Raw genomic sequence first — 56292 nt, 5'->3', positions numbered from 1 at the left:
GGGCGACCCCCTCGGCCTGGAGCCTCCGGGCGGCCAGCAGCAGGGCGTCCAGGGAGGCCCGGTCCAGCCACTGCACGTCGTCGATGACGCACAACAGCGGCCGGTCGGCGGCGAGTTCGGCGAGCAGGCCGAGCGTGGCGAGCCCGACCAGCAGCCGGTCGGCGCCCGCCCCACCGCCGCCCGCACCGCCGCCGTCGCCTGCCCGGTCGCCCGCCCGGTCGTCGCCCATCCGCTCGTCGTCGGAGAGCCCGAACGCCGCCTCCAGCGCCCGCCGTTGCGGGCCCGGCAGGACGTCCAGCCGGGCCAGGCCGGGCGCGAGCAGCAGGCTCAGCCCGGCGTACGGCAGCTCGGCCTCGTACTCGACGCCGGCCGCCCGGACGACCCGGAACGCCTCCCCCGCCCGCGCGACGGCGTCGTCCAGCAGCGCGGTCTTGCCGATGCCGGCCTCGCCCCGGAGCAGCAGCACTCCGCTGCGTCCGGCCCGCACCCCGTCCAACAGCCCGTCCACGGCGGCCTGTTCGCCTTCCCTCCCGTACAGCATGCCCCGACCCTACCCAGCAGGGCCGCGCACCACTGCCGACCACGGCACCGGTACGCCTCCGCGGAGGCTACGTACCCCCATACCCATACGTGACGGATTCGCCGTCGGCCGCCCGTCCCTACCGTGGTGAGCACCGGGAACAATCCGGCCAACCACCCACCGGAACACGGGAGATGACGATGACCGAGATCACCACCGCCGCCCTCCAGCAGCTCGCCGAGCGCTACCTCGCGGTGTGGAACGAGACCGACCCGGCGGCCCGCCGCAAGCTGGTCGACGAGGTGTGGGCCGAGGACGGCCGCTACACCGACCCGCTGGCCGCCGTCACCGGCCGGGACGCGATCGACGCGCTGATCGGCGCCGCCCAGGCCCAGTTCCCGGGGCTGGAGTTCACCCTCGGCCCGGTCGACGCGCACCACGACGTCGCCCGCTTCACCTGGAACCTGGGCCCGGCCGGCGCGGAGCCGGTGGTGATCGGCTTCGACGTGCTGGCGGCCACCCCGGACGGCCGGATCGGCGCGGTGTACGGCTTCCTCGACCGCGTGCCGGGCGCCTGACCCCGCGGACCGCCGCCCCGGCCGAGGGGCGGGACGCACCCCACCGCGCCCGCCCCTCGGCACCGGCCGCCGACCCGCTTGGGTCGCCAACACCCTTGAGGAGAGCCCGAGATGAGCACCTCACTGAACACCCGGCGGCCCACCGAGGCCGAGACAGAGGCAACGGCGCCGACGGCCCCCAAGGGGCTGCTGCCGGTCATCCTGACCGCCACCTTCATGACCGCCCTCGACATCTTCGTCGTCAACGTCGCCCTCCCCTCCCTCCAGGGCGACCTCGGCGCCGGCCCGGCCGCCGTCCAGTGGGTGATGGCCGGCTTCAGCCTGGCCCTCGCGGCCGGCCTGGTCACCGCCGGCCGCCTCGGCGACCGGTACGGCCGCCGCCGGGTGTTCGGGCTCGGCCTGGCCCTCTTCACCCTCGCCTCCACCGCCTGCGGCCTCGCCCCCACGGCGGCCGCGCTGGTCGGCGCCCGGGTGGCGCAGGGCCTGTCGGCGGCGCTGATGGGTCCGCAGGTGCTGGCGATCCTGCGGACCGCGTTCAGCGGAGCCGCCCAGGCTCGGGCCTTCGCCCGGTACGGGCTGACCATGGGCGTCGGCGCGGTGTTCGGCCAGCTGATCGGGGGGCTGCTGATCCGCGCTGACCTCTTCGGCCTCGGCTGGCGCAGCTGCTTCCTGATCAACCTGCCGATCGGACTGGCCGCCCTCCCGCTGGTCCGCCGGAGCCTGCCGGAGTCCCGCGCCCCGCAGCGGCCCGGCCTGGACCCGGTGGGCGTGCTGCTGGTCACCACCGCGCTGACCGGCCTGGTGCTGCCGCTGATCCAGGGCCCCCAGCTGCACTGGCCGCTGTGGACCGGGCTCTGCCTGGGCGGCTCGCTCGCCCTGCTGGCCGTCTTCGCCGTGCACCAGCACCGCGCCACCACCGCCGCCACCACCACCGCCGCCACGGCCACCACCGCGACCACCCCGCTGGTCGACACCCGGCTCTTCCGCGACCGCGCCTTCAGCGCCGGCCTGCTCGCCCAACTCGCCTTCTGGCTCGGCCAGGGCTCCTTCTTCCTGGTGCTCGCCCTGCACCTCCAGTTCGGCCGCGGCCTGGACGCGCTGGGCGCCGGACTGGTCTTCACCGCGATCGGCCTGGGCTACCTGATCACCTCCAACACCACCCACCGCGTCACCGCCCGCCTCGGCGAGCGCCGCACCATCGCCCTCGGCGGGCTGCTGATGGCCCTCGGGCTGGGCCTGCTGGCCCTCACCGCGTACGGCGCCGCGGACGGCGGCGTCCGGTGGCTGGCGCCCGGGCTGTTCGTGGACGGCCTCGGCATGGGCCTGGTGATCGCCCCGGTGACCTCGGTGGTCCTGGCCGGCGTCGAGCCCCGGCTGGCCGGCTCCGCGGCCGGGGTGGTGTCCACCGTGCAGCAGGTCGGCGGGGCGCTCGGGATCGCACTGATCGGCCTGGTCTACTACGGCGCCGGCGACCCGGCCGCCGCCTTCGGCCGCAGCGTCCTGGCCCTGGCGGTGCTGGAGCTGGTGCTCGTGGGCCTGGTCCGGTTCCTGCCGCGCGGAGCACACGGGGCCCACGGAGCGGCCGAAGCGCACCGAGCGCACCGAGCGCACGAAGCGCTGCACGAAGTGCCGCACGAGGGCTGACCCCGGCATGGTCCCGGCCACCCGCCCCGGCCCCACGGAACCCGGGCCCCGGGCCGGGCGTTCGTGGACGCCCCGGCCGCCGCGCACGGCGACACCTGCGCCGGCACCCCGCCGCCACCCCGGCGGCACGGGGCGGGTGGGCCGAAGCCCACCCGCCCGTTCCCTTCCCTCCCCCCGATCGGGTTGGATGGTCGGATGAGCGAGGAGAAGAGCGCCGTACCGGCGTGGGAGCAGCGGTTCAGGGCGGCCCGGGTGTCGCTGCCCGACTGGGCCGAGGACGCCCCCGACCGGTCGCTGTACGTGTCCAACGCGACCGGCACCTACGAGGTCTACGCCTGGGACCGCACCACCGGCGCCCACCGTCGGGTCACCGACCGTCCGAACGGCACCACCGACGCCGAGCTGTCCCCCGACGGCGACTGGGTCTGGTGGTTCGACGACCACGACGGCGACGAGTTCGGCGTCTGGCGCCGCCAGCCGTTCGCGGGCGGCCCCGACGAGGAGGCCGTGCCCGGCCTCGCCGCCTCCTACTCGGCCGGCCTGGCCCTGGGCCGCGACGGCACCGTGGTGGTCGGCCGCTCGACCGACGAGGACGGCACCACCCTGCACCTGCGCCGCCCCGGCGCCGCCGTGCCGGTCGAGGTCTACCGGCACGAGGAGTACGGCGGCATCGGCGACCTCAGCCACGACAGCACCCTGCTCGCCATCGACCACACCGAGCACGGCGACGCGATGCACTCCGCGATCCGGGTCGTGCGCATCACCGCCGACGGCGGCGTCGAGACCGTCGCCGAGCTGGACGAGGTCACCGGCCGGGACGAGCCGCGCGGCGTCGCCTGCCTGGGCTTCGCCCCGGTCGAGGGCGACACCCGCCTGCTGGTCGCCCACCAGCGCACCGGCCGCTGGGAGCCGATGATCTGGGACGTCGCCACCGGCGCCGAGACCGCCCTCCCGCTGCGCGACGAGCAGGGCCGCGAGCTGCCCGGCGACGTCTCCGCGCAGTGGCGCCCCGGCGCCGAGGCACTGCTGGTGGAGCACGAGTACGAGGCGCGCAGCGAGCTGTTCTCGTACGCGCTCGCCGACGGCCGGCTGACCCGCCTGGAGACCCCGCGCGGCACCGTCAGCGGCGCCACCGCCCGTCCGGACGGCACCGTCGAGTACCTGTGGTCCTCCGCCGCCGAGCCCTCCGCCGTCCGCTCCACCGCCGGGACGGTCGTGCTGCGGGCGCCCGGCGCGGTGCCGCCCGGTTCGGTGCCGGTCGAGGACGTCTGGGTGGACGGGCCCGGCGGGCGGGTGCACGCCCTGGTGCAGCGGCCGGCGACGCCCGCGCAGGGCCCGTACCCGACCGTGTTCGAGATCCACGGCGGCCCGACGCACCACGACAGCGACTCCTTCGCCGCCGGTCCGGCCGCCTGGCTGGACCACGGCTTCGCGGTGGTCCGGGTCAACTACCGCGGCTCGACCGGCTACGGCCAGGCCTGGACGGACGCGCTGCACGAGCGGGTCGGCCTGATCGAGCTGGAGGACATCGCGGCGGTCCGCGCCTGGGCCGTCGACAGCGGCCTCGCCGACCCGGCCCGGCTGGTCCTCACCGGCGGCAGCTGGGGCGGCTACCTGACCCTGCTCGGCCTCGGCGTCCAGCCCGACGACTGGGCCCTCGGCCTCGCCGCCGTCCCGGTCGCGGACTACCACACCGCGTACGCCGACGAGATGGAGGCGCTCAAGTCGCTGGACCGCACGCTCTTCGGCGGCACCCCGGAGGAGGTCCCGGAGCGCTTCACCGCTTCCTCGCCGCTGACCTACGTCGAGCGGGTGCGGGTGCCGGTCTACATCAGCGCCGGGGTCAACGACCCGCGCTGCCCGATCCGGCAGATCGACAACTACGTCGAGCGGCTGGAGCGGCTCGGCAAGCCGCACGAGGTGTACCGCTTCGACGCCGGGCACGGCTCGCTGGTGGTGGAGGAGCGGATCAAGCAGCTGCGACTGGAGATCGACTTCGTGCGGCGGCACCTGGGCACGGCCGGGCGTGACGGAGACGGAGGGGCTGCGTGAGACGCCTGCTGATGCTCGCGGGGGTGGCGGTCGCCGGGGCCCTGGTGCTCACCGGCTGCTCGGGCTCACAGCGGAACACCGCGTCCTGCCCGCCCCCGACCGGCCCGCCGGTACCGAGCTCCTCGGCCGTCGCGCCCGCGCCGGCCGTGCCCGCGTCACCGACCGCCGCCGCGACGCCGCCCGCCGGCGCCACACCGCCTGCCGCGCCGCCCGCCGTGCCGCACGCCGGCACCGCGACCAAGGCGGGCGCGGCGGGTCCGGGGGCGGCCGTCGTACGGGCGGTGTACACGCCGCCCGCGGACGGGGGCGACTCGGTCCAGCTCGCCAAGGGGGGCGGCAAGAGCGGCTCGTCCGGTTCGAAGGGGTCGGGGTCCAAGGGCTCCAAGACCGGTCGCAGCGTGCACCACCACATCGACCACTACGACTCCGACGACCACAACGGCAGCGGCGGCAACGGCAACGGCCACTGCCACAGCGACCCGACGCCGCTGCCCACCGGCTCGTCGACCCCGACCCAGCCGCTGCTCCCCCCACAGACGCCGACGCCGACGACACCCCCGCCGGCGGTCAAGCCGACACCGGCACCGGCCCTGCCGACCAAGCGCTGAGCCGGGGCGGCCGAGCGCCGAGCCGGGGTCGGCGTCAAGGCGCCGCCGGTCAGTCCAGGACCGGGTCCAGCCCGAGGGCCCGGTCCTGCTCCGCCTCCGCCTCCCGGCGCACCAGGCGGTACCACATGAAGACCACGAACCCGCCGAAGACGAACCACTCCAGGGTGTAGCCCAGGTTCTGGAACGCGCGCAGGGTGAGCCCGTCGCCGCCCTGCGGCTGCACGGTCGGTACGGAGGCCAGCCCGGCGGGCGCGTCGTCGGCGGCCACCCAGCCGTCGTACCAGCCGTCGTACTCCAGCACGTTCAGCAGCGAGGCCCGGTTGATCATGCCGAGCTGCCCGGCGGGCAGACCGCCCGCCACCGCGCCGTTGCTGCCCACCGACTCGTTGGCCTGGAGGCGCCCGGTCACCGTCACCTCTCCGCCCGGCGGCGGCCCGGCGACAGCCGGGTCCCCGGCCGACCAGCCGCGCACCACGGCGACGGCGTGTCCGTCGGCGGTGCGCAGCGGGGTGAGCACGTAGTAGCCCTGCTTGCCGTCCACCACGCGGTTGGGGACGAGCAGTTGGTGCTCGCCGTCGTAGCTGCCGGTCACCGTGACGGTCCTGCCGACGGTTTCCGTGCTCACCTGCGGGGTCGCCTGGTTGAGCAGCGCGTCGATCGGCCGGGCGTCACCCGAAGCGGTGACCGCCTGCTTGGCCTCCTGGTGCGTGGACACCCGGTCCTCGAAGCGGCCGAGCTGCCAGGAACCCAGCCACAGGCAGACCGCCACGGCCGCCACGGCCACGACGGTGCCGCCGAGCCAGCGCGGAGTCAGGAGGAACCGGTACACACCCCCACGGTATCCACTCCTCACACCCGCCCCGTCCCCCGGGCCCCGAACACGGCCGCCTCCGACCGGTCGCCCCGGCCCCTCCTCTACATCGGCGGCCACGCTCAGGCCGTCGTCACCGAGCCGTCGGTGAGCCCGACGGCTGCGGCGCCGGGCCGCCCAGCCCCTGGACGCCGCCGCGGTAGACGGTGCCGCTGCACGCCACCGGCAGGGTCGCCGTGGCGGCCGCCGGGCTGCCGGGGGCGGGGGTGTGGGCGATGGTCACGGCGGGCGGCGCGGTGGTCGGGTTGCCGGTCGGCGTCGCGGTCGGGCTGGGGGCCGTGGTGGGGCCCGCCGACGGGGACGAGGAGGCCGGCGGGTTGGCGCTGACCTCACTGGTGGGGACGGAGGCCGGGGCGCCGGACTCGGCGGCGGGGACGTCCGAGCGCAGGGCCACCTGGTTGACGCTGTTCGACGGGGTGCTCAGGGTGCCCGAGCCGGTACAGGTCTGGTCGGGGACCCAGGCGAACGGCACCCGGTACCCGGCCCGCGGTGCGAGCACCGGCGGCTCCCCGTCCATCGCGGGCAGGCCGGCGGCCGGGTCGCCCGGGGCGTGGTCGGCGGTGCGGATGCGGCCGCGGTCGCCGCCGCTGACGGCGGTGACCGCCACCGAGCCCGGCCCGCCGAGCCGACAGCTGCGCCCGGACACGTTGTAGACGGTGAACGAGCCGTAGATCCGCCCGTCGCCGTCGGCCGTGCCGACCTGGGCGAGGCCCTCACCGAGGTCCGTCCGGGTGCAGAGCGGGACGATGCCGCCGTCACCGGCGCCGGAGGTCCCGCTGGGCGCGACGCCGCCGTCGGTGCTCGCCTGCCCGCCGCCGGGGCTGTGCGGGGCCGAGGCCGTACCGGGCGGCGGGGTGGTGTCGCCGGGGCCGCTCGGGTTCGCGTGCGAGGCCGCCCCGGTGCCGCCGGTCGTCCCGGCGGTGCCGCTGGGCGAGGTGGCGGCCGGGCTCTTGGCGTCGGCCGAGCCGGGGCCGCCGGAGAGCCCGAGGTGCTCCCCCTCGTGCAGGACGGGCAGGCCGATCGCGACGACGAAGGCGAGCGCGGCCGCCCCGGTCCAGGCACCGCGCCGGGCGGCCCGGCGGCGGGGCACCGCCCGCCGGATCCGCGGCAGCCCGCCGGCCGCGGGCTGGATGCCGGAAACGGCGCCGTGCAGCAGCTCGCGCACCGCCCGTTCCTCGGTGGACAGGGACAGCAGCTCCTCCGGGGCCTCGGCCCCGGGCCCGCTCGCTCTGGAAGCGCCGAGCCCGGTCGCCCCGAGCCCGGTCGCCCCGGGCTCGTTCGCCCCGGGCGTCCCGGGTCCGTTCACCTCAGGCCCGCCCGCCTCCGGAGTGCCGTCCGCCGGCCGCCGTCGGTCGCCGTCCGCCTCAGCCATGTCCGGCCGCCATCTGGACGCGCAGGGCGGCGAGCCCGCGCGAGCCGTAGGCCTTCACCGAGCCGAGCGAGATGCCCAGGGTCTCGGCGACCTGCGCCTCCGTCATGTCCACGAAGTAACGCAGCACCAGAACCTCCCGCTGACGGCGTTGCAGACCACGCAGCGCGGCCTTCAACTGGTCGCGCTCCAGGGCATCGTAAGCACCTTCTTCTGCACTGGCCATGTCAGGCATGGGCTTCGGCAGCAGTCGCAGCCCGAGGATGCGGCGGCGCAGCGTGGAGCGGGACAGGTTGACGACCGTCTGCCGCAGGTACGCCAGGGTCTTCTCGGGCTCGCGCACCCGGCGCCGGGCGGCGTGCACCCGGATGAACGCCTCCTGGACGACGTCCTCGCAGGTCGAGAGGTCGTCGAGAAGCAGCGCGGCGAGCCGCAGCAGCGAGCGGTAGTGCGCCTGGTAGGTCGCGGTGAGCAGGTCCTCGCTGGTACCCGCGTCGGTACCGGCACCGGAGTCCGCCGCACCGGGTGCGGCCGCCGTCATCTGGTCTTCTTCCGGCCTACTCGCAGGCCTCGGGGCGCGCGAGGGGAAGGACACCGCGGCTCTCGCCGGGATGCCCGCCCTTGCCCCCACCATCACGTTCGCCACGCACGTTGGACACTCGATCCCCTGTCATGGTTGCCCAGCCCGGGGCCCATTCTTCCGCATCGGCTGAAGAGGCCTCCAGGGGATTCCCACGGGATTCCGGACAGATTGTGTCGAGGAGCGAACACAGGTATGGACACAGGTGTGGACACAAGCGGGCACATCGGAACCCGTGAGGGCCCGTCACTCTCTAATCCGTCGGCGTTCCCGCCGTCAGCTCCGCCGCCACCAGCTCGGCCAGCTGCACCAGGTTGAGCGCCGCGCCCTTGCGCAGGTTGTCCCCGCAGAGGAAGAGGTCCAGCGCCTCCGGCTCGTCCAGCGCCCGCCGGACCCGCCCGACCCAGACCGGGTCCGTCCCGACCACGTCGTTCGGCGTCGGGAACTCGCCCGCCGCCGGGTCGTCGTAGAGGACCACGCCGGGCGCGTCCCGCAGGATCTCCTGCGCGTGCTCCTGGGTGACCTCGCGTTCGAACCGCGCGTGCACGGCCAGCGCGTGGGTGCGGACGACGGGGATGTGGACGCAGGTCGCCGAGACCTTCAGGGCGGGCAGGCCGAGGACCTTGCGGGACTCGTCGCGGATGCCCATCTCCTCGGCGGACCAGCCGCCGTCGCGCAGCCCGCCGGTCCAGGGCACGGCGTTGAGCGCGAGCGGGGCGGCGAACGGCCCCTGATCGGCGATCAGCGCGCGCAGGTCGCCGGTCTGCCGGCCCACCGCGGTGCCCGCCACCAGCCCGGTCTGCGCGCGCAGCGCCGCCTCGCCGTCGCGGCCCTCGCCGCCGGCGGCCTGGTAGGAGGCGACCACGAGCTGCGCCAGCCCGTACTCGGCGTGCAGCGCGCCGACCGCGGCGATCATCGCGAGCGTGGTGCCGGCCGGACTGGCGACGATGCCGCGCGGGCGGATCCGCAGCGCGGCCGCGTTGACCTCCGGGACGACCAGCGGCACGTCCTCGGCGGTGCGGAAGGCGGCCGAGTCGTCGACCACCACGACGCCCTTGGCCGCCGCGATCGGCGCCCACTGGGCGGAGACCTGGTCGGGGACGGCGAAGACCGCGACGTCGATCCCCGCGAAGGCCTCCTCGGCCAGCGGGACGACCCCGACGGTCTCCCCGCGCACCACCGCCGTACGGCCGGCCGAGCGCGGGGAGGCGACGAGTCGGACCTCGCCCCAGACGTCCTGGCGGAGGGAGAGCAGCCCGAGCAGCACCTCGCCGACCGCGCCGGTGGCGCCGACGACGGCGAGGTTGGGACGCCGGGTCATCGCCCGGCGTCCCGGCCCGGTGCCCGGGTCATCGCCCGGTGCTCCCGCTCCGTTCCCGGGTCATCGCCCGGTGCCGCCGTAGACGACGGCCTCGTCGCTCTCGCTGTCCAGGCCGAAGGCGCTGTGCACGGCACGGACGGCCTCCGGCACGTCGTCGGCGCGGGTGACCACCGAGATGCGGATCTCCGAGGTGGAGATCAGCTCGATGTTGACGCCCGCGGCGGACAGCGCCTCGAAGAAGGTCGCCGTGACGCCCGGGTTGGAGCGCATGCCGGCGCCGACCAGCGAGATCTTGCCGATCGCGTCGTCGTAGCGGAGCGACTCGTAGCCGATGCCCTGCTTGACCCGGCCCAGCGCGTCGATGGCCTTCTGGCCCTCGGTCTTGGGCAGGGTGAAGGAGATGTCGGTCAGGCCGGTCGACGCGGCGGAGACGTTCTGCACCACCATGTCGATGTTGACCTCGGCGTCGGCGATGGCGCGGAAGATGCGCGCCGCCTCGCCCGGCTTGTCGGGCACGCCGACGACGGTGACCTTGGCCTCGGAGGTGTCGTGGGCGACTCCGGAGATGATGGCCTGCTCCATCTCGCCCCCTTCGGGCTTGTTCGGGTTGTCGTTGCTGACGATCGTCCCGGGAAGACCCGAGAAGGACGAGCGTACGTGAATCGGGATGTTGTAGCGACGGGCGTACTCGACACACCGATCGAGCAGCACCTTGGAACCCGACGAGGCCAGCTCCAGCATGTCCTCGTAGGCGATCCAGTCGATCTTGCGGGCCTTCTTCACCACGCGCGGGTCGGCGGTGAACACGCCGTCCACGTCGGTGTAGATCTCGCAGACCTCGGCCTTCAGCGCGGCGGCGAGCGCCACGGCGGTGGTGTCCGAGCCGCCCCGGCCCAGCGTGGTGATGTCCTTGCTGGTCTGGGAGACGCCCTGGAAGCCGGCCACGATCGCGATGTTGCCCTGGTCCAGGGCGGTGCGGATGCGACCGGGCGTCACGTCGATGATGCGCGCCTTGTTGTGCACGGAGTCGGTGATGACACCGGCCTGGCTGCCCGTGAAGGACTGCGCCTCGTGCCCCAGGGATTTGATCGCCATGGCCAGCAGCGCCATGGAGATGCGCTCTCCAGCGGTCAGCAGCATGTCGAACTCACGGCCGGCAGGCAGCGGTGACACCTGCTCCGCGAGTTCGATGAGCTCGTCCGTCGTGTCGCCCATCGCGGACACCACGACGACGACCTCATGGCCGGCCTTCTTGGCGTCAACGATTCGGCGGGCCACGCGCTTGATGCCTTCGGCATCCGCAACGGATGAGCCGCCGTACTTCTGCACGACAAGGCCCACGTGCGCTCCTCGACTCGAAGTCTTTTCCGGGGGCTACGGGCCCCCGTACCCCCCGGGGGAGAGGGGGGTGCGGTCGTCGTCAGTCTACCGAGCAGGGGTGCTCCGACCGGCGCTTTCCATATCGTGAGACGGTAGTTTCAGCACGTGAGCGGCCGTACGGGCGGCTCCGCCGTCAGGTCTGCGGGCGATTCGGTACCGCTCCGAAGAATCGCCCGACCGGGGGACGGCGATCCGGCCGGATTTCTTTTCCGGCCGGGGCGCTGAGGCATTCGTCACAATCCGAGGGCGCATTCGATCAGCCCGCGATCCGTGCCGGGATCCGTGCCACGATCTGCCCGCGATCCGCCGGATTTCCACCGGATTTCCGTCCGGAAACTACCGCCCGAGGCCGAGCTCGGCCGCCATCAGGTCGCCCGCCTGCTGCTCCAGCTGCTCGTCGGTGAGCCCGTCGTCGTCGGTGTCCGCGCCGTCCGGTGCCGCGCCGATCGGGCTGTCCAGCCGGACGTGGGCGATCAGCGACTGCAGGGCCCGCAGCACCGCCGTGCAGGTCGTGCCCCAGTTGGAGAGGTACGAGAACTGCCACCACCACAGCGCCTCGCTGACCCGGCCCTCGCGGTAGTGGGTCAGGCCGTGCTGGAGCTCGCTGACCACGCCGGCCAGGTCGTCCGAGATCCGGAAGGCGTTGGGCTTCTCCGGCGGACCGTACGGGTCGAAGACCTCGTGGTAGACGTCGATCGGCGCGAGCAGCTCGGCGAGGCGCTCGCGCAGCTGCTCACCGTCCGGCTCGGGGCCGGTGTCCGGCTCGAACCGGTCCTCCGGGACGACGTCCTCGATCGCGCCCAGCCGGCCGCCGGCCAGCAGCAGCTGCGAGACCTCCAGGAGCAGCAGCGAGACCGCACTGCCGGGCTCGTCGCCCTTGGCGACCTCGGTGACGGCGAGCACGAAGCTCTCCACCGAGTCGGCGATCTGCACGGCGAAGTCGTCCGGCTCCGAGCCGTGGCCGTGGACGTGCGGGGCGTGCGCCCCCGGTTCCCCGTGGGACTGCTGGTGGGGGGTGTGGGGCTGCTGGTTGATCGTCCGGTCAGACATCGAGCAGTCGTCTCCCTTCGAAGGCGCGGCCGAGGGTGACCTCGTCCGCGTACTCCAGATCCCCGCCGACGGGCAGGCCGCTCGCCAGACGGGTCACCTTCAGGCCCATCGGCTTGCAGAGCCGGGCCAGGTAGGTGGCGGTCGCCTCCCCCTCCAGGTTGGGGTCGGTGGCCAGGATCAGCTCGGTGACCGTGCCGTCCGCGAGGCGCGACAGCAGCTCGCGGATCCGCAGGTCGTCCGGGCCGACGCCCTCGATGGGGCTGATCGCGCCGCCCAGCACGTGGTAGCGGCCGCGGAACTCACGGGTGCGCTCGATGGCGACGACGTCCTTCGGCTCCTCGACCACGCAGATGACGGCGAGGTCGCGGCGAGGGTCCAGGCAGACCCGGCACCGCTCGGCCTCCGCGACGTTGCCGCAGACCGCGCAGAAGCGGACCTTGTCCTTGACCTCCAGCAGCGCGTGCGCCAGCCGGCGCACGTCCGTCGGGTCGGACTGCAGCACGTGGAAGGCGATCCGCTGCGCGCTCTTGGGCCCGACGCCGGGCAGCCTGCCCAGTTCGTCGATCAGGTCCTGAACCACGCCCTCGTACAACGTCGCGCCTTCCCTCGGATGGTCGGTGTGCCGGACGGCCGGTGGAGCCGGGTGGCTGGTGGGGCCGGGTGGCCCGTGGAGCCGGAGCTGGTGGAGCCGGACGGCCGGGGCCGGTGGTGCCGGACGGCCGGTGGTGCTCCGGTGCCATCATCCAACGAATCGGGCGTCGGACACAGCGCCCGACGCCCGACTCCCACATAAATCACATGGGTCTGTCGTCTGAACTTCAGACCTTCTGGCCTTGGAAGCCGCCGTTGGACGACGTCAGAACGGCAGGCCGGGGATGCCGCCGCCGCCCAGGCCCTGGGTCAGCGGGCCCATGCGCTCGGCCTGCAGCTTCTGCGCGGTCTGGTTGGCGTCCCGGACGGCCGCCAGGACCAGGTCGGCCAGGGTCTCGGTGTCGTCCGGGTCCACGGCGGCCGGGGAGATGCTCAGCGCCACCAGCTCACCGGCACCGGTCACCGTCGCCTCGACCAGGCCGCCGCCCGCCGAACCGCTCACCTTCGCCTCGGCCAGCTCCTGCTGGGCGTTCGCGAGATCCTGCTGCATCTTCTGCGCCTGCTTCAGCAGCTGCTGCATGTTGGGCTGGCCACCACCGGGGAACACGGCTGTCTCCTTGCTGTCACGGCTGTCGTACGGCGCTTCGTCCGTCACCGCCGAGCCTACGTGCTGCCCGCCGGTCCGGGCCCCGGATCGGGCCCGGATCAGGGTCCGCTCAGGGGCCCGTAGGCCCGGAGACCTGGGCCGGAGGACCCGGGGGCCGGTTCAGGAGCCCTGGTGGTGGATCTCCTCCAGCACCGTCGCCCCCAACTCGCGGATGATCAGCTCCTGGCCGGAGAACACGTCCTCCTTGAGGTCCGGGTCGTCCGCCTCCGGGACGTCGTCCTCCGGAGCCACCGACCGCACCGGACGGGCCTGCGCCGCCACCGGCGGCGGGGCCTGCACCGGCGCGGGCTGCACGGGCGGGGCCTGGACGGGCGCCGGCGCGGCCTGGACCGGCGGAGCCTGCACGGGCGCCGGGGCGGGCGCGGGCATCGACGGCGCGGCGGCCGCCGGACGCGCCGCCGGGGCTCCCCAGCCGCCACCGGCCTGGGCACCGCCACCCGGTGCGCCGCCACCCTGGCCACCGCCGGACGGGCCGCCGACGCCGCCGGACGGGTCGATGATGCACTCGATCCGCCAGTCCACGCCCAGCGCGTCGGCCAGCGCGGAGCGCAGCACGTCGTCGCTGTTGCTGCCGACGAAGCTGTCCCGGGCGCCGGCGTTGATGAAGGACACCTGGAGCACACTGCCGTCGAACCCGGCCACCTGGCCGTTCTGGCTGAGCAGGATCCAGGTGAAGCGTCGGCGGTTCTTCACCGCCTCCAGGATCTGCGGCCACAGCTGCCGCACCTGCGCGGCACCCTGCTGCGCGGACGCCGACGGCTGCCCACCGGGAGCCGCCACCGGGGCGGGGGCCGGGGCGGGCACGGGAGCGGCGGCCGGAGCCGGAGCCGGGGCCGGGGCGGCCTGCGGCGGCGCCACGGGGGGCGCCGCGGGAGCCGCGGCGGGGGCCCCGCCGGCGGGCGGGAAGCTGCGCGGGATCGGCCAGGCACCCGGCGCCGGCCCGGCGGGCGCGGCGGCGGGCGGCGCGGCCTGTACGAGCTGGGGGGCCTGCGCGGCCGGTACGGCGGCGGGCTGGACCGGCGCGGGCGCCACCGGCACCTCGGCCACCGGCGCCACCGCCATCGGAGGCGTCGCCGTCGGAGCCGCCATCGGAGCCGCCATCGGCATGCCCCCAGGCACCGCCATCGGCGCGGCGAACCCGCCCGCGGACGCCCGTCGCTCCAGCTTGTCCATCCGCGCCTGCAACGACAGCTCGTCGCTGTACGCGCCCGGCAGCATCACCCGGGCGCAGATCAGCTCCAGCTGCAACCGGGGCGCCGCGTTGCCGCGCATCTCGGTCAGCCCGGTGTTGACCAGGTCGGCGGCCCGGCTCAGCTCGGCCGCGCCGAACGCGTCCGCCTGCGCCTGCATCACCGCGACCCGGTCGGCCGGGGCGTCGATCAGCCCCTTCTCCCCCGCGTCCGGCACGGTGGCCAGGATCACCAGGTCGCGCAGCCGCTCCAGCAGGTCGGTGACGAAGCGGCGCGGGTCGTGCCCGCCCTCGACCACCCGGTCGATCACCTGGAACACCGTCGCCCCGTCGTGCGCGGCGAAGGCGTCCACCACCTCGTCCAGCAGCGCGGAGTCGGTGTACCCGAGCAGCGCCGTGGCCATCTGGTACGTCACGCCGCCCTCGCCGGCCCCGGCCAGCAGCTGGTCCATGACCGACATCGAGTCACGCACCGACCCGGCCCCCGCCCGCACCACCAGCGGGAACACGGTGTCCTCGACCTGGATCCCCTCCCGGCCGCACACCTCCGCCAGGTAGTCGCGCAGCGTGCCGGGCGGGACCAGCCGGAACGGGTAGTGGTGCGTCCGGGACCGGATCGTCCCGATCACCTTCTCCGGCTCGGTGGTCGCGAAGATGAACTTGAGGTGCTCCGGCGGCTCCTCGACCACCTTCAGCAGCGCGTTGAAGCCGGCCGAGGTCACCATGTGGGCCTCGTCCAGGATGAAGATCTTGTACCGGCTGTGCACCGGCGCGAAGAACGCCCGCTCGCGCAGCTCGCGCGCGTCGTCCACACCACCGTGCGAGGCGGCGTCGATCTCGATCACGTCGATCGACCCGGGCCCGCCGGTCGCGAGGTCCCGACAGGACTGGCACTCCCCGCAGGGCGTCGGCGTCGGCCCCTGTTCGCAGTTGAGGCAACGGGCCAGGATGCGCGCGCTCGTCGTCTTGCCACAGCCGCGCGGCCCGCTGAACAGGTACGCGTGGTTGACCCTGTTGTTGCGCAGGGCCTGCTGGAGCGGAGCGGTCACGTGCTCCTGCCCGATGACCTCCGCGAAGGTCTCGGGGCGGTAGCGGCGGTACAGGGCTAGGGACACACCCCCGACGATATCGGGACGGACCGACAAACGCGTCGCCCCTCACCCCGCCGACCGTCCCAGACCGGCCCCGACCGGGCCCCGGGAACGCAAAGACCCCTCGCGCACCCGCCAGAGCCCTCTTACCCTTGCTGCCTTCCGGCCCTGGGGGGGTTCAGAGAGATGACGCCACACGAGGGGCTGACCCCCACAGTACCGGATCCCCGCCCCAACGATCCACAGGCCACCCCCACCCTCCCGCCTGCGGGACAGGTGGTCGCGAGCACCCCGAAACATGTACTAAGCTCTCCCACGGAGGATTCGCCTAGAGGCCTAGGGCGCACGCTTGGAAAGCGTGTTGGGGGCAACCCCTCACGAGTTCGAATCTCGTATCCTCCGCCGGCAGAAGGCCCGGACCGCTCAGCGGCCCGGGCCTTCGTCGTTTCCGCGTCCATGGGCTTCCGTCCCGTCAGGGCTTTGATCCGCCCCACTTGCGCGGGGCGACCGCACGCGTGGTGTCGGGCCCGTCGCGGTTGCGGGGCCGGGTCCGGGGTGCCTCAATGGCCCCGGCGGCGACCGCCGCCTGTCGGTGAGGAGGGCGGCATGCCACGGGTCGCGGTGAACGGGGTCGAGCTCTTCTACGAGGTGGACGGGGACGGCGAGCCGCTGGTCCTGGTGCACGGCTCGTGGGGCGACCACGGCAGCTGGGGGCCGGTCCTGCCCGCCCTCGCGCAGAAGTTCCGGGTCCTCGCCTACGACCGGCGGGGGCACAGCCGCAGCGAACGCCCGCCGGGGCAGGGGTCCCGGTTCGAGGACGAGGAGGACCTGGCCGCGCTGATCGAGACCCTCGGGTTCGCGCCGGCGTACGTCGCGGGCAACTCCTTCGGCGCCTCGACCGCGCTCGGCCTGGCGGCCCGGCGGCCCGAGCTCTTCCGGGGCCTCGTCGCCCACGAGCCCCCGCTCCTGGGCACCGTCGCCGACGACCCCGGGCTGCTGCCGCTGACGGCGGCCACCGGGGAGAGGATCGAATCCGTCCTCGCCCTCCTGGCGGCCGGCCGGGCCCTCGCGGGGGCCCGCCGGTTCGTGGAGGAGGTCGCCCTGGGGCCCGGCGCCTGGGAGCGGCTGCCGGAGCAGCTCCGCGAGACCTTCGTCGCCAACGCCCCCACCTTCGCGGACGAGCAGGCGGACCCGCAGTGGGCCAACCTCGACCTCGGCCGCCTCTCCCACTACACCGGGCCCGCCCTGCTGACGAAGGGGACGCAGAGCCCGCCCTGGTTCGCCGCGATCGTCGCCCGGCTCTCCGCGGCCCTGCCGCAGGCCGAGACCCACACCTTCGAGGGAGCCGGGCACGTCCCCCACCTCAGCCATCCGGACGCCTACGCGCAGCGCGTGACCGGCTTCATCGAAGGAGCCGGCCGGACTCCCTAGCCGGCCTCCAGGACAAGGCAGTTCGGGGTCAGGCCGCTCGGCCGGGGGCCGGGTGGGACGCACCGGCCGGGCGGAGCCGGCGGCGGACGGCCCAGGCGGCTGCCGCGAGGGCGAAGCCGTAGACGGAGACGAGTCCGTGGCCGTTCTCCTGGGCGATCCACATCGCGAGGCCGAGGGCGGGGACGCCGGCCGCCAGGGCGAGCTCCTTGGGGAGGCGGGTGCGGGTGAGGAAGGCCAGAGCGAGGGTGGCGCCGAGGAAGTAGGTGGCGCCGGAGCTGCCGGCGAAGTTGCGGGGGTCGGTGCTGGGGCCGCCGCCGAGGCCGAGCAGGCTGTCGACGCGGCCGGGCAGCAGGATGCCGGCGAGGAAGAAGCCGAGGGTGAGCGGGCCGCCCCAGTACCACTGGGCGAGGACGGCGACGGCGGCGAGGGTGACGAGGTTCCACAGGCCGCCGAAGAGGCCGCCGTTCTGCATGAACACCGAGGTGAGCTCGCGCCACCAGCCGGACTTGGCGGGGTCCGCGTCGAGCGCGTCCATGGCGCCGGACCAGAGCAGCTGGAGCAGGACGCCGCCGACGGCGAGCGCGGTCAGGGCGAGCGCCGCCCACGGGAGCGGCCGTCCGCGCAGGGTGTCGCGGCCGACGACGCCGAGCCCGCAGTTGACCATCATGACCATCAGCGCGGCCGTGGTCACGTTGAAGACGATCGCTCCCATGTCTGGCCCTCCCCCCGGTTCCGACGTTTTCCAACGCCGTTCGAAAACCTGATGGCGTCAAGCTAGCACAGTTTTCGAACAGTGTTGGAAAACGTTGTACGGTGGACCGCATGAAGCTCACCAAGGAGCGCATCGTCGATGCGGGCATGGCCGTCTTCGCGGAGGTCGGCTACCAGAACCTGTCCATGCGCCAGGTCGCCGACCGCCTGGACGCCCACGCGGGCAGCCTCTACTACCACGTGCGCGGCAAGGACGAGTTGCTCGCCCTGATGGCCGACCGGGTCTGCCGCAGCGCGTACGACGCCGGCACCGAGGCCCTCGCCGCGCTCCCGCCCACCGCCGCCTGGCAGGACCGCGTCGAGGCCCAGGCCGCCGCCCTGCGCCTGAGTCTCAAACAGCACCCCGGCGGCGCCCAGCTCCTCGCCGAGAGCCCCGGCGTGCTCAGCCCCGGCGCCCTCTCCCTGATGGAACGCCTGCTGCGCACCCTCCTCGACGCCGGCCTCCCCGCCGAGCACTGCGGCATCGCCGCCGACACCCTGCTCAGCCACGTCACCGGCTTCGTGCTCCAGGAGCAGAACCAGCCGGCGGCGCCACCGCCCGTCACCGCGGAGCAGTACGCCGAGCTGTGCGAGCGGTTCCCCCTGCTCATGGGCCCGTTGATCCCGCGCGTGGGCCAGGACGAGAAGTTCACCCGGAGCATCCGCCTGCTCTGCACCGGCTTCGCGGCGCTCTCCTAGCGGCGCCCTCCCGGGCGAGGCGGGCCCGGACCCCTGGCGCCCCCGCGGGACCCCGCTGGGTGAACTCCGCGCGCCAGGCGATTCGACCGCGACATAACTTCGCGTTATGAGACTTCACTCTTCGCGCATGAGGTTCTGGGGGCAGGCCGGCGTGGTCGCCGCCGCCGTGGTGGTGCTCGGCGCCACGGCGGCGGGGGGCGCCGTCGGCCGAGCACCGTTCCTCGGGCCGCTGAACACCGTGTCCCCGGTCGCCTCGACCGTGCCCGCGAACGGGGACGTGAACCCGTACGGCACGTTCGTGATCCGGCACAGCACGGGCAGGCTGCACCGCGGCAACGTCCTGATCAGCAACTTCAACAACGCGCAGAACCAGCAGGGCACCGGGACCACCCTGGTCCAGGTGAGTCCGGACGGCGCCGTCAGCACGTTCGCCCAGATCGACCCGGCGCACCTGCCCGGGCCGTGCCCCGGCGGGGTCGGGCTCTCGACGGCGCTGACCGTCCTGCCGGGCGGCTGGGTCGTGGTCGGCAGCACGCCCACCACGGACGGCACCTCCGCCACCGTCCAGGCAGGCTGCCTGCTGGTGCTGGACAGCAACGGAACGGTCCGCGAGACCATCGTGGGCGACGGCATCAACGGCCCGTGGGACATGACGGCCGTCAGCTCCGGCGACCGCGACGAGCTGTTCGTGACCAACCTGCTGAACGGCACGGTCGCGGGCGGCGGGGCCGAGGTCGACCAGGGCACCGTCCTGCGGATCACCCTGTGCCGGCCGGGCGGCGCACCGCCGCAGCGGATCGCGACCACCCGGATCGGTTCGGGCTTCGGCCAGCGCACCGACCCGGCCGCCCTGGTGATCGGCCCGACCGGCGTCGGTCTGGGCCACGACGACACGCTCTACGTGGCGGACACCCTCGCCAACCGGATCGCCGCGATCCCCGACGCCGTCCACCGCGCCTCCGACGCCGGCACCGGCACCACCGTCAGCACCGGCGGAAACCTCAACGGGCCGCTCGGCCTGGCCGTCGCCCCCGGCGGCGACGTCCTCACGGTGAACTCCGGCGACGGCAACCTGGTCGAGACCACCCCCGCCGGCGACCAGGTCGCCGTCCGCACGCTCGACGACAGCGGCACCCCGCCCGGCGCCGGCGCCCTGTTCGGGCTCGCGGTCGACCTCGACCGCGACGCCGTGTACTTCGTCGACGACGCCACCAACTCCCTGAACGTCCTGCACTGACCGCCCTGCCGCGAGTGCCACTCCCGTACGCTCCCGCCCCCGAGGGCCCGGACCGCGACCACCGACCGCGGCCCGGGCCCTCGCTGTCTCCCGAACCGCCCGCCGGTCGCTTCGCCGTGCGGCCCGAACCGCCCGCCGGCACACCGTGTTTGCCATGCTTGAGCCCCGGCCGGTTCCGACCTGGGACGGCGTCCGTCCTCTGTGGTGAGGTGTTCCCCATCGGCAAGACAAGTGGATCGACCCTGGTCGCGTGGCTGCGCGGCGCCGACGCGGCACAGGTCGTACGGGTCCTGGCCTCGCGCCCGGACGCCGCGGTGGAGCCGGAGCCGCGATCGGTCGGCGAACTGGCGGACCGGCTCCAGCGCCCGGCCTCGGTCGCGCTGGCGATCCCCCGACTCACGCTGCCCGAGCTCCAGGTGGCGGAGGGCGCCGCCGCGCTGGCGCCTGCCACCCGGGACGTACTGGCGAACCTCCTCGACGCGACGGACGGGGAGCGCGCTCACCAACTGGAAGCGGTACTGCGGGAGTTGGCCGATCGCGCGCTGGTGTGGCCGGGCGGCGACGGGCGGCTGCACGTGGCGGCGCCGCTGCGGCAGGTGTGGGCCGCACCCCTCGGGTTGGACGCGCCACTGGCACGGCTGCTCGCGGACACGACCTCCACCGATCTGGGCCGCATGCTCGCCGCCGTCGGCATCACGTCGACGGGCACCAAGCAGAAGCGGCTGGCCGCGCTGATCGACCACCACGGCGATCCGGACCGGGTCACCGCGCTGGTCGCCAAGGCCCCCGCGGCTACTCGGAAACTCCTGGAGCAACGTGCGCGGCAGGCGCCGGAGCGGTCGGCCCGCATCCTGTACGGCCTCCCGCGGCCGGATCCCGGGCCGGGCGAACGGTGGGCGCTGGAACGGGGGTTGCTGATCCGGGACGGGCGCTGGTACGGGCCCGCCCGGATGCCCTCGGAGGTGGCCCTCGCGCTGCGCGGCACCGGCTGGCACGCCCCGTTCACGCCCGTCCCGCCCGCGGTCCGGACGCGGCCCGTCACCGGATCGGCGGTCGACCGGGAGGCCGCCGCCGCGGCGATGGCGTTCGCCGCCCACGCCTCCTCCGTCCTCGCGGCGTGCGCCGCCGCTCCCCCGGCCCGGCTGAAGTCCGGCGGGGTCGGAGCCCGCGAGCTGTCCCGGCTCGGCAAGGCCGCGAAGTGCGACGACACCGTGGTGCGCATCGCGCTGGAGTCGGCCGCCGCGGCCGGGCTGCTGGCCCGGGACGGCGACCGGGTCGCGGCGACCGAGGCCTACGACGGCTGGGCGGAGGGGGAACCCGCCGACCGGCTCGCCGTGCTCCTCCGCGCCTGGTGGACACTGCCGCTGACCCCCGGCGGGAGCCGCGACGAGGAGGGGAAGGCACTGCCCGCCCTCGCCGGAGCCCCGCCCCGCGGGGGCTGCGTCCAGGCCCGGCACGGACTGCTCGCCTCCGCGGCGCGGCTCCCGGCGGGTGAGGGGGCGACCGACCCGACGGACCTGGGGGCGCTGATCGCGTGGCAGCGTCCGCTCGTCGACCAACTCGCCCAGGACGCCAGCCCGTTCGCCACCCTGGTCGGCGAATCGGAGCTGCTCGGCGTCCTCGCCCTCGGCGCCCTGTCCCCGCTCGGGGCGGCCCTGGACGCCGACGGCCCGGACGCGGTGGCCGCCGCCTGTCGACGGCTGCTGCCCGCCTCCACCGGGTCCGCCCGCTTCGGCAGCGATCTCACGGCCGTGGTCGCCGGCACGCCCTCGACGCCCCTCGTCACGCTGCTGGACTCCGTCGCCGACCGGGAGGCCACCGGTACGGCGTCGGTATGGCGGTTCAGCCCGGACAGCGTCCGCCGCGCCCTCGACGCCGGCCACACCGCCGACACGCTGACGGCCGACCTCGCCGCCGTCGCCGTCGCCACCGCCGCCGCCGCCACCACCACCACCACCACCACCACCACCACGGAACCGCTGCCACAACCGCTCGCGTACCTGATCCGCGACACCGCGCGCGGCCACGGCCGGGTGCGCGTCGTCTCCGCGGCCTGCGTAATCCACGGCGCGGAACCCGCCCTCCTCGCCGAACTGGCCGCCCACCGCAGGCTCGCCCCGCTCGGCCTGCGGCAGTTGGCTCCGACGGTGCTGATCAGCCGGACCCCGCCGGACGAGACGCTCGCGGCCCTGCGGTCGGCGGGCTACGCCCCCGTCGCCGAGGAGCAGGACGGATCCGTCCGCATCGAGCGGACCCGGCGACACCGGGCAACGAACCCGCTCCCGACCCCGCGCCGACCCGCCGGCACGCGGCGGAAGGCCGTCCACGTCGCGGGCGCCCGGACCGCCACCGACCTGGCAGCCGTCGCCGCCCGGCTACTGGTGGCCCCGCAGGAGGCTCCGGAGCCCGACCCCGACGACGGCCGCCCCTACGCCAGCGACACCGAGGAGATCATCGCCGGGTACGCGCGCAACCTGTCCTTCACCGACGTCCGCCAACTGGCCCACGCCGTCGACGAGAAGCAGCCGATCACCGTCGAGTACACCGCCACCTCGGGCAACACGACCGTCCGCACCCTGAGCCGCCTCGAACTCGACGCGCCCTACCTCCACGCCTGGTGCCACCTGCGCGACGCCGAACGGGTCTTCACCCTCTCCCGCATCCACGGGGTGATGCCCTCGTAGCCGGGCCCCCGGCCGGCCGGTGTCCGATTCGTTCAAGACCGGGTGGGGCGGGGGTGCCTAGCGTGGGGGCATGAACAGCACAGGTGTACCGCAGTTCGCGTTCGTCGGGCTGGCCGTTGCGGATGTGGCCGCCTCGGTCGGCTTCTACCGGCGGCTGGGGGTGGGGTTTCCCGAGGGGGCGGAGGGGGAGCCGCACGTCGAGGGCGAGGTGCCGGGCGGGCCGCTTCTGGTGCTCGATTCCGAGGCCACCATCCGGTCGTTCCATCCCGCCTGGCGGCCGCCGAGCGGCGGTGGCCGGTCCGCGCTGGCGTTCCGCTGCGCGAGTCCCGCGCAGGTGGACGCGCTGTACGGGGAGTTGACCGGCGCCGGGTACCACGGGGAGTTGGAGCCGTGGGACGCCTTCTGGGGGCAGCGGTACGCCGTGGTGCACGATCCGGACGGCAACGGGGTGGACCTGCTCGCACCGCTCGAGGACAGGCCCTAGGAGGAGAGCAGCGCGGTCAGCGGCAGGCCCGCCAACTCCCGTACGTCGCGGGCCAGGTGGGCCTGGTCCGCGTAGCCGGTCCGGGCCGCTGTCTCGGCCTGCGGGACGCCGGAGCGGGCGAGGGCCAGGGCGCGCTGGAGGCGCAGGATCCGGGCGAGGGTCTTGGGCCCGTAGCCGAAGGCGGCCAGGGAGCGGCGGTGCAGTTGGCGGGCGCCGAGGCCGACCGTCTCGGCCGTCGCGGCGACGGAGCGGCCGGCGGCGAGCGAGGCGGCCACGGCGCGGATCAGGGGGTCCTCGGGCTGGGCGTCGGCGGCCAGTCGCAGGGCCAGGGCCTCCAGGGCGGCGGCCGGGTCGGGGGCCGCGTCGATGTGTCCGGTCAGCCGCCGGACCTCGGCGGCTGGCCGCAGGTCGGCCAACTCGACGCGGCGGTCCCGCAGTTCGTGTGCGGGGACGCCGAGCAGGGCGGGGGCGGTGCCGGGGCGGAAGCGTACGCCCGCCCACGGGCCGCGCAGTCCGGGGCCGGGGTGGAAGGCGCGGGTGTCCGGTCCGGCGACCAGCAGCCGGCCCTCCGTCCACAGCAGGTCCATGCAGCCGTCGGGCAGGACGAGCCCGGCACTCGCATACCCGCCCGTACGCCCGAGGGCCGGCTTCGTCCACAGGACCGCGCCGGGCAGCCGGCACGCGCGTTCCTGGTACGAGGCGGACGGTTCCATGATCCGAGGCTACGCGCCCCGCAGGGACCCGGCGGGCGGACGGCAGCAGGACAGCGGCAGGAGGGCAGCGGCAGGAGGGCGGCAGGAGGGCGGCAGGACGGCGGGCGGACGCCGACGGCCCCGGCCGCACGAGGCGGCCGGGGCGATCTGCCCGGGGAGAGGGGCCGGTCAGGCGACCGGCTCGGCCTCCGGCACCGCCGGGGGCTCGGCCCCCGCGCCAGCGGTCTTCTGGCCGTCGCGCATCAGCACCAGGGTGAGCGCCGCCGCCGCGACGACCGCGATGCCGCCAGCCGTGAAGGTGGTGGAGGTGGCGGTGTTGAACGCCTCCCGGGCGGCCGCGACCAGGCCGCCGTCCCCGGTGGGGCCTGCCACCGCGAGCGCGCCGGTGATGTCGTGGCGGGCGGCGGCGGGGGCGGCCGCGGGCATCGCGCCGGTGTAGGTGCTGGAGAGCACGGTGCCGAGGATGGCCACGCCGAGCGCCGCACCGGACTGCTGGATGGTGTCGTTGAGCGCGGAGCCGACGCCGGCGTGCTCACTGGGGATGGCGCTCATCAGCGCGTTGGAGGCGGCCGGCATGGCGAGGCCGGAGCCGATGCCGAGCACCAGCATGGCCAGGGAGACCTTGGTGAAGCCGTCGCCGACCGAGAGGGTGGCGAGCAGTCCGAAGCCGCCCGCGATGATCAGCATGCCGATCGAGGTGAACACCCGCGCCGGGACCTTCTTGCCGAGCACCGCGCCCAGCGCGTTGAACACCAGCGAGGCGATGGCCAGCGGGATGAAGGCGAGGCCGGTGTCGGTGGGCGAGAACTCCAGCACGAACTGGAGGTACTGGGTGAGGACCAGCATCAGCCCGCCGGTGGCGAAGGTCAGCAGGATGAGCGAGAAGCTGGCGCCGGTGAAGACCCGGTTGCGGAACAGCTTGATCGGGACCATCGGCGAGTCGGTGCGGACCTGCCGGACGGCGAAGCCGACCAGCGAGGCCACCGCGAGGGCGAGTGCGCCGAGGGTGCTCACGCTGGTGAAGCCGTCCTGGGGCAGCACGATGATCGACCACACCAACGCCGTCATGCCGACCATCGACAGCACCATGCCGAGCAGGTCGGGGCGGCGCCACGGTCCCTTGGACTCCGGCATCAGCAGCACCGCGGCGACGATGGCGACGGCCGCGATCGGCACGTTGAGCAGGAAGACCGCGCCCCACCAGAAGTGCGCGATCAGCGCGCCGCCCAGCACCGGACCGCCGACCAGGCCGACCATGGCCACCGCGGTCCACGCGGCGATCGCCTTCGGGCGCTCCTCGTCGTCGAAGACGGTGATCAGGATGGAGAGCGTGCTCGGCATGACCAGCGCGCCGCCGACGCCCATCAGGACGCGCCCGGCTATCAGCTCACCGGGGCTGCCGGCGTACGCCGCGACCAGTGAGGCGGCGCCGAACAGCGCCAGCCCGACGATCATCACCTTCCGCCGTCCGAAGCGGTCGGAGAGGCTGCCGGAGGTGAGCAGCAGGCCGGCGAAGACCAGGATGTACGAGTCGATGATCCACTGGATGTCCTGCGCCCCGGCCTTGAGGTCCTCCGCGATCGGCGGGATGGACACCGTGAGCACCATGTTGTCGATCACCAGCACCAGGCTGCTGAGACAGAGCACGACCAGGATGAGCCAGCGCTGCGGATGACGTTCCACGGCGTTTCCCCCTTCGAACTTCGGGCTTCGAGCGTCGGACTCCGAGCTCGGGCGTCGAGCGTCGGAACGGGCGCGCGGGCCGGGCTGTGACGCCGGAGCCGCGCGGAAGTCGTCGCGGGCACACCGTCCTCCGTCCCCAGGGGAACGGTGTGCGCCGCTCCGAACACTGTACGGACACCGCACACTGTTCGCAACGCCGCACACCGTTCGATCTCCGCACGCTGTTCGTCTCCCCGTACACTGTTCGCATCAACCCGTGGCGAGCGGCGCCGAACCGGACCGGATCCGGACGATTGGTGAGGAGGGCCCGATGGCGGCCAGGACAGAGGACGGCGCGACCCCGGGCATCCCCATGCCGTGGAACCGCCCCGAGCGACGGCGGGAACAGCCCGCCCTCAGCCGCGAGCAGATCGTCGCCGAGGCCTTCGCGCTGCTGGACTCCGGCGGCATCGAGGCGCTGAGCATGCGCAAGCTCGCCGCCCGGCTGAACGCCGGCGCCACCTCGCTCTACACCCACGTCGCCAACAAGGACGAGCTGCTCGCCCTGGTCGTCGACCAGGTCTTCGGCACCCTCCCGCACCCCTCGGCCGAGGGCTCCGAGGAGCCGAAGGTCTGGCGCGCGAAGATCGCGGAGTGCGCCGAGAGCATGCGCACGGCCATCATCCGCCACCCGTGGATGGTCGGGGTGATCGGAGACGTCGGGATGATCTACCTCGGCCCCAACTGGATGCGGCTCTCCGAAGCCCTGTTGGACGTCCTGGAGGCGGCCGGCTTCGAGATCGTCGAGGCGAACGACGCGATGAACGCGGTCATGGGCTACACCATCGGGACCGCCTGCGTGGAGGCCGCCTGGCTGGCCGCGCTGGCCCGCAGCGGCCAGGACGAGCAGGAGTGGATGAACCGGCTGCTGCCCGTCGTCACGGAGGCCACCAAGGACTTCCCGCGGCTGCACCGGCTGTACACCACCTCGGTTCCGGACGAGGTCGCCGGAGGCCGGGACAGCACCTTCGCCCGGGGCGTCAACGTCATCCTGGACGGGATCGAAGCGGCCAGGACGGCCCGCGGACAGCACTGAGCCCTCCGGGGGCCGCCCCCGCCCGACGTGCCGCCTCCCGCCCGACCGCGCGGTACAGCGCCGCCCCGACCACGCGGCCCAGCGCCGCCACGACCGCGCGGTACAGCGCCGCCACGACCGCGCGGTACAGCGCCGCCCCGACCGCGCGGCTCAGCTCCCGCTGAGCGCCTGCACCTCCGCGTACCCCGGCACCGGACCGACCGGCTCCCCCGCCGCGACGGCCGCCGCCGTGGCCACCGCCGCCGCCAGTGCCGCGCGGTACAGCAGCGACCCGAGGCTGACCCGGGCCACCCCGAGCGCGGCCAGCTCGGCGAGGCCCGGGCCGGTCGGCGTCCAGAGGATGTTGAGCGGGACGGCGAGCGCGCCGACCAGCCGGCCGATCGCCGCCGGACCGGTCAGCCCGGGGACGAACACGCCGTCCGCGCCCGCCTGTTGGTAGGCGTCCAGGCGGCGGAGCGTCTCCGCCTCGGGGGCGTCCTGCCCGCACCAGTAGGTGTCGGTACGGGCGTTGACGAACAGCTCCGGGGCGGCCGCCTTCACCGCGGCGATCTTCGCGGCGTGGCGGGCGGACGGGGCCAGCGTGCCGTCCGCCCGGCCGTCCTCCAGGTTGATGCCGACCGCGCCGGCCTCGGCCAACTCCACGGCCAGCTCGGCGACTTCGTCCGGGTCGTCGCTGAACCCGGACTCCGCGTCGACGCTGAGCAGGAAGCCGTCGCGCCCGAGCCGGCGCGCCAGCCGTACGGTCTCCGCGCGGGTGGCGGCGGCGCCGTCGGGGAGGCCGGCGACGGCCGCCACACCCAGGCTGGTGGTGCCGATCGCGGGGTGGCCCTGGGCGGCGAGGGCGACGGCCGAGGCGTGGTCCCAGGCGTTGGGGAGCAGCAGCGGGCGCCCGGGGCGGTGGTGCAGGGCGGCGAAGGGGGTCATCGGGTCGTCTCCATCGGCTCGTTCGCACGGTGTCCGGTCGGGTCCGCCGGACTGTCGATCACCCACGTCGGGCTGTCGGTCACCCACGCCGGATCCGCGGCGCCGCCCCTCGCACCCGCCAGGCTCCCGACCGAGTCCGCGTAGTAGTACCCGGCCTCGGAGACGTGGCAGACGATCTGCCGGAAGCTCCAGCCCGTCCCCGGGGAGTCGTCCAGCCGTTCGTCCGGCAGCGCGGCGACCCGCCGGGACCAGATCCCGGCCAGCCGGGTCAGCCGGCTGCGGGCCTCGTCCAGGTCGGCGGTGGTGAACGGGGCCAGGTCGGCCGGGGTGGTGGCGTTGGAGGCGTGCCAGCGGTCGGGCTCGGTCGGTTCGCCGACCAGCCGGGCCTCCACCTCGGCGAGGTGGTCGACGAGATGGTCGGTGATGCGGCGAACGGCCTTGTGCGGTGCGTAGGTTCGGCCGTCGGTGTTGACGATCGGACGGCCGTCCCAGGCCGTCCAGCCGACCGCCAGGGCGAGCACGTACGTGACCATCTCCGGTACCAGGGCGGCCAGTTCGGCCTTGTCGAGGTCCGGGGTCGACGGCGGCGTCCCGGTGTCCGCCGGGTCGGAGGCGCCGTACAGGATGCCCTCGGCGATCACCAGGGCCTGCGAGCGGCCCGGGCAACTCCGGGGCGGGGCGCCGAAGGTGAGCGCGACCCCGGCCGGCGCCCCGGCCTGGGCGGCGGCGATGTCGAGCAGGACCCGCGTCCCGACCGGCACCGCGACCCCGCCGACCTCGGTCGCCCGGACGGCGATCCGCCGCATCGTCCGGACCGGCGGGTCCGTGCGCAGCACGCCGGCCAACCCGTCCTCGTGCCGGCGGGCGCCCTCGACCAGCGCGGCGGTGGCGTCGCAGGCCTGGACCAGCAGGCCGATCCGGTTCGCGGCGGTCTCCTCGTCCCGGTCCCCCATCGCGGGCAGCAGCCGGGCCACCGCCGCATCGGCCACCGGGTCGGCCGACGCGCCGTCCACCGCCGGGTCCACGGCCGGGTCCGCCACCGGGCCGTCCAGCGCCGAACAGGCCGGCGCGTCGGTGAAGTACGCCCGGGACACCGTCGCGACGTCCCGCGCCACGGCCTCCGGGTCGGCCAGGCCGAGCTCCGCCGCGAGCACCCGGACGACCCGCAGCCGGACGTCGGACTCGAAGCCGCCGGCCGCGGCCACCCGCAGCCGGTCCGGGTCCAGCCGCTCCAGGTCGGCCAGCACCAGCGCCCGGCGCCGGGCGTGCGGTTCCCCGGAGCTGAACCGGGCGACGGCGGACCGCAGCCAGGCCACCGTGCCGGGGGCGCCGCCCGGCGCACCAGGCGCGGGGGCCGCCGCGGGCAGCGGCACCAGCGCGGGATCGGCCAGGGCCGCCGTCACATCGTCGTAGCGGGAGAAGGTCGTGGTCGCCGCCCCGGGGACCACCGTGGTTTCGCTCATGCCGTCATCGTGGCCCCGGGTCGTTTCGGCCCCGGCCGAACCGTGCCGGGGCGACCCTGGAGGCATGTCCCCGGCTCCGCTCCCCCACGCGGCCCCGCCGCCGCGACCGCCCCGTCCCCCGCACCAGGGCATCCACGCACCGCCGTGCCCCGACCATGGAGGCATGACGCTCGCCGCCCTCGCCGCCCTGCTCGCCGACCCCACCCGGGCCGCCATCTGCTCCGCCCTGCTCGACGGCCGCGCCTGGACGGCCGGTGAGCTGGCCCGGCACGCGCGCGTCGCGCCGTCCACGGCCAGCGAGCACCTGTCCCGGCTGATCGCGGGCGGGCTGCTGGCCGAGGAGCGGCAGGGTCGGCACCGGTACGTCCGGCTGGCCTCGCCCGCGGTGGCCACGCTGATCGAGGACCTCACCGTCTTCGCGGAGTCCGGTCCCGGCCCCGCGACCGCGCCCCGCAACCTGACCGAGGCCACCCGGCTGAGCGCCGAGGCCCGCGCCCGCACCTGCTACGACCACCTGGCCGGACGCCTCGGCGTGGCCGTGTCGGACGCGCTGTTCGCACGCGGCCTGGTCACCGAGGAGGACGGGCTGGCCCTCACCGGGCGCGGCCGGGACTGGCTGGCCGCGCAGGCGATCGAGCTGCCGCCGGGCGCGGGCCGCCGCGGCGGACGCCCGGTGGTGCGCAGCTGCCTGGACTGGACGGAGCGCCGCGGCCACCTGGGCGGGGCGCTGGGCGCGGCCCTCTGCCGGGCCGCCCTGGACCGCGCCTGGGTGGAGCGGATCGGCTCCGGCCGGGCCCTCCGGGTCACCCCGGACGGCGGCCGGGCGCTGCGCGAACTCCTCGGCGTGGAGCTGCCCTGACGGCCGCCCCGGCGCCGCCCCCGCTCAACGGCGCCGCTCCGGCTCAGCCCATCGACTTCGCCCCGTCCAGCGCCTCCCGGATGATGTCCGCGTGCCCGGCGTGCTGCGCGGTCTCGGCGATCAGGTGCAGCAGCACCCGCCGGGCCGACCAGGCCGTGCCCGGCGGGAACCAGGGCGCGGGCGGCAGGTCGTGGGCGGCGTCGAGGTCGGGCAGGCTCCGGACCAGCTCGTCCGTTCCGCGCGCCGTCCGCTCGTACTCGGCGAGCAGCCCGGCCAGGGTGTCGCCCTCCACCATCCGGAACTGGGCCGCCCAGGCGTCCGGGTCGGCGGCGCCCGCGTCCCCGTTCCGCATCGCCTCCGCACCGCCGGTGATGAACCGCGCCCAGCGCGCCTCGACCCCCGCCACGTGCTTGATCAGGCCGCCGAGGCTCAGCTCGCTGACGGTGGTGCGCTCGGCCGCCTGCGCGTCGGTGAGGTCCCGTACGGTGTGCCGCAGCAGTCCGCGGTGCTTGTCCAGCGTCTCGACGAGTTCCTCGCGCTCACCCATCGGCCACCCCTGTCGCTCGTCGTCCCGTCGGACGCATCAGACGTCCTCCGTCTCCGGCTGCTCCCCTACCCGCCGGTCGAGGTCGATCAACCCGAAGGCCGCGCCCTGCGGGTCGCCGACCGCCGCGAACCGGCCGAACGGGCTGTCCATCGGCCCGAAGTACACCGTGCCGCCGCGCGCCGTCAGCCGCCCGATCGCGGCGTCGGTGTCGTCCACCGCGAAGTAGACGCTGATGTACGAGGGGGCCTCGGGCGGCAGGAAGTCGCCCTCCGCTCCCATCCGGCCCAGCACCGGCCGGCCGCCGACCTGGAACATCCGGTAGTCGAAGTCCCCGCCCGCCATCTTCTGCACGCCGTACGGGAAGACCGCCGGGAAGAAGGCGTCCGCCTTCGCGGGCTCGCGGGTCACCACCTCGGCCCAGCTGTACGCGCCGGGCTCGCCCTGCTTCTCGAAGCCCTCGTGCCGCCCGGCCTGCCAGACGCCGAACACCACGCCGCCCGGGTCCCTGGCGATCACCAGCGTGCCGAAGTCGCCGACCTGCATCGGCCCCATGACCACCTCGCCGCCGTTGGCGCGGATCCGCGCCGCGGTGGCGCCGGCGTCCGGTGAGGCCAGGTACAGGCACCAGGCGGACTGGGCCTCCGCGCCGGGCATCGGCGGCACGACCGCGGCGACCGCCTTGCCGTCCGAGTACGCCTGGGTGTAGTTGCCGAACTCCGACGAGCTCTCGCCGAAGGTCCAGCCCAGCACGTCGCCGTAGAAGGCCTTGGCGCCCTCCAGGTCGGTGAACATCGCGTCGGCCCAACAGGGTGTGCCCTCAGGTAGCGCAGCCATCTCTCTGCCCTCGTGTGTGGCGAAGCGCGCGCGCCGGGAGGGCGTACGCCGGCCCCCGGTTCGTCAGCCTAGCCACGACGCGCCGCACCCGCGCGGGCTGGAACCCGCGCGGGTGCGGACCTCCGAGGTCAGCCGCCCGCCAACAGGCGCAGCGAGGCCGTGCCCAGGCCGGTCGGCCCGAGCGGCACCGGGGGTGCCGAGGGCACCGGCACGCTCGGGACCACCGAGGCGGTGCTCGCCGCCGGAGCCTCGGCGGCCGCCGCCGTGGCCGCCCGACGGGCCTGCGAGGCCTCCACCAGGTCCCGCTCGGCGCCGAAGTGCCGCTCCAGGTCGGCCGTGCCGTACCGGAGGCAGCCCCCGTGCCAGTTGAGGATGCCCGCGAGCCAGTTCTCCAGCTCCCCCACGTACCCGTCGAGCAGCTCCCTGGCCGCCTGCTCCAGCCCGAAGTCCTCGTACATGACCGGGAGTTCCTTCTGCGCGACGTGCTGGAACTGGCCCAGCCGCGAGTGCATCAGGTCGTCGACGATCCGGACCCCGGACGCGTAGTCGCAGCCGAAGAAGTTCTGCACCACCAGGACGGCGTTGTGCAGCTCGCCCTCGTACTCGACCTCCTTCTGGTACGAGAAGAGGTCGTTCATCATGCACGCGTAGTCCATCGCGGAGTTCTCCAGCGCGCGCATCGAGCCGTGGTCGTACACCTCCTGCGGCACGGTCTGCCCGTGGCCGAGGCGGGAGAGGCTCGTGGTGAGCTCGGAGCCGAAGGTGGAGCGGCGCATCTCCAGGTAGTCCACCGGGTCCGGGATCCGGTTCTGGATCTGGTTGGCCAGCTCCCAGATCCAGCTGTCCAGCATCACCTCGACGGCCACCCGGAACCGGCCCCTGGCCTCGACGGTCATCGGGCCGGCGGTGCGCTCCCAGATGTCGGCGAGGCCGCGCTCCAGCGCGTTGACGGGCTCCGGCGCGGGAGTGCCGTCCACCGGCATGAACAGGGACAGCCGCGCGTTGGCGGCCTTGGCGCCGCCCAGGTCGCGGGTGCGTCCGAAGGCCCGGGGGTAGTAGTCGTCGGCCCAGGTGCCCCAGGCCAACCAGGCGGAGGCGATGTCGAGTTGGTCGGCGGTGGCGTCCGGGTGGAGGCCGGCCGCGCAGAGCGGGAGGTCGTAGTCGCGCATCGACTCGGCGTCCCAGATGCCGGACGCGGGGACGCCCGGCTCCGCCGCCAGCAGCCCCATCCGCCCGGCCCACTCGATCACGCGCTCCCGGGCGCCGTCCAGGTGCGGGCTCAGCCGGAGCTCGTACGGCAGCTCGAACTCGGGCAGCAGGGACGGCCCGACGGCCTGGTGCGGCACGTGGCCGTGCGACCGCGCCCGCCGCACTGCCGGGCCCGCCGCACCCTCGGCCGCCCGCGCCGGGCTCGCCTCCGCCGCGGCCGCCTCCGCCGCTGCCGAAGCCCCGGCGGCCGTGCTGCGCAGGATGTCCAGCGCCGAGGTCCCGATGCCGCCGATCGCGTACTGGTCCCACCAGTTGCCGCCCCCGGGCCCTCCCGGCAGCCCCGGCAGCCCACCGCCCGAACCGGGCGCCACCTCGCCGCCCGAGGCCGCCGAACCGGACGAACTCGCCGCCGCCCCACCGCCGTTCATGTACCGGCTGGAGCGCAGGTGCCACTCGTGCCCGCCGGACTGCCAGTCCTGGAGGCCCTTGACGTACGCCATCACCCGGGCACGGCCCGCCGGGTCCAGCCCGGTCTCCGCGAACAGCACCGGCAGTTCGGTGAACACGGTGTTCTCGAACTGCTGCAGCCGCGAGGTGAGCAGGTCGTTGACCGCCTCGGCGGCCTCCTGGGTGGAGCACTCCAGGAACCGCTCCAGCACCAGGATGCCGTTGCTCAGCTCGCCCTCGTCCTCCACCTCCCGCTGGTACGAGAAGATGTCGTTGCGCAGGTGCACCCCGTCGGAGAAGGCGTCCATCAGCACCCGCAGCGCCCGCGAACCCGACACCTCCTTCGGCACCTCGGCGCCGGCCGCGTACTCGACCAGCTGCGCGGACCAGGGCGCGCCGCCGACCTTGCGGCGCATCTCGATGTACTCGACCGGGTTGGCCACCCGGCCCTCGTTGATGTTGGCGAGCTCCCACAGCGACTCGTTGAGCAGGTTCCGGGTGCTCGCGGCGAACCGGATTCGCCAGTCCTCGCCCATCACCGGCACGGTGCGCCGCCACAGGTCGGCCAGGCCCGCCTCGACCGGGTTCTCCGGTTCCGGCAGCTCGGCGGCCGGGTCGGCCGGCATGAACAGCGGCAGCCGGTCGAGGTGGGCCTTGCCCGCCCCGCGGTCGTTGGTGCGCTTGTACATGTCGAGGAAGTGGTCGTCGAAGAAGAAGACCCACACGTACCAGTCGGTGACCAGGGCCAGCGCCTCGGCGGAGGCGTCGGGGTGGGTGTACGCGCAGAGCAGTCCGTAGTCGTGGGCCTCCAGGTCGGCCTGATCCCAGATCCCCGACCCCTCCAGCATCCCCATCTCCCGGGCCCAGCCGGTGGAGTGGGCCCGTGCCTCGTCCAGATGCGGGTTGAGGCGTGCCGGGTGCGGCACGTAGAAGGACGGCAGTTCGAACGGCTGGGTCACGGCGGGCGGGCCTTTCTGGACGTGTCGAATTGGACCAAGAATGACCCGCCGTCAGCTCGCCGCACCGTCACAACAGAAACAGTCATATGAAATGACTCGTTCCCCCCGTCCAGAACCACCCACCCGGCCGAGCGCCCTCCCCAACCCCCCACGCCCCGGAATCCGATACTACGTTCGATCTTTCAGTCGTCACTCGTCCGTCGGTCCCGGCTGACCGGGCACGACGTCGTCCTCCCCCAATAGCTTCGCCCGGATCAGCCGTGCGAACTCCGGTCGGCCGGCCGCAGCGGTGAAGTCCGCCACACGGTGCGTGTAGACCTTCCGTTCGGCGGAGTCCTCGTCCAGCTCGACGTCGTCCAGCAACTGCCTCAACGGCCCGATCACGGAGGGCCCCCCGGCCGGACCGTACGGCCCGGCCGGTCCTGCGGGCCCGTCCTCGTCATCGTCCTCTGAGTCGTCCGGAGAAAGCCCGGCTCCCGGCAGCAGGTGCGTGTACAGCTCGCTCACGGCCTGGTCGTTGGCAGCGGCCGAGAGTTGTGCGAGCGGGCCGATCAGGTCGACCGCCTCCCTGATCTGCTCGTCGTGACGGGCTAGCCACCACACCATCGCACTGCCCGGTGACTTCAGGACGTCGTCGCCGAGATAGGCCCGCTTGCTCTGCTCGTGGCGGCGTTCGTGCTCCCAGACCTCCTCGGTCTTCCGCACCTCCGACAGCTTCCCGAGCCGGTGACGGTCGTCCTCGGAGAGCCGGAGCTCGACCCGCCCACCCATGGCTTCCACCAGGCCCGACCGGTCCTGGCTCTGCGTTCCGAGAACACCGTTCAACCGGTGCTGCACCAGGTCCAGCCGCCCCGGGATCTCGCACGCCGTCACCTCACGGGCCCGCTCCAGCACCGTTTCGACCGCCAGGCCCGCCGGGTCCGCGTGCACCAGCCCGGTGAGGTTCGGGATCGGACGCCACCACACCGTTGCCGAGAAGTGGAAGTCGTAGTCCGGCACCAGGCTCGGCAGTGCCACTCCGGCCACCCTGGTCTTCTCCCACGGCGGCTCCGCCGGCTTCGGAGCCCTGGCCGATGCCTGCAGGACGGCCAACAGGAGGGCCATCGTGGCCGGCACCGCCCACAGCCAGACCGGCCACCTGGCCAACAACCCGAGTACCACGGTCACCGAGCCCGCCGCCAGCGCCAGCCCGACCAGCGGCGCCTTCCCCGTACCCTTCACAGCCCTCTCCCCCCGGTCGCCCCGACAAGTGGTTCGATCCCTTGGACGTGGTCGATCTTTCGGCAGAAGCGCGTCGCGACTTCCGCCCGGCTCACCGGCCCCGGGTGATCTTCGGGTCCGGCCGCCCACTCATGGGCCAGCAGGTAGTAGCGGCTGAGTACCGGGACTCGGCCGTCGGCGGCCCGGACGAGGATGCCCAGCAGCCGCTCACCGCCGTCCCGCGCCCTTCGCGCGGCCTCGAGCCAGTTCCGGACTCCGGCCTCGCACGCCTCTCGGAACGAAGCCACCGCCAGCATCCCCCGCCAGCCCCGAACGGCGTCCCGGTCGGACACCCAGAACGGCAACGGGTCCACCAGCTCCAAGAAGATCTCGGCGTCCGACAGCACCGGCTCGCTCCTCTCCAGCCCATCCAGGACTCGGGAGAGCAGCCCCAAGTACAGGTACCTGTCCCGGCCGACCAACTCCCGCAAGGCATCCCGGGCATGCCGCGGACCGTCCGCGGTTTCCCTCCGTGCGAGGTGGTGCAGGCGGACGAGGGCCTGGCCGGGATGACGCACTGCCATCACATCGACGCAGATCCGCGCGAGGCCCCGCACCAGATTGGTCGGCAGCGGCGGGCCAACCGACCATTCATAGGTCTTCGCCCGGAACGCCGAACCGCAGGTCCCACTCGTGACGCCCTCCTCCAGCACCAGCATCGCTACCGGCAAGAGCCGGTTCTCCTTCGCCCAGGACGCCACCAGGTCGGTCAGCAGACCCACATCGCCGGCTTGCAGGGCCTGTTCGGTGAAGCGGGCGACCATCCGCCGGCGATCCGGTGCGTCCAGCCACGTCGTCGCCCTGATCGCGTCTCCGACCCACGCCCCGAACGCGTCCCGCAGATCCGGGTAGTAGGACCAGACATGGTCTCGAACCGCCGCCGCGTATGCCAGCTTCGTGAAGCCGATCCGGCCTTCCTCCACCACCATTCCCAGATCCCGCACCCGCTGTCTCAGGTCGGCCCGGTCGAGGCGGGGCCGTTCGTCCTCCGGGTGGCCGACCCTCGTCAGCAACTGGTCGGAAAGACGGAACACCGCGACCGCAGGGGCTCCGTCCAGCATGGCCGCCGTAAACAGCAAGGCCCGTTGGCGACCGTCCTCGAGTTTGGCGATCTGCCGGGCCACCTCGTCGAGGCGCTCACTGAGGGCCGCACCGGCTTTGTCCGCCCACTCCGCGAAGTCACCGCCTGCCGAACTCGCTTCGACCACGAGCTCGTGGAGTCGTTCCAACTCCCGCATGGGAGAGCTGTCCAGAAGCTCGCCGAGGCTCGACTGTCGCAGCTCCGGGACGGACACCTCGATTCCGGCCCACCCCAGGTGACTGGCCAGCACCTCGCCGCCCGCAGGTCGGCCGAGCCGTATCAGCAACTGCCGGACATCCGGCTGCAGGAGGTGCTCGTGGTCCCGCGAGAGAACCACCACCAGTCGGCCGGCAACGCCCTCGGCCTTGGCCCAGTACGACTTCATCAGGCCCTGCGCGTCGACGACCTGCTGGTCGGAGAGGTCCGTGAGGTCGATCAGGACGCGTTCACCGTGGGAGAGTTCGCCCAGTTCCGCCTGCTGATCGTCGGAGGTGACCTCGCGGAACGGATCGCCCGGCTCACCCGAGCAGTGCAACAAGACCACGGCAGCCGTACGGCGTCCGCTGCCTTCGGCTCCGGAGACCAGGACGGCCGTGCCCGGCTCCTCCAACTTCCGGAGCGCCTCCGCGTATCCGTCCGGTGGCACGAAGCGCTCACTAAGCCAAAGGCGTCGCTCGGCCGCGATCCGCAGCGGATCCCCTCCGCTGCGGATCAGCCTGTCCGTGTCGGAGACGAAGTAGTTGTACTGGTTCCCACTGCCCGTGTGCGTCTGACCCCGGGCGTTGCCGATCCACGTCGCGTCCCCGTGGTCGCTCACCGGCGCCGTCCCCTGCGGTCACCCCGGTCGCCGAAGGTGTGGTTGACGGTGCCGCGTTCGAGGTAGGTGCCGCCGTCGCCGTGGAACTCCACACCGCCGTGCCGGATCGTGTTGTGCTGGGAGCCGTTGCCGGTGTGGACCGGGCCGCTCGCGTTGTTGATGAACGTCCCCACGTCGCGGCCCACGTTGCCGATCCCTCCGCTCTGGTCGTGCCGGTAGTCCCCGGCCTGCACCACGCTGCCGTTCACCCGGCCGACCTCGTTGCGGGTCTCCGTCGCCCCCTTCGACTTGGCGATCTGCCGCTCCGCCTCCGCGAGCCGGGGGACCGCTTCGGCAAGGTCGTCACCGAGGCGCAGGAGGCAGTGCTCGGCGTCGCGATCGTCGTACCGGCGGTACTGGCAGTCGGCCAGCTCGGCGATCTCGGGCGGGAGGGTCCGTCGGTCGAGCCGTGTCAGGCGGCCGACGAGGACCGGAACGACCAGGGCTTCGTTCTCGAAGGCCTCGACGATCTCCCGCCGGGTCCAGTCCTCCGGGTCGTCCAGCGCGCGTCGACCGTCCGCCGTACGGGCATCGGTCCAGCGCGGACCGATGACCGCGATGAGCACGCTGCTACGGCGGACGGCGGTCAGCAGTTCCTGGGGGAAGGGTCGGCCGATCTTGATGGACTTGCTGGCGCGGAACACCCGATCGGTTCCGAACCGCTGGGAGAGCTCGCGCTCGATGACCGTGGCGGCCGTGCCCTCGTCGCTGGTGCGGTAGTTGACGAAGATCTCGGGCATGACGAAATCACCTCTCCAGGTGAGTGAGGGATGAGGAACGGTGTGGCGGCCGGGGACGGGCCGGGAGTTCAGGCGGTCTACGGGTGCAGCGCCTGCGCGAGCAGGGGCTGGAGGGCCTGCACGGGTCGGCCGGCCCGGAACCGGTGCAGCTCGTGGGCGAGCCTGCGGACGTCGGACCGGATGGTGGCCGACCGCAAGGCCGGGATCAAGGGCAGGAGCTCCGCGGCGAGTTCGCAGGCGCGTTGCGGTTCCCCCGTGGCCGCGTGGGCGAGGGCGCGCCGGATGCCGTACCGGGCGCGGCTGCGGACGGCGTGCGCCGGGATCCTCGGGTACTCGTGGTCCAACACTTCGGCGGCCTGGCGCGGGCGGCCGAGGTCGTACAGGCACCAGCCGGTGACCACGGCCGCCGGGTCGGCCAGGTGGGTGGTGCCGAGCAGGGGTGTACCGCCGTTCTCGGTGTCGGCCCTGGCCAGCAGTTCTCGGGCCCGGTCGAGGCTGCGCAGACAAGCGGTGTGGTCGCCGGCGAGAGCGTGCCCCTGAGCCTCCCGCTGTGCTGCGAGGCCCCGGATCCGTGGTGGCAGGGCATCGTCCTGCGCCGGTTCGACCAGTTGTACGGTCTGGGTCGCGTCACCTGCGTAAAAGGTGATCAGGGCGCGTCGGACCAGCGCGTACGACGCCAGGTCGCGGTCTCCGCCTGCCTGTGCGAGTTCGACCGCCCGGGCGGTCCACCACAGTGCCGAGGTGTTGTCGTCCGCCTCCTGCGCCATCCAGCCTGTGTACTCCGCGTACCGCGCGGCCAGCACGAGCAGTCGGCCCCGGTTCACCGGGTCGGCCCGGGCGGCGAGCTCGCGCAAGGTGTGGGTCTGGACCGTGAGCAGCGGGATCAGCGTGCCCGGGTCACCGGACTGGCCGAGTTGTCGCATCTGGTCGAACTGGGCCCGGAAGATCTCGACCGGGCCGGATTCCGCGACGGCGGTCGCCGAGGCCTCCGTCGGCAGGGTCGCGGTCAGCCCGCCACCGATCAGTGAAGTGGCCCCGACGGCAAGCAGCTGCCGCCGTCCAAAGGCCCCGGGCCAACGGACCCCTTCCTGGTCGGCCCCGATCACTGCTTCCGCTTCACCGACGACGCCGCTCTGCACCGGTCCGCCGGACGGCGCCGACTCGGCCCCACCACGTCCCGCCAGCAGCCGCTCCAGCTCGCCGCCCGCGTCGAGCTGAACGTCACAGCGACGCGCCAACTGAGGCGGGGGTGGCTTGTGCCCACGTTCGATCTTGCTCAGGTGTCCCTTGCTGTAGCTGAGCAGTTCGGCCAACCGGGTGAGGGTCAGCCCGGCGGCGATCCGACGTCTGCGCAGTTCCGGACCGAACTCTCCGGACGACAATCTGGACACGCTCATGCCAACCCCCGTCTGGATCCGACCGCCCTGGCATCTGCTGCATCACGGGCCGGAAGCGGTCACCCCTCGCTTCCGCCTGGAATCTTGGCATGCGATCAAGCCGGTCAAACGGCGATCGACGGGGTTTCCCGTTTCCTCTTTCCCCCTCGAATGACCATGCGAACAAAACGAGTTGGCGACATGTCCACGCACCAGAGCAACACATATGAACGCGCTCCCGCCCGGGCGGGCCGGTCGTGGCCTGCCCGGGCGGGAGCAGCGGTTCCGGCTCAGGCCGCGAGGGCGAGGGCGGGGGCGGGGGGAGGTGGGCGCCAGACAGAGAAGAGGGAAGGGAGCGTGGGCGCGGACGCCGAGCGGTGACGACGGTGTGGGCGGCGGGCTTTGGAGTGCCCTCCATTCGACGGCTGTTCGGTTCGACGCGCCCCCACTCCGGGACCCCCGGCGGATGCGACAGGCGCGGGCAAAAAATATCCCTCGCGCCCCCGCCGGCACCCCCGGCAACCGCTCCGCCAACGAACAATGCAGCTCTGGCAAGGCCTTGAACAGACAAGACTTCCCCGGCTACGGGCGTGTTGACCGCGTACGCCAACGCCGCTTCCACCAGACTGGGCGCCGACCCGACGTCAACTCCGAGGAGGGCAAGCCCATGAACGTCACCGTCCGGCTCGCACAGCAGCCCGAGGCCGACGAACTGCTCGGACGCAGCGCGCTCGCCGCACTCGTCGGCATGCTGCTGGACCAGCAGGTCCCGATGGAGTGGGCGTTCACCGGCCCGCTGACCATCGCCCAGCGCCTCGGCCACGACGACCTGGACGCCCACGAGATCGCCACCTACAACCCGGAGGAGTTCGTCGCGCTCCTCTCCGCCAAACCGGCGGTCCACCGCTACCCGGCCGCGATGGCCAAACGGGTGCAGCAGCTCTGCCAGTTCCTCGTCGCGCAGTACGACGGCGACGCGGCCGCGCTGTGGAAGAACGTCCGCACCGGCAAGGAGCTGCTCAGCCGGCTCAACGCCCTGCCCGGCTTCGGCAAGCAGAAGTCGCAGATCTTCCTGGCCCTGCTCGGCAAGCAGTACGGGGTACGGCCGGAGGGCTGGCGCGAGGCGGCCGGGGTGTACGGCGAGGAGGGCGCACACCGCTCGGTGGCCGACATCACCGGCCCCGAATCGCTCACCCTGGTGCGGGAGTTCAAGCAGGAGGTGAAGCGCGCCGCGAAGGAGGCCAAGGCCGCCGCCAAACCGCGCACCACCACCCGCGCGTCCGCCGCCCCCACCCCGACCGGGGTGCGCTGAGCACCGGCTGACCCACCCGGCCGGCCGTACCGGGGCCGGCCCCGCCCAGAGCGCGACGCGGGCCCCGGCCGCGCCGCGCGACCGGGGCCCGTGAACGGGAGCGCTCCGTCAGGCCACGACGGGCGCCTGCTGCTCCGCGGTGGAACCGTCCGCGGAGCCACCCGCGCCCCCGGAACCGGCCGCGCCCCCGGAACCGGCCACCGCCCCGAGCGCCTTGCGCCGCCGCGGCAGCGCGAACATCAGCAGGAAGACCGCGAGCAGCACCCCGGCGACCCACCACATCGCGTGCACGAAGGCCCCGCCGAACGCCGTCCCGACCGCCTCCGGCGCGACCACGTCGTCCATCGCCCCGAAGAAGGCCACCGACACCAGGCCGAGCCCGAGCGCGTTGCCCACCTGCTGCACGGTGTTGATCAGCCCGGACGCCGACCCGGCGTGCTCACGCGGCACCTCCGCCAGCACCGCGTCGGTGATCGGCGCGACGATCAGCCCCATCCCGAGGCCCATCACCACCAGCGGCAGCGCCATCTGCCAGGCGGTGATCGTCGTCCCGTACCGGTCCGCCTCCCAGATGTAGACGAGCACGCCCGCCGCCATCACCAGCGCGCCGGTCTGCAGCACCTTCCGCCCGAACCGCGGCACCAGCTTCTGCACCGACAGTCCGGCCGCCGTGGAGACCGCGATCGAGAACGGGATGCCGGTCGCGCCGGCCTTGAGCGGGCTCCAGCCCAGCCCGATCTGCATGTAGAGGGTCCAGACCAGGAAGTAGATGCCGAGTGCCACGCCGAAGGCCAGCTGCACGCAGATCCCGGCCGCGAAGGACTTCACCCGGAACAGCGCCAGCTCCACCAGGGGAGAGCCGTCCCGCCGCGTCTTGACCTTCTCGTACGCCACGAACAGCGCGAACACCGGCAGGCTCCCGGCCATCGACAGGTAGCCCCACAGCGGCCAGCCGGCCTCCCGGCCGTGCGTCAGCGGGTAGATCAGCATCAGCAGGCCGAGGCTGGCCAGCGCCACGCCCACCAGGTCCAGCTTCAGCGCCTGGTCGGCCTTGGACTCGTCGATGAAGCGGCGGCCCAGCAGCAGTCCGGCGATGCCGACCGGCAGGTTGATCAGGAAGATCGGCCGCCAGGCCAGGCCGAACAGGTCCCACTCGGTGAGCAGCGCACCGATCATCGGACCGGAGACCGCGCCCAGCCCGACCACCGCGCCGAACAGGCCGAACACCTTGCCGCGCTCCTCCGCCGGGAAGGTCGCGTGGATGATCGACAGCACCTGCGGCACCATCAGCGCGGCCGTGCCGCCCTGGAGCACCCGGGTCGCGATCAGCATCTCGGGGCTGGAGGCCAGCCCGCACAGCGCCGAGGCCAGCGTGAAGCCGCCGATCCCGATCAGGAACACCCGCTTGCGGCCGTGGATGTCACCCAGCCGGCCGCCGGTGATCAGCCCGATCGCGAAGGCCAGCGCGTAGCCCCCGGTGACCCACTGGACGGCGCTGAACGAGGCGCCGATGTCCTGCTGGATGCTCGGGATGGCGATGTTGACGATGGTCACGTCCACCAGGTCCATGAAGGAGGCGACCATCACGATCGTCAGCGCGATCCACCTCCGGCGCTCCGCTGCCGCGGTGCCCATTCCGTACTCCTCTACCTTTTCCACGTCCACGACAGTAGCGGGCATCTAGGTCAGAATCTGTCCCAGTTGGTCCGGCATTCTGGACGGCACGAGCGACGGCACGAGCGAGCGAAGCATCGAGAGGCGCACATGAGCGACACCCCGGCACGGCTGTTGAACCTCCTCTCGCTGCTCCAGACCCCGCGCGAGTGGCCCGGCAGCGAGCTCGCCGAACGGCTCGGCGTCAGCCCCCGCACCATCCGGCGCGACATCGACCGGCTGCGCGAGCTCGGCTACCCGGTGCGGGCCAGCATGGGCGCGGAGGGCGGCTACCGGTTGGTCGCGGGCACCGCGATGCCCCCGCTGCTGCTGGACGACGAGGAGGCGGTGGCCATCGCGGTCGGGCTCCGCGCGGCGGCCGGGCACGCCGTGGTCGGCATCGAGGAGGCCTCGGTACGGGCGCTCGGCAAGCTGCTCCAGGTGCTGCCGGGGCGGCTGCGGCACCAGGTCGGGACGCTCAACTCCGCGACCGTGCCGCTGCTCGCCGGGGACGGCCCGACCGTCGACCCGGAGGACCTCACCGTGCTCGCCCGCGCCGTCACCGCCCGGGAGCGGCTGCGCTTCGGCTACCGGGCGTACGACGGCGCCGAGACCAGTCGGCAGGTCGAACCCGAGCGGCTGGTCTCGGTCGGCCGCCGCTGGTACCTGGTCGGCTACGACCTGGACCGCGCGGACTGGCGGCTGTTCCGGGTCGACCGGCTGAGCGGCCCGGCCGCCACCGGCGTCCGCTTCACCCCGCGCCCGCTCCCCGCCGAGGACGCCGCCGCGTACGTGGCGGGCAAGCTGCGCCGCCCGTCACCGAGCGGCACCGTGGTCGCCACCGTGCACGCCCCCGCCGAGCGGGTCCGCGACAGCCTCCGGCCGGGCGACTCCGAGGTCGAGCCGATCGACGGGCACAGCTGTCGGCTCCGCTCCCGTTCCGACTCGCTGGAGTGGACGGCGATGCGGCTGCTGTCGCTGGACTGCCCCTTCGAGGTGCACGAGCCGCCGGCGCTGCGCGAGCACCTGCGCCGGCTCGCCGACCGCGCCCACCACGCGGCCGGCCCGGAGGCTCGGACCCCGGGCCCCGCCCTGAAGGCCGGCACCTGAGGCCGCGACCCGAGGGCCGGAACCTAGGCCTCGACCCGGAACCAGCCGTTGCCGGAGCGGAACCAGAGCACCCCGTCCCGGCCGTGCGCGCGCCCCCGGTCGAGGCCGCCGGGGACGCCGACCCGCTCGCGGCGCACCTCCCGCCAGCCCTTCCGGCTCTCCCGTTCGCACCGGATCAGCTCGCCGCCGGGCTGGAGGAACACGGCCCGGTCCCCGGCGATCGCGAAGCCCACCGGCTGGCGGGCCGGCAGCCGCATGACGACGGGCTCGCCCCCGTCCGGGTCGATCCCGGTGAGGTGGCTCCTGTCCCCGTACCAGGCCAGCCAGGCCCGCCGTCCCTCGGTGGCGGCGGCGAGGCCCTCCAGCGGCTGGTCGCCCAGCTGCCCGAAGTCCGGCTGCCAGACGATCCGTCCGGCGGTGTCCAGCCCGAGCAGGCCGTACTGGCCGAGCGGGTTGTCCCCGTAGTTGCCCTCGTCCCCGAAGGCGAGCCAGATCCGGCCGTCCCGGTCGGTGGTCAACGCCTGGACGTCGTCGCCGAGTTGCAGCTCCCGGGTCAGCCGTCCGTCCGGCCCGAAGACCTGGCCGTTGCGCTCCCAGCCGTCCGCCGACTCCTCGGCCCTGCCTCCGACCAGCAGCACCCGGCCGCCCGGCAGCAGAGCCAGGAAGTCCGGCGGGACCCCGACCCCGGTGAGCGGCACCCGCCACTCGCCCCGCGGGCCGCGCACCACCACCTCGCCGTCGAACGGCAGCCGGGCGCACGGCCACGAACCGGCCGGTGCCGCGTACCGCTCCGGCACCACCAGGACGGCCAGCTCCCCCTGCGGCCCGACCGTCCAGGTCAGGGCCCGGTGGCCGGCCCGGACGTCCTCCGCGGGCAGCCGCCAGACCTCGACCGGACGGTCGGACACCGGTATCGACATCGATCGGGCCCCGCTCAGACCCCGTACTCGGCGGTCAGCAGCGCCCGGCCCAGGGTGTGGAAGGTGAGGTTGAAGCCCACCTGGGCCGGCGGGGTGTCGGCGGCGACGTCCAGCTTCTCCACGTCCAGCGCGTGCACCGCGAAGACGTAGCGGTGCGGGGCGCCGGGCGGCGGGGCGGCGCCGTCGTAGCGGTTGCCCGGGAAGTCGTTGCGGCCGTGGAAGGAGGCCTCGCCGGGCAGGCCGGCGTCAGAGGAGCCGGCGCCGCGCGGCAGGCCGGCGGTGTCGGCGGGCAGGTTCAGGGCGAGCCAGTGCCACCAGCCGGAGCCGGTCGGCGCGTCCGGGTCGTAGCAGGTGACCGCGATGCTCCGGGTGCCCTCCGGCAGGCCCGACCAGGCCAGCTGCGGCGAGAGGTTGCCGTCGGCGTGGACGAACTCCGGGCCCAGCGTGCCGCCTTCGGTGATGTCCTCGCTGCTCAGCGGGAAGGACGGCACCTGCGGAAGGAACTCGTACGGCAGCGGCGCGCGCTTGCTCATGGGCTGGTCACCTCTCACGGTCGGAATGACACAGGTCACTCTAAACGGCTCGCCGTAATCGGGTGCGTGTGCGATCCCACCGCCCCTAGAGTCGACGGCATGGCCTCCAGAATGACCCGTCTGCTCTCCGACTCGCGCGACGCGCTGTTCACCATGATCGGCCTCCAGGCCGTCATCTGGTCCGTCCAGGTGGTCAACTGGCTGGACGACTACGGGCTGTCGCAGGAGTTCGGCCTGCGCTCGGAGCGGATCGGCGACCTGCCGGAGATCTTCACCTCGCCGTTCCTGCACTTCGGTTGGGACCACATCGCGGCCAATGCCTGGCCGCTGTTCCTGCTCGGCTTCCTGTCCGCCTACCGGGGCATGAAGAAGTTCCTGCTGGCCAGCCTGGTGATCACGATGTCCGACGGGCTGCTGGTCTGGCTGCTGGAGAGCCCGAACACCGTGACGGCCGGGGCGAGCGGCCTGGTCTACGGCTACCTCGGCTACGTGGTGCTGCGCGGCGTCCTGGACCGCAACGTGCTGGACGCGGCGGTCGGCATCGTCATCGCGGCGGTCTACTCGACCATCCTGATCGGCGTGCTGCCGGTCACCCCGGGCGTCAGCTGGCTGGGCCACCTGGGCGGACTGATCGGCGGGCTGGCCGCCGCCTTCCTGCTCCGCCGCCGGCCGGCCGAGCAGCGGGCCCCGAAGCCCGCCGCCGCCCCGGACAGCCCCGGATCCGCCCTGCTCAAGCAGCTGGACGACCTGGGCCTGTAGCCCCCGGCCCGACGGCCGTCGGCCCGGTAGCCCACCCGGGCCATCAGGTATAGACCAATCCCACCCCTGCGGCTAGCGTGGACGGCTCACCCTCCCCCAGCTCCGGAGCCGCACCGTGGAGTCGTCCGTCCTCGCCTTCGCCACCGACCTGCTCGACGAGGGCGCCGACACCTTCTTCGGCAACCTCACCGACCGCGCCGGGGTCGGCGGCGTCACCCTCGCCTCCGTCTACCACGAGGCCCGCGACGTCTTCCCGCACAACCCCCGCCGGGTGGTCCGCTACCTGGAGCCGGGCGCGGCGTACTTCCGCCCCGACCCGGCCGCCTGGCGGGGCCGCCGGCTGGCCCCGGCGCCGTCCACCGCGATCGGCGACCGCGACCCCTTCGCCGAGGCCGGCGAGGAGGCCCGCCGCCGCGGCCTGAAGCTGCACGCCTGGACGGTCTTCTGCCACAACGACCGGCTCGGCTTCGCCCACCCCGACTGCGCCCCCGCCAACGCCTTCGGCGACCGCCACCTCACCGAGCTCTGCCCGGCGAACCCGGAGGTCCGGGAGTACGCGCTGACCCTGGTGGCCGAGCTGGCCCGGTACGGCGTGGACGCGGTCCGCGCCGAGTCCCTGCACTTCCACGGGCTGCGCCACGGCTACCACCACGAGCGCTACTTCGAGGAGCTGGGCCCGACCGCCGAGGCCCTGCTCGGGGTCTGCTTCTGCCCGCACTGCCGCGCCGCCGCCACCGCCGCCGGGGTCCCGGCCGAGGAGGTGGCCGAGGCGGTCCGCACCGAGCTGCGCCACCGGCTGGCCGACGAGTCCGCCGCCGCCCGGCCCGCCGACCTCAGCGCCCTCGCCGACGGCGCCTTCGCCGCCTACGTGGACGCCTCCGCCGCCACCGTCACCGCGCTGGCCGCCGACCTCTCCGAGCAGGCCCGCCGGCACGGCATGCGGCTGAGCTTCATGGACGGCGGCGGCCCGGGCACCGGCTGGCTGGCCGGCATCGACCTGCCCGCCCTCGCCGGAGCCGCCGACCAGATCGAGACCCTCGGCTACGCGAAGACCCCGGAGGCCGTCCGGGAGAAGCTCGCCGCCTTCGCCCTGCACGGCGTCCACCCGAAGTCCATGGCGGTGATCCTGCGCCCGATGTCCTCCGACTGCGACGGCCCGGAGAACCTCGCCGCCAAGATCGCCGCCCTGCGCGAACTCGGCGTCCCCGAGGTCGAGTTCTACCACTACGGCCTGATGCGGCTGTCCTCCCTGGACCGGATCGGCGCCGCGCTCTCCTCCTGAGGCCGGCCGCCGCCCGCCCCGGAACCGGTCACCGCCGCCGCTTGGACGTCCCGAACAGGCTGCGCGAGATCTCCTGCCCGAGCTGCTTCCCGGCCGAGCGCGCGAAGGACTTGACGCTCGGGTTGTTCAGCAGCGACCCGAGCAGCCCGCCCACGCCCGCCTGCTCCCGCGCCTTCCCCTCCCGCTCCTCCCGCCGCGCCGCCGGCTCGGGAGGAGCCGACGCGGGAGGCCCGGCCGGCGCCGCCTCCGGCCGGGGGGCGCGCGCCGCCAGCTTCTCGTACGCCGACTCCCGGTCGATCGCGTCCCGGTAGCGCGCCGTCAGCGGCGAGGCGTCCACCACCGCCCGCAGGTCCGCCGCCTCGATCGGCCCCATCAGCGACTGCGGCGCCCGCAGCCTGGTCGCCGCGACCGGGGTCGGCGCGCCCTTCTCGGAGAGGACGGTGACCACGGCCTCGCCGGTGCCCAGCGAGGTCAGCACCGCGCCGAGGTCGTACGAGGAGCGCGGGAAGGTCGAGACGGTGGCCTTCAGCGCCTTGGCGTCGTCGGGGGTGAAGGCGCGCAGCGCGTGCTGCACCCGGTTGCCCAACTGCGCCAGCACGTCGGACGGGACGTCCCGCGGCGTCTGGGTCACGAAGAAGATGCCGACGCCCTTGGAGCGGATCAGCCGCACCGTCTGGGTGATCGCCTCCAGGAAGGCCTTGGAGGCGCCCTTGAACAGCAGGTGCGCCTCGTCGAAGAAGAACACCAGCTTGGGCTTGTCCGGGTCGCCCACCTCGGGCAGCTCCTGGTAGAGGTCGGCGAGCAGCCACATCAGGAAGGTGGAGAACAGCCGCGGCCGGTCCTGTACGGCGGGCAGTTCCAGCACCGAGACCACGCCCCGGCCGTCCGGGGCCGTCCGCAGCAGTTCGGCGGTGTCGAACTCGGGCTCGCCGAAGAACGCCCCGGCGCCCTCGTTCTCCAGCACGGTGAGCGCCCGCAGGATCACCCCGGCGGTGGCCGCCGAGAGCCCGCCGATGGTCCGCAGCTCCTCCTTGCCCTCGGGCGAGGCGAGGAAGGCGATCACCGCGGTGAGGTCCTTGAGGTCGTAGAGCTCCAGGCCCTTGGCGTCGGCGTAGTGGAACACCAGGGTGAGCGAGGACTCCTGGGTCTCGTTCAGGTCGAGCACCTTGGCCAGCAGCAGCGGCCCGAAGCTGGTGACGGTGGCCCGGATCGGGATGCCCGCGCCCTGCCCGCCGAGCGCGTAGAACTCGGTGGGGCAGCCGCGCGGCTCCCACTGCTGCCCCACCTCGGCGGCCCGGGCACCGGTCCGCTCGCTCGGCGTCCCGGGCGCGGCGACACCGGAGACGTCCCCCTTGATGTCGGCCAGGAACACCGGCACGCCCTGCGCGGAGAGCTGTTCGGCGATCAGCTGGAGGGTCTTGGTCTTGCCGGTGCCGGTGGCCCCGGCGACCAGCCCGTGCCGGTTGAGCACGCCCAGCGGGATGCGCACCTGGGCGTCCGGGTACGCGGTGCCGTCCAGCAGCACCGCGCCGAGGTCGAGGGCAGGGCCGGTGAAGGCGTACCCGGCGGCGATCTCCCGGACGGCCTGCGGGGTGAGGTCGGAGTCCATCGGTGAACACTCCTGAGCGGATCGGAACGCTTCGGAACGCTTCGGCATCGGCACGGAACCCGATCGGCACCGGGCGATGTTCGCGACATTTCCCATCAAACAGCGGCATTCGTCCATGCGCAGTTCACACCGGCGCGCGTGGCGGAGCCTCGGCTGCTGCGCCATCCGCCGTCCGAACGGTAGGCTTTCCGTGTGATCTTCAAGCGCATCGGCAATGGGCGGCCGTACCCGGATCACGGCCGGACGAGCACCCGCCAGTGGGCTGACGTCGCCCCGCGCCCGGTGCGACTCGACCAGCTGGTGACCACCAAGGGCCAACTCGACCTCGAAACCCTCCTGGCCGAGGACTCGACGTTCTACGGGGACCTCTTCGCCCACGTGGTGAAGTGGCACGGCGACCTCTACCTGGAGGACGGCCTGCACCGGGCCGTCCGGGCGGCGTTGCAGCAGCGCCAGGTGCTGCACGCCCGCGTCCTCGAAATGGAGTGACGGACCCCCGACCGGGCCGTCGGACCCCCACGGGCTTTCCGGACCGCCCCCTCGCCACCCGGCGGAGGGCGGTCCGCGCGTACCCCGGTACCCCCTTTCGGGTACCGGGGTACGCCAGATGATGATCGTTTAGTACCTTCGAGGCTGTCCGGCACTACGCTGCTGACTACGGCCGCGACCAGGGGATTCCGCCCGCACCGGGGGAAGCCCCCACCCGGCCGATCCGTCATCCCGACCCCGCCCTGGTACGAGGGGGAGACAAACCGTGAGCATGTTGACTCCCCAAGGCCTCAAGGGGAAGCAGTACCGCGTCACCGGCAACACCTACCCGCGCCTGGGCCGGCCTCCGAAGAAGAGCCGCAAGGTGATCGCCGCACTCGCCGGCCTGCTCGCCCTGGCCCTGGTCGCGCTCGGCGGCGTGCAGCTGTACGACATCTTCACCGGCAGGAACAAGAACGCCTCGGCCCAGGCCTGCGCGGACCCGTCCGGCAAGCCGCTGGCCGCCCCGACGCCGGGGGCCGCCCCGGGCACCCCCGCCGCCTCCGGTGCGCCCGCCGCCGCGCAGGGCGACCCGCACGCCGTCCCGCAGGCCTCCGCCGTCACCGTGAACGTCTACAACGCCACCACCAAGGCCGGGCTGGCCGGCCGGACGGCCGAGGAGTTCAAGAAGCGCGGCTTCGTCATCGGCAAGGTCGGCAACGCCCCGGCCGAGCTGGACAAGAAGGTGCCCGGCACCGCCCAGGTGATCGCCGGTCCGGCCGGCGCCGGCGCGGGCACCCTGGTCGGCTCACAGATCGCCGGGGCCGCCGTCACCGCCGACGCCCGCACCGACACCACCGTGGACTTCGTGATCGGCGACAGCTACAACGCCCTGCTGGACGAGACCCAGGCGGCCGCCGCCCTCGCGCTGGCCACCAAGCCCTCCCCCGCTCCGACCGCCACCGGCAGCTGCTGAGGCGGCACCGACCGGACGCGCGGCACCACCGAACACCGAGAGCCCCCGGCAGACGCAGTGCCGGGGGCTCTCGGTGTTCGGTGGTTCGGGTGGGGAGGCTCAGCCGGCCGTGCCGTACAGCCGGTCGCCCGCGTCGCCGAGGCCCGGGACGATGTAGCCGTTCTCGTTGAGCCGCTCGTCCACGGCGGCGGTGACGACGGTGACCGGCAGGCCTGCCAGCTCCCGCTCCATCACCTCGACGCCCTCGGGGGCGGCCAGCAGCACCACGGCGGTGACGTCGGTGGCGCCGCGCTCGATCAGCATCCTGATCGCGGCGACCAGGGTGCCGCCGGTGGCCAGCATCGGGTCGAGCACGTAGACCTGGCGGCCGGAGAGGTCGTCCGGCATCCGGGTGGCGTAGGTGGAGGCCTCCAGGGTCTCCTCGTTGCGGACCATGCCGAGGAAACCCACCTCGGCGGTCGGCAGCAGCCGGGTCATCCCGTCCAGCATGCCGAGGCCGGCCCGCAGGATCGGGACCACCAGCGGGCGCGGGTAGCTGAGGCGGGTACCCAGCGTGACCGCCACGGGGGTGGTGATCTCCACCTCGTCGGTGCGGACGTCCCGGGTGGCCTCGTAGGCGAGGAGGGTCACCAGCTCGTCGGTCAGGCGACGGAAGGTCGGCGAGTCGGTGCGCTCGTCGCGCAGGGTGGAGAGCTTGTGGGCGACCAGGGGGTGGTCAACAACGTGGAGACGCATGTATCGAGGTTAGCCCGGTCCTGGACGGGTGTACGACTCGCCGTGCCCACCGGGGCGCCGGTCCGGGTGACGCTCCCGTGACTCGCCGTGACCCGGCGCGGTCGTCCGGACGGAAGTGCCTCCTGTGGTATCAACCGGGCCGTTCTGGGAATGTCACCTCTTATGACGAGCAACCCGAACCCTGGGGACGGCTCGATGGACGAGCCCGTCGACGGGGTGGGCCGGAGCCCGGGCCCGCCGTACGACCACCCCGAGACGGAAGCGGAGCGCCGCAAGCGGCGGGCCGTCTTCCTGCGCGAGCTCACCGAGGCGCGCGAGCTGCGGGAGCGGGTCCAGCCGCGGCGGACCAAGGAGCGGCGGATGCGCGAGGCGATGCGGATGCGGACCTTCCGGATCTGACCGGGCCCGGAACCGCCCCCGGAACCGCCTCGGGAGGCACCCCCGGACCACCCTGATGCCACCCTGGCGCCCGTCCGGCGCGACACCCGGACGGCCCCGGGAAGGGACCCGAACGGCCCCGCCGGGCGTTCGGAGCAAATTTCGACCGGCCTCGGACCGCCCCGGCCCGGCTTCGCCGTCCGCCACCCGGTCCTTCCGACACGACCTGCAAAGACGCGCTGCAGAACACCCCCCGCAAGGGCGGGCTTTCTGTCACGATTCCGATGGGACGGTCCGAACAAGCGGACCGCCTCTGGCGCGGGGGCGGCCAGATTTCCGCGTTGCCCGTGCGCGCCGACAGCCGAGACCGATGATCTTGGGAGTGTCCCTGGTGGCGTACTTCGCTGCAGTGCTTGCTCGCACCGAGGACGGGTGGGATGTGAGCGAGACGGAGCTCGACGACGTCGAAACCCTCGCCGATCTGGCCGACCTGGCCCGCGGATCCGCCCAGGACGACGACAGCGTCCTGATCTTCATCGAACAGGAGGACGCCTGGTTCGCCGTCGTCCGCGTGGACGGCGAGGAGGACCCGCGGATCTTCGTGTCGGACGGCGCCGCGGCCGCCCGCAGCTCCTACGGCTCCGTCCTCACCGACGAGTTGGTCGACCAGGCCGGCGAGAGCGAGTTCGGCGACCTGGACCACCTGCTGGACGAGGCCGAGGAGGCCGAGGAGCAGGACGAGGAGGACGCCGACGCCCGCGGCGGCGTCCCGGTCGGCCCGCTCGGCGACGCCCACCTGCTCACCGAGTTCGGCCTCGCCGCCGACGAGCTGCTGGCGCTCAGCGGCGAGGGCGCGGTCCCGGGCGACGCCCTGGAGGAGATCGCCGAGGCCCTGGGCTGCGGCGAGGTCCTGGAGGCCGTCCGGTAGCGGCGTCGGCCATGCCGGTGTCCACCACCGGATACCCGACACTGGATGCCATGCAGCCCGCATCCACTCCGCTGACCGTCCCGCACGTTCCCCCGCTGACCGCCCCCGTCCGCCCCGACCCGGTCCGCGACCGCTGGGCGGCGCCGATGCGCCTCGCCATGGCCGAGGCCGCGCTGGCGCCGGCCACCGGGGACGTACCGGTCGGGGCGCTCGTCCTGGACCCGGACGGCGAGGTGATCGGACGCGGCCACAACGAGCGCGAGGCGGTCGGCGACCCGACCGCGCACGCCGAGGTGGTCGCGGTCCGGCAGGCCGCGGAGAAGACCGGGGAGTGGCGGCTGAGCGGCTGCACGCTGGTCGTCACGCTGGAGCCGTGCACCATGTGCGCCGGCGCCATCGTGCTGTCCCGGATCGACCGGGTGGTCTACGGCGCCCTCGACGAGAAGGCCGGCGCGGCCGGCTCGCTCTTCGACGTGATGCGCGACCGCCGGCTCAACCACCGGCCCGAGGTGATCCCGGGCGTCCTCGCCGACGAGTGCGGCGCGCAGCTGCGCGCCTTCTTCGACACCCACCGCTGAGGGCCCGCCGGGCACCGCGGTGATACGGATTTCGTGACTGCGCCACCCCTCCGGTAGAGTTCCTCTCGGTAGCGTGTCCGAGCGGCCAAAGGAGCACGCCTCGAAAGCGTGTGTGGGGGCAACTCCACCGTGGGTTCGAATCCCACCGCTACCGCTCGAGAGCCCGAGGGCCCGTCCGATCCGGACGGGCCCTCGGCGTTTGTATGCCCACGTCGCGGGAGCCGCAGGGCACCGCCGGAACGGCCCCGGACATGGGAACGGCTCCGTACCCCGGGCCGATGACCACCGGTGCCCGGTCCGTACGGAGCCTGGAGGGGGAGCGGTTCGGGGGGACTGACCGCTCCCCCGGCGGAGTCCCACAACCGGCGCCGCGTCGGGGGGAAGCCGCGGCGACCGGTCCCACAGCGGGGAGCTCCGGATCCATGCACCGGGGATTCCTGCCAGATCCTCGGTACGTCTTCCATCCTGCCGTCCGGCCCGCGAGCGGGCATCCGGAGAAAGGCCCCACTCGCGGGGACCTTCGTCCCGCCGGCCGAACGCGTCGCACACTTGATAGCCCGTCCGGGTGGATAAGCTGCCCCCTGCAGGCCGCTCGGGGACCGGATGACGGCGGCCCACAGCTGGGAGGAAGAGGTCACCCGATGGCGCAGGCGAAGAAGATCGGCATGGCTCTCCTGCTCATCTTCGTGCTCTACTCGATCATCACCTCACCCTCCCGGTCCGCCGAGCTGGTCCAGCTCGGCTTCGAGGGGATCTCGAACGCGGCCAAGGCCGTCGGCACCTTCATGACCGGTCTGATCAAGTGACGGACGGCCCGCACCCATTCGGGTAGCGGTCGGCCCCCTGGCACCGGCTACGGTGAGCGGGACCCTCTGTCCCCGTCCGCGAGGAGCGGCAATCGTGATCCGCCACCTGGTCCTGTTCAAGCTCAACGAAGGCGTCAGCAAGGACGAAGAGCGCGTGCTCGCCGGCGCCAAGGCCTTCGACGCGCTCGGCTCGGTGATCCCCGAGCTGCGCGAGTGGGAGTGCGGCTGGAACACCACCGAGCGCGACATCGCGTACGACTACGCGATCAACAGCCTGGTCGAGGACCGCGACGCCCTCCAGGCCTACCTGACCCACCCGGACCACCAGGCCGCGGCCGGCCTCTGGCGCGAGTTCGCCACCTGGGTGATCGCCGACGTCGAGGTCTGAGCACCCGTCCGGCCCCCACCCGTCCGACCCGGACCACCCGAAGCCCGACCCCGGCGCTTCCCCCGGACGGACCGCGGCGCCCCGTCCGGCTTCCGGGCGGGGCGCCTTGCTCCGTCCCGGAACGATCCCTGCGGCGGTTCGCCGGCCGGCCCGGGAAAGGTTGAACGGCCCACCAACACACCTCCATCGGGTGCTTGCCCGACCTGTGCCCACCTTGTGATGCTATGACCGGTTTTGCCGGACATGGCGAGGTCGTGAACCCGCCGTGGCACCCGCTCCGCAGGGCCCGCCGTTGACGACTTTGGGAGGGGTGAGGTGTCCGTGGACGAAGTGCTGGCTGCGATCACCAGCCCGGCCGGCGAGCTCCGACCGGACCGGCTGCGCGGCCCCGGCGGCCGCCCCGCCGTGGACGTCCGGACGCTGACCCGGGTGCTGTTCGAACGGCTCGCCGAGCTGCCCCCGGACACCCCCGAGCGGGAGCGGGTCCGGGCCGCCCTGATCGAGGTGAACATCCCGCTGGTCCGCTACGCCGCCACCCGCTTCCGCAGCCGCAGCGAGCCGATGGAGGACGTCGTCCAGGTCGGCACCATCGGCCTGATCAACGCGATCGACCGCTTCGACCCCGGCCGCGGCGTCCAGTTCCCCACCTACGCGCTGCCGACCATCCTGGGCGAGATCAAGCGCTACTTCCGGGACAACGTCCGCACCATGCACGTCCCGCGCCGGCTCCAGGAGCTGTGGGTCCAGGTCAGCGGCGCGATGGAGGAGCTGACGGTGCTGCACGGCCGGGTGCCCAAGGTGCCCGAGATCGCCGCCAGCCTGCGGATCCCCGAGGAGGACGTACGGGCCTGCCTGGACGCCGGGCGGGCGTACAACGCGGCGTCCCTGGAGGCCGCGCAGGAGCACGAGGGCGGGCTCGCCCTGCTCGACCGGCTCGGCTACGAGGACTCCGCGCTGGCCGAGGTCGAGCACCGGGACATGGTCCGCCACCTGCTGGTCCAGCTCCCCGAGCGGGAGCGGCGGATCGTGATGCTGCGGTTCTTCGCCAACCTGACCCAGTCCCAGATCAGCACCGAGCTGGGGATGTCCCAGATGCACGTGTCCCGGCTGCTCTCCCGGATCCTGACCAGGCTTCGGACCGGCAACTCCTGGGAAGAGTGAGATTGCAGCGAGTTACCCCGGCGTGACATCTTGCGACGTTCGGGTTTGCCGTGGACCGTGTTCCGGTATGCAGGGGGAAGGCCCTCGCCGGGAACCACCGCGCGACGGCCCCCGTTCAACTGACAGTCACAAGGGGGTGGGTGCATGTCCGGAGAGCTGGGCACTGCGGAGATCCACGCTGGCGGCCAGGCCAACGGCACGGCCGTCGTCGAGGACCTGGTCCCGCGGCAGCGGGTCGAACCGGCCCGGCCGCCCGGCCCCGACACGGGACCGGAGACGCCGCCCGGCTCGGTGCTGGACACCCGGACGCTCTCCCGCTCGCTGTTCCTGCGGCTGGCCGCGCTGGACCCGGGCAGCGCCGAGCACACCTACGTCCGCGACACCCTGATCGAGCTCAACCTGCCGCTGGTCCGGTACGCCTCGGCGCGCTTCCGCAGCCGCAACGAGCCGATGGAGGACATCGTCCAGGTCGGCACGATCGGCCTGATCAAGGCGATCGACCGGTTCGACCCGGAGCGCGGGGTGGAGTTCCCCACCTTCGCGATGCCCACCGTGGTCGGCGAGATCAAGCGCTTCTTCCGGGACACCAGCTGGTCGGTCCGCGTTCCGCGCCGGCTCCAGGAGCTGCGGCTGGCGCTCACCAAGGCCGGCGACGAGCTCTCCCAGCGGCTGGACCGCTCCCCCACCGTCGCCGAGCTGGCGGCCTGCCTGGGGGTCAGCGAGGAGGACGTGGTCGAGGGCCTCGCGGTCGGCAACGCGTACACCGCCAGCTCGCTCGACTCCAGCACCGGCGAGGAGGACAGCGACGGCCCGCTGGCCGACCGGCTCGGCTACGAGGACCTGGCGCTGGAGGGCGTCGAGTACCGGGAGTCGCTCAAGCCGCTGCTGGCCAAGCTGCCGCCGCGCGAGCGCCGGATCATCATGCTGCGGTTCTTCGGCAACCTCACCCAGTCGCAGATCGGCGAGGAGATCGGGATCTCCCAGATGCACGTCTCGCGGCTGCTCACCCGGACGCTCACCCAGCTGCGCGAGGGGCTGATCAACGAGGGCTGAGCCGACCGCCGGGAGCCGGGCCGCCCCGCTCGGCTCCCGGGTCGTCCAGCAGGTTGGCGCGCAGCCCGGCCAGCACCTCCCCGTCCAGTCCGAGTCCGTCCCGCCAATAGGCGTCGAAGCCGCCCCAGCCGGCCACGACCTCGGCGAAGGCCGCGTCCAGGTAGCCGCCGTCGGCGCGGAAGACCGGCAGGAGCAGCTCGGGCTCGCGCATCAGGCCGCGGGCCCCGAAGTCGTCCAGCACCCGTCGTACGACCGGGGCGGAGCGCTCGTTGGTGAGCAGGTAGTCGGCCAGGACGGTCTCCCGGTCCACCCCCAGGGCGGTCAGCAGGAGGGCCGCGGCCCAGCCGGTGCGGTCCTTGCCCGCCGAGCAGTGGAACAGCAGCGGCGGCCCCTGAGGGTCCGCCAGCAACCGTAGCAGGGCGGCGAATCGCTCGCGCGCCACCCGGTCCGTGACGAACCACCGGTAGAGGCCGGCCATCCGGGCGGCCGCCCGGCCGTCGCCGAGCAGCGCCCGCTGGCGCTCCGGGTCGTGGTCCACCAGCGCGTCGCGGACCAGCAGGACGATGTCGAAGTCCGGTGCCAGCAGCGGGAGGTGGTGGAGCGTCACACCGCCGGGCAGGTGGTCCAGACCGGTCTCGCGGACTTCGGCCATGCTCCGCAGGTCCACCACGCTGTGCAGGCCGAGCGCGCCGAGCGGGCCGAGGTCCTCGGCGGTGACACGGTTCAGGCCATCGCTGCGCAGTGCCACCCCGGGCCGGAGAATCCGCCCGTCAGCCGTCCGATACCCGCCCAGATCACGGGCATTCAGCGCACCGCGCAAA

The 56292-nt window shown here is 73.7% G+C and carries 52 protein-coding genes, 2 tRNA genes and 1 other RNA gene (2 of these 55 cut by a window edge); 26 read left to right on the top strand and 29 right to left on the bottom strand.

Annotated elements, in window-relative coordinates:
- On the bottom strand, window positions 1-541 hold the 5' end (the start) of the coding sequence (locus tag ACFVXH_RS11495; RefSeq protein ID WP_387822447.1) for an AAA family ATPase. The gene continues 2255 nt to the left of window position 1, outside the view; the window shows 541 of its 2796 coding nt (coding positions 1-541); it begins with the start codon at window positions 539-541; its stop codon lies beyond the left edge, outside the window.
- A gap of 179 nt (window positions 542-720) precedes the next feature.
- Here ACFVXH_RS11495 and ACFVXH_RS11490 point away from each other — a divergent pair, with 179 nt between their 5' ends.
- The 4 genes from ACFVXH_RS11490 (at window position 721) to ACFVXH_RS11475 (ending at window position 5402) form a co-directional block, all read left to right on the top strand.
- Window positions 721-1098, top strand: a complete 378-nt coding sequence (locus ACFVXH_RS11490) for a nuclear transport factor 2 family protein (protein WP_117491817.1) — start codon at window positions 721-723, stop codon at window positions 1096-1098.
- 111 nt (window positions 1099-1209) lie between these two features.
- The gene (locus ACFVXH_RS11485) at window positions 1210-2742 is read left to right on the top strand and encodes an MFS transporter (protein WP_387822443.1); all 1533 of its coding nucleotides are present in this window, start codon (window positions 1210-1212) and stop codon (window positions 2740-2742) included.
- Between the two features lie 195 nt (window positions 2743-2937).
- On the top strand, window positions 2938-4794 hold the full coding sequence (locus tag ACFVXH_RS11480) for a S9 family peptidase (RefSeq protein WP_375877592.1): 1857 nt from the start codon (window positions 2938-2940) through the stop codon (window positions 4792-4794).
- The gene (locus ACFVXH_RS11475) at window positions 4791-5402 is read left to right on the top strand and encodes a hypothetical protein (protein ID WP_387822440.1); all 612 of its coding nucleotides are present in this window, start codon (window positions 4791-4793) and stop codon (window positions 5400-5402) included. The genes ACFVXH_RS11480 and ACFVXH_RS11475 overlap by 4 nt, the downstream gene beginning before the upstream one ends.
- 49 nt (window positions 5403-5451) lie before the next feature.
- Here the strand turns inward: ACFVXH_RS11475 and ACFVXH_RS11470 are convergent, their stop codons facing one another.
- The 10 genes from ACFVXH_RS11470 to ffs form a co-directional block, all read right to left on the bottom strand.
- Complete coding sequence (locus tag ACFVXH_RS11470; protein WP_049661142.1) at window positions 5452-6231, bottom strand: SURF1 family protein; 780 nt, start codon at window positions 6229-6231, stop codon at window positions 5452-5454.
- A 115-nt stretch (window positions 6232-6346) separates the two neighbouring features.
- Window positions 6347-7645 (bottom strand): hypothetical protein, encoded by a 1299-nt coding sequence (locus ACFVXH_RS11465; protein ID WP_387822437.1) that lies wholly within the window; start codon window positions 7643-7645, stop codon window positions 6347-6349.
- Window positions 7638-8183, bottom strand: coding sequence for a SigE family RNA polymerase sigma factor (locus tag ACFVXH_RS11460; protein WP_049658157.1), 546 nt, complete (start codon window positions 8181-8183; stop codon window positions 7638-7640). The genes ACFVXH_RS11465 and ACFVXH_RS11460 overlap by 8 nt, the downstream gene beginning before the upstream one ends.
- A 292-nt stretch (window positions 8184-8475) precedes the next feature.
- On the bottom strand, window positions 8476-9543 hold the full coding sequence (locus ACFVXH_RS11455) for an aspartate-semialdehyde dehydrogenase (protein ID WP_117488551.1): 1068 nt from the start codon (window positions 9541-9543) through the stop codon (window positions 8476-8478).
- 60 nt (window positions 9544-9603) lie between these two features.
- Window positions 9604-10884 (bottom strand): aspartate kinase, encoded by a 1281-nt coding sequence (locus ACFVXH_RS11450; protein ID WP_074001801.1) that lies wholly within the window; start codon window positions 10882-10884, stop codon window positions 9604-9606.
- A gap of 375 nt (window positions 10885-11259) precedes the next feature.
- Entirely contained in the window at window positions 11260-11973 is a 714-nt protein-coding gene (locus tag ACFVXH_RS11445) for a DUF5063 domain-containing protein (RefSeq protein ID WP_241852803.1), read from the bottom strand.
- Window positions 11966-12565 carry a recombination mediator RecR gene (gene recR, locus ACFVXH_RS11440; RefSeq protein WP_049658152.1) on the bottom strand — a complete coding sequence of 200 codons (600 nt, stop codon included), beginning with the start codon at window positions 12563-12565 and terminating at the stop codon, window positions 11966-11968. Before recR ends, ACFVXH_RS11445 begins: the two co-directional genes overlap by 8 nt.
- Window positions 12566-12829: 264 nt before the next feature.
- Window positions 12830-13171 carry a YbaB/EbfC family nucleoid-associated protein gene (locus ACFVXH_RS11435; protein WP_074001802.1) on the bottom strand — a complete coding sequence of 114 codons (342 nt, stop codon included), beginning with the start codon at window positions 13169-13171 and terminating at the stop codon, window positions 12830-12832.
- 159 nt (window positions 13172-13330) lie between these two features.
- Window positions 13331-15535: a DNA polymerase III subunit gamma and tau gene (locus tag ACFVXH_RS11430; RefSeq protein ID WP_387822430.1), complete on the bottom strand. Its 2205-nt coding sequence runs from the start codon at window positions 15533-15535 to the stop codon at window positions 13331-13333.
- Between the two features lie 91 nt (window positions 15536-15626).
- An RNA gene (ffs, locus tag ACFVXH_RS11425) (signal recognition particle sRNA small type) lies at window positions 15627-15717 on the bottom strand.
- Window positions 15718-15828: 111 nt separating this feature from the next.
- Here ffs and ACFVXH_RS11420 point away from each other — a divergent pair.
- Window positions 15829-15913: transfer RNA gene (locus ACFVXH_RS11420), tRNA-Ser, on the top strand.
- A 204-nt stretch (window positions 15914-16117) separates the two neighbouring features.
- A complete protein-coding gene (locus ACFVXH_RS11415) occupies window positions 16118-16942 on the top strand; it encodes an alpha/beta fold hydrolase (protein ID WP_387822427.1) in 825 nt (274 codons plus the stop codon).
- 28 nt (window positions 16943-16970) lie between these two features.
- Here ACFVXH_RS11415 and ACFVXH_RS11410 read toward each other — a convergent pair whose 3' ends face one another.
- Window positions 16971-17654 (bottom strand): hypothetical protein, encoded by a 684-nt coding sequence (locus ACFVXH_RS11410; protein WP_387822424.1) that lies wholly within the window; start codon window positions 17652-17654, stop codon window positions 16971-16973.
- A 110-nt stretch (window positions 17655-17764) separates the two neighbouring features.
- Between ACFVXH_RS11410 and ACFVXH_RS11405 the strand changes: the two genes are divergently transcribed.
- The 4 genes from ACFVXH_RS11405 to ACFVXH_RS11390 all read left to right on the top strand — a co-directional run bounded on the left by ACFVXH_RS11405 (window position 17765) and on the right by ACFVXH_RS11390 (window position 22796).
- On the top strand, window positions 17765-18391 hold the full coding sequence (locus ACFVXH_RS11405) for a TetR/AcrR family transcriptional regulator (protein WP_387822421.1): 627 nt from the start codon (window positions 17765-17767) through the stop codon (window positions 18389-18391).
- Between the two features lie 127 nt (window positions 18392-18518).
- Entirely contained in the window at window positions 18519-19628 is a 1110-nt protein-coding gene (locus tag ACFVXH_RS11400; RefSeq protein WP_387822418.1) for a hypothetical protein, read from the top strand.
- A 209-nt stretch (window positions 19629-19837) separates the two neighbouring features.
- Window positions 19838-22312, top strand: coding sequence for a helicase C-terminal domain-containing protein (locus ACFVXH_RS11395; protein ID WP_387822415.1), 2475 nt, complete (start codon window positions 19838-19840; stop codon window positions 22310-22312).
- A gap of 70 nt (window positions 22313-22382) precedes the next feature.
- Complete coding sequence (locus tag ACFVXH_RS11390) at window positions 22383-22796, top strand: VOC family protein (protein WP_387822412.1); 414 nt, start codon at window positions 22383-22385, stop codon at window positions 22794-22796.
- Here the strand turns inward: ACFVXH_RS11390 and ACFVXH_RS11385 are convergent.
- Window positions 22793-23509: a helix-turn-helix domain-containing protein gene (locus ACFVXH_RS11385; RefSeq protein WP_387822409.1), complete on the bottom strand. Its 717-nt coding sequence runs from the start codon at window positions 23507-23509 to the stop codon at window positions 22793-22795. The genes ACFVXH_RS11390 and ACFVXH_RS11385 overlap by 4 nt on opposite strands.
- A gap of 168 nt (window positions 23510-23677) precedes the next feature.
- On the bottom strand, window positions 23678-25192 hold the full coding sequence (locus tag ACFVXH_RS11380) for an MFS transporter (protein WP_387822406.1): 1515 nt from the start codon (window positions 25190-25192) through the stop codon (window positions 23678-23680).
- 310 nt (window positions 25193-25502) lie between these two features.
- Here ACFVXH_RS11380 and ACFVXH_RS11375 point away from each other — a divergent pair, with 310 nt between their 5' ends.
- The gene (locus ACFVXH_RS11375) at window positions 25503-26267 is read left to right on the top strand and encodes a TetR/AcrR family transcriptional regulator C-terminal domain-containing protein (RefSeq protein ID WP_117488580.1); all 765 of its coding nucleotides are present in this window, start codon (window positions 25503-25505) and stop codon (window positions 26265-26267) included.
- A 150-nt stretch (window positions 26268-26417) separates the two neighbouring features.
- Here the strand turns inward: ACFVXH_RS11375 and ACFVXH_RS11370 are convergent, their stop codons facing one another.
- Complete coding sequence (locus ACFVXH_RS11370; protein WP_387822403.1) at window positions 26418-27191, bottom strand: isocitrate lyase/phosphoenolpyruvate mutase family protein; 774 nt, start codon at window positions 27189-27191, stop codon at window positions 26418-26420.
- On the bottom strand, window positions 27188-28654 hold the full coding sequence (locus ACFVXH_RS11365; protein WP_387822400.1) for a hypothetical protein: 1467 nt from the start codon (window positions 28652-28654) through the stop codon (window positions 27188-27190). The genes ACFVXH_RS11370 and ACFVXH_RS11365 overlap by 4 nt, the downstream gene beginning before the upstream one ends.
- A 163-nt stretch (window positions 28655-28817) precedes the next feature.
- Between ACFVXH_RS11365 and ACFVXH_RS11360 the strand changes: the two genes are divergently transcribed.
- Window positions 28818-29513: a helix-turn-helix transcriptional regulator gene (locus tag ACFVXH_RS11360; protein WP_074001816.1), complete on the top strand. Its 696-nt coding sequence runs from the start codon at window positions 28818-28820 to the stop codon at window positions 29511-29513.
- A 43-nt stretch (window positions 29514-29556) separates the two neighbouring features.
- Here the strand turns inward: ACFVXH_RS11360 and ACFVXH_RS11355 are convergent, their stop codons facing one another.
- The 7 genes from ACFVXH_RS11355 to ACFVXH_RS11325 form a co-directional block, all read right to left on the bottom strand.
- Window positions 29557-30060: a DinB family protein gene (locus tag ACFVXH_RS11355; RefSeq protein ID WP_387822398.1), complete on the bottom strand. Its 504-nt coding sequence runs from the start codon at window positions 30058-30060 to the stop codon at window positions 29557-29559.
- Between the two features lie 36 nt (window positions 30061-30096).
- Window positions 30097-30894, bottom strand: a complete 798-nt coding sequence (locus ACFVXH_RS11350; RefSeq protein ID WP_117488588.1) for a VOC family protein — start codon at window positions 30892-30894, stop codon at window positions 30097-30099.
- A gap of 128 nt (window positions 30895-31022) precedes the next feature.
- Entirely contained in the window at window positions 31023-33509 is a 2487-nt protein-coding gene (locus ACFVXH_RS11345) for a germacradienol/geosmin synthase (RefSeq protein ID WP_387822395.1), read from the bottom strand.
- Window positions 33510-33698: 189 nt separating this feature from the next.
- Window positions 33699-34730, bottom strand: coding sequence for a hypothetical protein (locus tag ACFVXH_RS11340; protein WP_387822392.1), 1032 nt, complete (start codon window positions 34728-34730; stop codon window positions 33699-33701).
- Window positions 34727-36667 (bottom strand): hypothetical protein, encoded by a 1941-nt coding sequence (locus tag ACFVXH_RS11335; protein WP_387822389.1) that lies wholly within the window; start codon window positions 36665-36667, stop codon window positions 34727-34729. The genes ACFVXH_RS11340 and ACFVXH_RS11335 overlap by 4 nt, the downstream gene beginning before the upstream one ends.
- Window positions 36664-37446: a toll/interleukin-1 receptor domain-containing protein gene (locus ACFVXH_RS11330; protein WP_387822386.1), complete on the bottom strand. Its 783-nt coding sequence runs from the start codon at window positions 37444-37446 to the stop codon at window positions 36664-36666. The genes ACFVXH_RS11335 and ACFVXH_RS11330 overlap by 4 nt, the downstream gene beginning before the upstream one ends.
- Before the next feature lie 77 nt (window positions 37447-37523).
- Window positions 37524-38843, bottom strand: coding sequence for a helix-turn-helix domain-containing protein (locus tag ACFVXH_RS11325; RefSeq protein ID WP_375876732.1), 1320 nt, complete (start codon window positions 38841-38843; stop codon window positions 37524-37526).
- A gap of 646 nt (window positions 38844-39489) precedes the next feature.
- Here ACFVXH_RS11325 and ACFVXH_RS11320 point away from each other — a divergent pair.
- Window positions 39490-40134, top strand: coding sequence for an HhH-GPD-type base excision DNA repair protein (locus tag ACFVXH_RS11320; protein ID WP_049660490.1), 645 nt, complete (start codon window positions 39490-39492; stop codon window positions 40132-40134).
- Window positions 40135-40242: 108 nt separating this feature from the next.
- On the opposite strand, the gene ACFVXH_RS11315 is transcribed toward ACFVXH_RS11320, so the two are convergent.
- A complete protein-coding gene (locus ACFVXH_RS11315; protein WP_387822381.1) occupies window positions 40243-41769 on the bottom strand; it encodes an MFS transporter in 1527 nt (508 codons plus the stop codon).
- Window positions 41770-41898: 129 nt separating this feature from the next.
- On the opposite strand from ACFVXH_RS11315, the gene ACFVXH_RS11310 reads away from it, so the two are divergent.
- Window positions 41899-42897, top strand: coding sequence for a helix-turn-helix transcriptional regulator (locus ACFVXH_RS11310; protein ID WP_380779886.1), 999 nt, complete (start codon window positions 41899-41901; stop codon window positions 42895-42897).
- Between the two features lie 23 nt (window positions 42898-42920).
- Here ACFVXH_RS11310 and ACFVXH_RS11305 read toward each other — a convergent pair whose 3' ends face one another.
- Together ACFVXH_RS11305 and ACFVXH_RS11300 are read right to left on the bottom strand one after the other, a co-directional pair.
- Window positions 42921-43817, bottom strand: a complete 897-nt coding sequence (locus tag ACFVXH_RS11305; protein ID WP_063780078.1) for a hypothetical protein — start codon at window positions 43815-43817, stop codon at window positions 42921-42923.
- 14 nt (window positions 43818-43831) lie between these two features.
- Entirely contained in the window at window positions 43832-44350 is a 519-nt protein-coding gene (locus tag ACFVXH_RS11300; RefSeq protein ID WP_049650163.1) for a YbhB/YbcL family Raf kinase inhibitor-like protein, read from the bottom strand.
- 99 nt (window positions 44351-44449) lie between these two features.
- Between ACFVXH_RS11300 and ACFVXH_RS11295 the strand changes: the two genes are divergently transcribed.
- Window positions 44450-45109, top strand: coding sequence for a rhomboid family intramembrane serine protease (locus tag ACFVXH_RS11295; protein ID WP_387822376.1), 660 nt, complete (start codon window positions 44450-44452; stop codon window positions 45107-45109).
- A gap of 115 nt (window positions 45110-45224) precedes the next feature.
- Window positions 45225-46391: a hypothetical protein gene (locus ACFVXH_RS11290; protein WP_387822373.1), complete on the top strand. Its 1167-nt coding sequence runs from the start codon at window positions 45225-45227 to the stop codon at window positions 46389-46391.
- A 28-nt stretch (window positions 46392-46419) separates the two neighbouring features.
- On the opposite strand, the gene ACFVXH_RS11285 is transcribed toward ACFVXH_RS11290, so the two are convergent.
- Window positions 46420-48000 carry a DUF853 domain-containing protein gene (locus ACFVXH_RS11285; protein ID WP_259316650.1) on the bottom strand — a complete coding sequence of 527 codons (1581 nt, stop codon included), beginning with the start codon at window positions 47998-48000 and terminating at the stop codon, window positions 46420-46422.
- 192 nt (window positions 48001-48192) lie between these two features.
- Here ACFVXH_RS11285 and ACFVXH_RS11280 point away from each other — a divergent pair, with 192 nt between their 5' ends.
- A complete protein-coding gene (locus ACFVXH_RS11280) occupies window positions 48193-48489 on the top strand; it encodes a type II toxin-antitoxin system VapB family antitoxin (protein WP_030061387.1) in 297 nt (98 codons plus the stop codon).
- Window positions 48490-48760: 271 nt separating this feature from the next.
- Window positions 48761-49444, top strand: coding sequence for a LytR C-terminal domain-containing protein (locus ACFVXH_RS11275; RefSeq protein WP_049650160.1), 684 nt, complete (start codon window positions 48761-48763; stop codon window positions 49442-49444).
- A 99-nt stretch (window positions 49445-49543) separates the two neighbouring features.
- Here the strand turns inward: ACFVXH_RS11275 and upp are convergent, their stop codons facing one another.
- A complete protein-coding gene (upp, locus tag ACFVXH_RS11270) occupies window positions 49544-50179 on the bottom strand; it encodes a uracil phosphoribosyltransferase (RefSeq protein ID WP_049650159.1) in 636 nt (211 codons plus the stop codon).
- Between the two features lie 195 nt (window positions 50180-50374).
- On the opposite strand from upp, the gene ACFVXH_RS11265 reads away from it, so the two are divergent.
- The 8 genes from ACFVXH_RS11265 (at window position 50375) to ACFVXH_RS11230 (ending at window position 55471) form a co-directional block, all read left to right on the top strand.
- Window positions 50375-50578 carry a hypothetical protein gene (locus ACFVXH_RS11265; protein WP_049650158.1) on the top strand — a complete coding sequence of 68 codons (204 nt, stop codon included), beginning with the start codon at window positions 50375-50377 and terminating at the stop codon, window positions 50576-50578.
- Window positions 50579-50927: 349 nt separating this feature from the next.
- On the top strand, window positions 50928-51485 hold the full coding sequence (locus ACFVXH_RS11260) for a tRNA adenosine deaminase-associated protein (protein WP_049650157.1): 558 nt from the start codon (window positions 50928-50930) through the stop codon (window positions 51483-51485).
- 50 nt (window positions 51486-51535) lie between these two features.
- Window positions 51536-52063, top strand: coding sequence for a tRNA adenosine(34) deaminase TadA (gene tadA, locus ACFVXH_RS11255; RefSeq protein WP_387822370.1), 528 nt, complete (start codon window positions 51536-51538; stop codon window positions 52061-52063).
- 67 nt (window positions 52064-52130) lie between these two features.
- Window positions 52131-52217 (top strand) — tRNA-Ser (locus ACFVXH_RS11250).
- Between the two features lie 511 nt (window positions 52218-52728).
- On the top strand, window positions 52729-52869 hold the full coding sequence (locus tag ACFVXH_RS11245) for a hypothetical protein (RefSeq protein WP_359913966.1): 141 nt from the start codon (window positions 52729-52731) through the stop codon (window positions 52867-52869).
- Window positions 52870-52963: 94 nt separating this feature from the next.
- Window positions 52964-53257, top strand: a complete 294-nt coding sequence (locus ACFVXH_RS11240) for a Dabb family protein (protein WP_049650156.1) — start codon at window positions 52964-52966, stop codon at window positions 53255-53257.
- Between the two features lie 315 nt (window positions 53258-53572).
- Window positions 53573-54418: an RNA polymerase sigma factor SigF gene (locus tag ACFVXH_RS11235; RefSeq protein ID WP_387822366.1), complete on the top strand. Its 846-nt coding sequence runs from the start codon at window positions 53573-53575 to the stop codon at window positions 54416-54418.
- 144 nt (window positions 54419-54562) lie between these two features.
- Window positions 54563-55471 carry an RNA polymerase sigma factor SigF gene (locus ACFVXH_RS11230; RefSeq protein WP_049650154.1) on the top strand — a complete coding sequence of 303 codons (909 nt, stop codon included), beginning with the start codon at window positions 54563-54565 and terminating at the stop codon, window positions 55469-55471.
- On the opposite strand, the gene ACFVXH_RS11225 is transcribed toward ACFVXH_RS11230, so the two are convergent.
- On the bottom strand, window positions 55458-56292 hold the 3' portion of the coding sequence (locus tag ACFVXH_RS11225; protein WP_387822362.1) for a tyrosine-protein phosphatase. Its footprint extends 95 nt past the window's final position; only the last 835 of its 930 coding nucleotides appear in the window; the start codon falls outside the window, past its right edge — the gene reads right to left on this strand; it ends in the stop codon at window positions 55458-55460. The genes ACFVXH_RS11230 and ACFVXH_RS11225 overlap by 14 nt on opposite strands.

The sequence above is a fragment of the Kitasatospora sp. NPDC058184 genome, assembly GCF_042883725.1.
In the GTDB taxonomy this organism is placed as follows: Bacteria; Actinomycetota; Actinomycetes; order Streptomycetales; family Streptomycetaceae; genus Kitasatospora.
The sequence above is the reverse complement of the archived record's forward strand: the minus strand, read 5'-3'. Positions and strand labels throughout refer to the sequence as shown.

Bases quoted from the DNA above. Each gene is read 5' to 3' on its own strand.
- ACFVXH_RS11445 (WP_241852803.1), bottom strand. From the start codon at position 11,973: ATGTCTGACCGGACGATCAACCAGCAGCCCCACACCCCCCACCAGCAG.
- ACFVXH_RS11480 (WP_375877592.1), top strand. From the start codon at position 2,938: ATGAGCGAGGAGAAGAGCGCCGTACCGGCGTGGGAGCAGCGGTTCAGG.
- ACFVXH_RS11310 (WP_380779886.1), top strand. From the start codon at position 41,899: ATGAGCGACACCCCGGCACGGCTGTTGAACCTCCTCTCGCTGCTCCAG.
- ACFVXH_RS11360 (WP_074001816.1), top strand. From the start codon at position 28,818: ATGACGCTCGCCGCCCTCGCCGCCCTGCTCGCCGACCCCACCCGGGCC.
- ACFVXH_RS11390 (WP_387822412.1), top strand. From the start codon at position 22,383: ATGAACAGCACAGGTGTACCGCAGTTCGCGTTCGTCGGGCTGGCCGTT.
- ACFVXH_RS11305 (WP_063780078.1), bottom strand. From the start codon at position 43,817: ATGTCGATACCGGTGTCCGACCGTCCGGTCGAGGTCTGGCGGCTGCCC.
- ACFVXH_RS11355 (WP_387822398.1), bottom strand. From the start codon at position 30,060: ATGGGTGAGCGCGAGGAACTCGTCGAGACGCTGGACAAGCACCGCGGA.
- ACFVXH_RS11315 (WP_387822381.1), bottom strand. From the start codon at position 41,769: ATGGGCACCGCGGCAGCGGAGCGCCGGAGGTGGATCGCGCTGACGATC.
- ACFVXH_RS11375 (WP_117488580.1), top strand. From the start codon at position 25,503: ATGGCGGCCAGGACAGAGGACGGCGCGACCCCGGGCATCCCCATGCCG.
- ACFVXH_RS11330 (WP_387822386.1), bottom strand. From the start codon at position 37,446: ATGCCCGAGATCTTCGTCAACTACCGCACCAGCGACGAGGGCACGGCC.
- ACFVXH_RS11365 (WP_387822400.1), bottom strand. From the start codon at position 28,654: ATGAGCGAAACCACGGTGGTCCCCGGGGCGGCGACCACGACCTTCTCC.
- ACFVXH_RS11490 (WP_117491817.1), top strand. From the start codon at position 721: ATGACCGAGATCACCACCGCCGCCCTCCAGCAGCTCGCCGAGCGCTAC.
- ACFVXH_RS11405 (WP_387822421.1), top strand. From the start codon at position 17,765: ATGAAGCTCACCAAGGAGCGCATCGTCGATGCGGGCATGGCCGTCTTC.
- ACFVXH_RS11415 (WP_387822427.1), top strand. From the start codon at position 16,118: ATGCCACGGGTCGCGGTGAACGGGGTCGAGCTCTTCTACGAGGTGGAC.
- ACFVXH_RS11325 (WP_375876732.1), bottom strand. From the start codon at position 38,843: ATGAGCGTGTCCAGATTGTCGTCCGGAGAGTTCGGTCCGGAACTGCGC.
- ACFVXH_RS11320 (WP_049660490.1), top strand. From the start codon at position 39,490: ATGAACGTCACCGTCCGGCTCGCACAGCAGCCCGAGGCCGACGAACTG.
- ACFVXH_RS11295 (WP_387822376.1), top strand. From the start codon at position 44,450: ATGGCCTCCAGAATGACCCGTCTGCTCTCCGACTCGCGCGACGCGCTG.
- ACFVXH_RS11385 (WP_387822409.1), bottom strand. From the start codon at position 23,509: ATGGAACCGTCCGCCTCGTACCAGGAACGCGCGTGCCGGCTGCCCGGC.
- ACFVXH_RS11455 (WP_117488551.1), bottom strand. From the start codon at position 9,543: ATGACCCGGCGTCCCAACCTCGCCGTCGTCGGCGCCACCGGCGCGGTC.
- ACFVXH_RS11460 (WP_049658157.1), bottom strand. From the start codon at position 8,183: ATGACGGCGGCCGCACCCGGTGCGGCGGACTCCGGTGCCGGTACCGAC.
- ACFVXH_RS11370 (WP_387822403.1), bottom strand. From the start codon at position 27,191: ATGACCCCCTTCGCCGCCCTGCACCACCGCCCCGGGCGCCCGCTGCTG.
- ACFVXH_RS11275 (WP_049650160.1), top strand. From the start codon at position 48,761: ATGTTGACTCCCCAAGGCCTCAAGGGGAAGCAGTACCGCGTCACCGGC.
- ACFVXH_RS11350 (WP_117488588.1), bottom strand. From the start codon at position 30,894: ATGGCTGCGCTACCTGAGGGCACACCCTGTTGGGCCGACGCGATGTTC.
- ACFVXH_RS11265 (WP_049650158.1), top strand. From the start codon at position 50,375: ATGGACGAGCCCGTCGACGGGGTGGGCCGGAGCCCGGGCCCGCCGTAC.
- ACFVXH_RS11410 (WP_387822424.1), bottom strand. From the start codon at position 17,654: ATGGGAGCGATCGTCTTCAACGTGACCACGGCCGCGCTGATGGTCATG.
- ACFVXH_RS11260 (WP_049650157.1), top strand. From the start codon at position 50,928: ATGATCTTGGGAGTGTCCCTGGTGGCGTACTTCGCTGCAGTGCTTGCT.
- ACFVXH_RS11485 (WP_387822443.1), top strand. From the start codon at position 1,210: ATGAGCACCTCACTGAACACCCGGCGGCCCACCGAGGCCGAGACAGAG.
- ACFVXH_RS11300 (WP_049650163.1), bottom strand. From the start codon at position 44,350: ATGAGCAAGCGCGCGCCGCTGCCGTACGAGTTCCTTCCGCAGGTGCCG.
- ACFVXH_RS11230 (WP_049650154.1), top strand. From the start codon at position 54,563: ATGTCCGGAGAGCTGGGCACTGCGGAGATCCACGCTGGCGGCCAGGCC.
- tadA (WP_387822370.1), top strand. From the start codon at position 51,536: ATGCAGCCCGCATCCACTCCGCTGACCGTCCCGCACGTTCCCCCGCTG.
- ACFVXH_RS11245 (WP_359913966.1), top strand. From the start codon at position 52,729: ATGGCTCTCCTGCTCATCTTCGTGCTCTACTCGATCATCACCTCACCC.
- ACFVXH_RS11400 (WP_387822418.1), top strand. From the start codon at position 18,519: ATGAGGTTCTGGGGGCAGGCCGGCGTGGTCGCCGCCGCCGTGGTGGTG.
- upp (WP_049650159.1), bottom strand. From the start codon at position 50,179: ATGCGTCTCCACGTTGTTGACCACCCCCTGGTCGCCCACAAGCTCTCC.
- ACFVXH_RS11465 (WP_387822437.1), bottom strand. From the start codon at position 7,645: ATGGCTGAGGCGGACGGCGACCGACGGCGGCCGGCGGACGGCACTCCG.
- ACFVXH_RS11285 (WP_259316650.1), bottom strand. From the start codon at position 48,000: ATGGACTCCGACCTCACCCCGCAGGCCGTCCGGGAGATCGCCGCCGGG.